Here is a 56,819-nt window from a genome sequence, read left to right on the forward strand (position 1 = left end):
CGTAGGGCACGGCGATGCTCGAGGCATTGACCGCTCGCACATCGCCAGACCGGCCGACCAGGGGCGGCCCCGCGCTTGGCCCGAAGCAACGAACACAATGAAGTGACATGAGTCTGACCCTGACCGAACTTCTCGCAATCGCCGGTGGCCTGGTGCTGGCTGGCGTCCTCGCCCATGGCGCCTGGGCCGCGCGCAAGGCCGGCCCCAAGCGCGCCGTGCCACCGATGGAAGAGCCCAGTTTCGACACGCCGCCGGTGGTGCCCGGAGATGCGGCGGCCGTCGTCGAGCCGGACTCGATGGACGTCACGCTGCCGGCCGTGGCCCGCCCGCAGCGCCGGCCATCAGCGCGCATCGACGCGCTGATCGACGCCATCGCGACTATCACCATCGAGCAGCCCGTGACGGGTGAGCTGGCGCTGCAGCACCAGCCCGGCAGCCGCCGTGCCGGCACCAAGCCGCTGCAGATCGAGGGGCTGAACGCCGAGACCGGCGACTGGGAGCTTCCGGCACCGGGCCAGCGCTACGGCGAGTTCCAGGCCGGGCTGAAGATGGCCAGCCGCAGCGGGCCACTGAACGAGATTGAATATTCCGAGTTCGTGCAGAAGATCCAGGCCTTTGCCGACGGCGTCAGCGGCTTCGTTCAGTTCCCCGACATGCTGGACGTCGTCGCCCGGGCTCGCGAGCTGGACCAGTTCGCCGCCAGCCACGACGCGCAGCTCGCGCTGCTGCTGCGCGCGCGCGGCGCGGCCTGGACGCCGGGCTTCGTTCACCAGTCCGCATCGCGCCATGGCTTCGTCGCCGGCTCGCTGCCGGGGCGGCTGGTGCTGCCTTCGGGTGAGGACGGCGCACCGCCTTTGTTGACTCTGCAGTTCGATGCCCAGGCCGCTCTGGCCGAGGACCCCGAGGCGCTGTCGCTGCGCGAGCTGACGCTGGCGCTGGACGTGCCGCAAACGCCGCAGGAGGCCGAGCCCTTCGCGTTGTGGCAGGAGTCGGCCCGCGCGCTGGCGCGCGACCTGGAGGCCGAGGTCTGCGACGACCGCGGCCAGGTGCTGGGCCTGCACGCGTTCGCGGCCATCGACGTGGAGCTGAAGAGGCTCTATGAGGCGCTGGCGGCGCGTGACCTGGCGGCGGGTTCGCCGGTCGCCCGAAGGCTGTTCAGCTGATGACTGCGAGCCTGCTGCTGATCAGCCTGCTGATCCTCGGCAGCGCTTTTTTCTCGATGGCCGAGCTGTCGCTGGCGGCGTCGCGCCGACTGAACCTGCAGCAGCGCGCCGATGCTGGTGACCCTCGCGCGGCGAAGGTGCTGGCGGTGCAGGAGCACCCAGGCGACTACTTCACCGTCGTGCAGATCGGCGTCAACACGGTGGCCATCCTGGCGGGCATCGTCGGCGAGGGCGCATTCACGCCACATTTCGAGGCCGCGCTGCGGCTGCTGGTGTCGGCAGAGCTGGCGGCCACGCTGGGCTTCGCGGCGTCGTTCATCAGCATCACATCGTTGTTCATCGTCCTGGCCGACCTGGTGCCCAAGCGGCTGTCGATGAGCGAGCCGGAACGGGTTGCGATGGCGTTGGTCGGGCCAATGCTGCTGCTGTGCCGCGTGCTGAAACCGCTGGCCTGGTTCTTCAGCAGCATCACCGAGGGGCTGATCCGGCTGCTGGGCCTGCCGGCCAAGCGCGACGAGACCATCAGCCACCGCGACATCCTGGCGCTGACCGAAGCCGGCTACCAGGCCGGCGTGGTAGCGGACGAGGAGCAGCAGGTCATCGCCAACGTGTTTGAGCTGGACACGCGCACCGTCGAGACGGTGATGACCGAGCGCGAGCGCATCGTGTGCTTCTCCCGCGATGACGACGACGCCCTGATTCGCAACCGCATCGCCGACACCCCGCATTCCACCTACGTCGTCTGCGACGACGATGTGGACCAGGTGGTGGGCTACGTTGACGCGACCGACCTGTTCCAGCGCGTGCTGCGCGACGAGCCGCTGTCGCTGCGTGAGCACGGCGGCGTGCTGGTGAAGAAGGTGCTCATCGTGCCGGATCGGCTGACGCTGTCCGAGATGCTGATGCAGTTCCGCGAGGCGCATGAGGACTTCGCCGTCGTCGTCAACGAGTACAGCCGCGTGGTCGGCGTCATCACGCTCAACGACGTGATGAACACCGTGATGGGCAGCCTGGTGGCGCCGCATTTCGAGGAGCAGATCGTGCGCCGTGAGGACGGTTCGTTCCTGGCCGACGGCATCACGCCCATTCCCGACGTGGAGCGCTCACTGGGCATCGAGGGCTGGCCGAATGCCGGTACATATGACACGCTGGCCGGCTTCCTGATGGTGATGCTGCGCCGCATCCCGCGCCGCACGGACGCCGTAGAGTGGGAGGGCTGGCGCTTCGAGGTCGTGGACGTGGACAGCTACCGCGTGGACCAAGTGATGATCACGCGCCTACATGTGGCCGAGGCTTGACCGGCGTCACGGCCTGATCCCGCACTCGTGCATCAATAACGTCAAGACCATGCGGTGAGCGGCAAACGGCCACCTTATCCGCCGGGAAAATTGCCGCGCTGCTGTCGCTTCGGCGTCGAAGGGCGCGTGTGACGCTGCCCATTGCGAGGCCCGGGCCCTAACATGGCCGCCCGCCGCCAAGGGGAGCTTGATGCGAACGTCGGAACAAGTGCTCAACCGTGCCGAGATCGAGCGATCCGGCCTCGGCGAGCGGATTTGCAGCTTGCACAGCATCTTGCTGGCTCGCTATCCGTCCATCGGTCGCATCGCGCTGGCGCTCTACGATCCCGGCACCGACCTGCTCAAAACCTTCGCCAGTAGCAACGATGGTGGCACGCCGCTGCAGCATTACGAGGCCAGGCTGGCCGACGTGCCGTCGCTGGTGGCGCTGCGCGACAGCCGCCAGCCCCGCGTGGTGGACGATATCGGGCAGGCCTTCCTGGCCACCCGCGCACACTCGACCTGGCTCAAGTCGCAGCACTATCTCAGCAGCTACACGCTGCCCATCTTTCGCGGCGCGGAGCTGTCGGCCTTCCTGTTCTTCGACTCGACGGAGCGTGCTGCCTTCACACCGTGTGTACGCGGCGTGTTGGACCAATTCGCCGACATCATTTCGCAGCTCTACCTGCTGCGGCTGTCGGCGGTGCATCACCTGATCGGAGCGGTCGACATCGCCACGGGCCTGGCCCGCATCCGTGACGTGGAGACCGGCCGGCACCTGGAGCGCATGGCTAATTACTCGCGCCTTATCGCGCGCGGTGTGGCCGACCGCTACGGCCTGAACGACGAGACCATCGAGTACATGCACTTGTTCGCGCCACTGCATGACATCGGCAAGGTGGGCATACCCGACGCCATCCTGCTCAAGCCCGGCAAGCTCGACGCGGACGAATGGCGGCTGATGCAGCAGCACGTGGTGATCGGCGAGCAGCTCATCGATCACATCGTGGCCGACCTCGGCCTGCAGGACGACATGGCGGCCAGCATCATGCGCGATGTCGTAGCGGGCCACCACGAACGCGGCGACGGCAGCGGCTATCCGCGCGGCCTGCAGATGGCCGACATCCCGGTGGCGGCCCGCATCGTCGCCGTGGCCGACATGTACGACGCGCTGTCGTCCGCGCGGCCCTACAAGGCGCCCTGGGACGAGGCGCGCTGCGCCGACGAGTTGCGCAGCCAGGTGGAGCGCGGGCTCATCGACGGGGCCTGCGTGGAGGCTCTGCTGGGTGACGAGGTCGGGCGCCGGCAGATCCGCGAACGGTTCGCCGACTAGCGCCTTCACCGCGCCCGGCGGGCGCGGGGCTGGCATAGCGCAGGGCAGGGCGTGCCCATCCTGCCGATTCCCGTCGCCGCGGCCCGCGACAATATAAGCATGACCGACGCCTCCGCCACGCCTGCCCAACGCGCCGCCGAGTTGCGCGCCCAGCTGAACCACCACGCCCACCTCTACTACGTGCTCGACGCGCCGGAACTGCCGGATGCCGAGTACGACAAGCGGTTCGCCGAACTGCAGGCGCTGGAGGCCGTGCACCCCGAGCTGCTGACGACGGACTCGCCCACGCAGCGCGTCATCGGCGCCGTTCTGCCAGGCCTGACACCGGTGCGCCACGTGGTGCCCATGCTGTCCATCACGACCGAGACCGACACCACCGAGGGCGGCGCCGTCGCGTTTGACGCCCGCGTGCGCCGCGAGTTGGGGCTGGCGGCTGGCGACCCGCCAGTCGAGTACGCGGCCGAATTGAAGTTCGACGGCCTGGCGATGAGCCTGCGCTACGAGCACGGCGTGCTGGTGCTGGCCGCCACGCGTGGCGACGGCGAGACCGGCGAGGACGTCACGCAGAACGTGCGCACTATCGGCCAGATCCCGCTGCGGCTTCAGGGACTGAAGGGCGATGCACCCGCCGTGCTGGAGGTACGCGGCGAGGTCTACATGCGCCGGGATGACTTCGAGAAGCTCAACGAGCGCCAGCGCGAGCGCGGCGAGAAGACGTTCGTGAATCCGCGCAACACCGCCGCCGGCGCCATCCGGCAGCTTGACCCGGCGCTGGTGCGCCAGCGCCCGCTGTGCTTTTACGCCTACGGTCTCGGCGAGGTGCAGGGCTGGGAGATTCCGGGCACACACGCCGGCCTGCTGGATTCGCTGGCCGCCTTGGGCCTGCCGGTCAACGGCGACCGCGTCGTTGCGCAGGGCGTGGTCGGGCTCATCGAGTTCCACCAGGCCATCGCCGCCAGGCGCGACGCGCTGCCGTTCGACATTGACGGCATCGTCTACAAGGTCAACAGTCGCGCGCTGCAGCAGAAGCTCGGCTTCAAGACCCGCGAGCCGCGCTGGGCGGTCGCGCACAAGTACCCGGCGCAGGAGCAGCTGACCACGCTGCTGGCCATCGACATCCAAGTGGGCCGCACCGGCAAGCTGACGCCGGTGGCACGGCTGGAGCCGGTGTTTGTCGGCGGTACGACAGTCAGCAACGCCACGCTGCACAACGTCTTCGAGATGCGCCGCAAGGGCGTGCGCGTGGGCGACCAGGTCATCATCCGCCGTGCGGGCGACGTGATTCCCGAAGTGGTCGGCCGTGTGCCCGGCGAGCGCGCGAGCTACGTGCCCAACTTCCACATGCCGCGCGCCTGCCCGGTCTGCAACAGCGAGGCGGCGCGCGAGCGCGGCGGGATGGACTACCGTTGTACCGGCGGCGTGTTCTGCCCGGCCCAGCGCAAGCAGGCCATGCTGCACTTCGCCGGCCGCCGCGCGATGGACATCGAGGGCCTGGGCGACAAGCTGGTCGAGCAGCTGGTGGACAGCGGCATCGTGCTGAGCCTGCCGGGCCTCTACAAGCTCGGCGTCGCCAAGCTCGCGGCGCTGGACCGTATGGCCGAGAAAAGCGCGCAGAACCTCGTCGACGCGCTGGAGAAGAGCAAGACGCCGACGCTGGCGCGCTTCCTGTTCTCGCTGGGCATCCGCCAGGTGGGCGAGACGACGGCCAAGGACCTGGCACGCCACTTCGGCACGCTGGACAAGCTAATGCATGCCAGCGTCGAGCAATTGCTGGAGGTGCCCGACGTGGGCCCAATCGTGGCGTCCAGCATCCACACCTTCTTTGCGCAGCCGCACAACGTCGAGGTCGTCGAGCAGCTGCTAGCGGCCGGCGTTCAGCCGAAGGAAAGCGAAGGCGAGGGCGATGATCGGCCGCGCCCGCTGCTGGGCAAGACGCTGGTGTTGACCGGCACGCTGCCCACGCTGTCGCGCGATGAGGCCCAGGCGCTGATCGAGGACGCGGGCGGCAAGGTCAGCGGCTCGGTGTCGAAGAAGACAAGCTACGTCGTCGCCGGCGAGGAGGCCGGCAGCAAGCTGGAGAAGGCGCGCACGTTGGGTGTCACGGTGTTGGACGAGGACGGACTGCGGGCCTTGCTGGCAGGCTGAGCAGCGCGGTGCGGGCCCATTCGGGTGCGGTCTCGAACAGGTGGTCGATGAGCGCCCGCGTCTTGGCCGGCATCAGCCGGCGGCTGGCCGTCAGCAGGTGCACGGGCAGGGGCTCGTAGCGCCAGGCGGGCAGCACCGGCACCAGCGTGCCGGCGGTCACGTCCGACGCCACCATACCGAACGGGAAGCTGGCGATGCCGCCGCCCGCGCGCGTCAGTGACAGCACCAGGCCGATGGAGTTGGCCTCCAGCGGGCCGCGCAGGTCCACCTCGGCTGTCTGGCGACCGTTCTGCAGCGTGCGGTACATGCCCTTGGCCTGGCTCAATACCACGAAGTCATGCCCGGCCAGCTCGGCCGGCGTCTGCGGCGCGGGCCGGGCCTGCAGGTAGACCGGGCTGGCGTACAGCCCGCGCTCCAGCAGCATGAACTGGCGCGCCACCAGGTCGGGCTCATCCACCGGGCCCATTCGGATGGCGAGGTCGTAGGGCTCGTTGAACAGGTCCACGCGGCGCGGCGTGGTGTCCACCTCCAGCTCCACCTTGGGATAGCGGCGCACGAAGCGCGCAAAGCTGTCGGCCAGCACCAGCATCGCGAACTCGGCCGGCACGGCCACGCGCACCTTGCCCTGCGGCGTGGCGTCGCGAGAGGCCAGCCAGTGGCGGGTCTCGGCGACGTCGTCGTCATGCCGCGCCGCGCGTTCGGCCAGTTGCTCACCCAGCTCGGTCAGAGTCAGCCGGGCGGCGCCGGGCACGAACAGCCGGGCGCCCACCGATGTCTCCAGCGCGGTCAGGCGGCGGCTCAATGTGGCCTTTGGCAGGTCCAGCTGGCGCGCGGCGGCGGACAGCGAGCCTGCCCGGTGCACCTGGGCCAGAAGCAGCAGGTCATCGACTTTCATGGCAAGTGGTCTCGTTTCGTTTGTGGAACGGTACGTTTGAGTTTTGCATCTATCCGCCATAAATGGAACTGCCTACAGTCGCCAACCATGACGTCCACGCTCCGGCTCCTGCCTTCGCACCGGCACAGCATCGGCTCCGGCTTCGAGGCCGAGAGCTGGCGCGAGCCGGCGGCGCTGCTGGACCCCTTCCTGCTGGTGGACCACTTCCGCTTGCGCGAGCCGGCGTTCGCACCGCACCCGCATGCCGGGTTCTCGGCAGTGACGTATCTGTTCGACGATTCGACCACCGGCATGATCAGCCGCGACTCGCTGGGCGGCGAACACACGATCCAGCCCGGCGGCCTGCACTGGACGCTGGCGGGCCGCGGCGTCATGCACGACGAGTTCCCCGCCGAGGCGGGCCGCGAGGCCCACGGCCTGCAGATCTTCGTGAACCTGCCGGCCGACCAGAAGCTGCGCATGCCCGAAGTGCTGCGGCTGGCGCCTCAGCAGATGCCGCGCCATGAAGGCGCCGGCTGGCGCTCCGTGCAGGTCTTCGGCGGCGCGGCGGACATGGGGCTGCCGGGGCCGGCGTCGCTGTCCATCGTGGACATCGCTGCCGGAGCGCGCTTCGACACGGCACTGGCCCCGGGTGAGCAGGGCTTGGTGCTGGTCGTGCGCGGCCGGGGCGCAGCTGGCGAGTTGCCACTGTCGCCGGGCCATGCGCTCAGCCTGACTGACGCGGCTGCCGTCACGCTGCGGGCCGAGGAACCCTTGCGCCTTGCCTGTTTCAGCGGCCGCCCTCTGCACGAGCCGGTGGTGCGGCACGGCCCCTTCGCGATGAGCGACGAGGGCCAGATCGTCGCCGCGCTGCAGCGCTTTCATTCCGGCGGCATGGGCCGCCTGAGCCCTAGAACGCTTCCTCCAACAACAAACATCGTCCCCAAGGAAATCCCGTCATGAACGCACCGCAAGACAACGCCACCGCGCCCGGCCCGACGAAGAGCGGCCCGCCCGTGCCGCTGCTGGTGATCGGCGCGATCCTGCTGATCGGCGGCATCGGCATGGGCGGCCGCATGTGGTGGCGCAGCCAGCATCTGGTGGAGACGGACAACGCCTTCATCGCCGGCCGCATCCACCCGGTGGCCACCCGCGTGGCCGGCGTCGTCACCGAAATGCTCATGCAGGACAACACGGTCGTGAAGGCCGGCGACGTGCTGCTGCGGCTGGACCCGGCGGATGCCGTCGTGCAGGTCGAGCGGCTGAAGGCGCAGATCGCGCAGGCCGACGCGGCCATCGCGACCGGCGGCGCGCAGGTGGCCCAGGCTCGCGCGCAAGCCGCCGTGACGGGTTCCCAGGTGGCCCAGGCCGAGGCCGTGTTAGCCCGAACCGAGCTAGAGGCCAAGCGCAGCCAGGCGCTGTTCGGTGCCGAGTTGCGTGCCACCAGCAAGCAGGAACTGGACGCCGCGCTGGCCGCGCGTGACGTGGCCCGGGCCGACCTCGCCGCCCGCAAGGCCGGCGCGAATGCCGCGAAGGAAGCCGTGGCCGCCGCCGAGAGCGCGCGCCAGTCGGCCAACGCGCAGAAGGCCGCCACGCAGGCGCTGCTGAAGGATGCGCAGAACCAGCTGGGCTATGTCGAAGTGAGGGCTGCGAGCGATGGCCGCATCGGCAAGCGCACGGTCGAGGTGGGCCAGCGCGTGCAGCCAGGCCAGCAGCTGGCGGCCATCGTCGAGAACGAGACCTGGATCGTCGCGAACTTCAAGGAAACGCAGCTCGCGAAGATGAAGCCGGGCCAGAAGGTGCACGTGCACATCGACGCGTTCCCCGGCCATGAGCTGCTGGCCCATGTCGACAGCTTCGCTCCGGCCTCGGGCGCCAGCTTCGCGCTGCTGCCGCCGGACAACGCGACCGGCAACTTCACGAAGATCGTGCAGCGCCTGCCTGTGAAGGTCGTGTTCGAGCCGGAGAGCCTGAAGGCGTTGGGCGAGCATGCGGGGCGCATTGTGCCGGGTCTGTCGGTGCAGGTGGAAGTGGAAATCTGACCTCGCCATGGGCAACGAGAACTACCTCCCGCCGCCGCCCGACCAGAAGGTCAGCGGACGCACCTGGATCGCCGTGTTGGCGAGCCTGCTGGGCGCCTTCATGGCGGTGCTGGACATCGCCATCACCAATTCCTCGCTGCGTGACATCCTCGGCGCGCTGTCCGCCACGCAGGAGGAGGGATCGTGGATCTCCAGCGCCTACCTGGTCGCCGAGATCGTCGTCATCCCGCTGGCGGGCTTCCTGGCGATGGTGTTCTCCACGCGCCGCTACCTCATCGTCAACGTCGTGCTGTTCCTCGTCTTCAGCACGCTGTGCGGCATGGCCTGGAGCCTGGAGAGCATGATCGCGTTCCGTGCGGCGCAGGGCTTCACGGGCGGCGTCATGATCCCGATGGCGATGACGTTGGTCACGCGCAAGCTGCCCCTGAACAAGCGGCCCATCGGCCTAGCGCTGTTCGGTATGACGGCCACGCTGGCGCCCACGCTTGGCCCAACGGTCGGCGGCTACCTGACCGAGCTGTACGGCTGGCCCAGCATCTTCTACATCAACTGGGTGCCCGGCATCCTGCTGATCTTGGGCGTGGGATTTGGCCTGGACAAGGAGCCGATGAACCTGAAGGCGCTGCGCGACGTCGACTGGTTCGGCATCTTCTGCATGGCCATCGGCCTGGGCTCGCTGACCGCGATGCTCGAAGAGGGTAACGCCAAGGACTGGTTCCAGAGCCCGTTCATCATCACGGCTGCCGTGCTGGCGGTGGGCGGCATCTACGGCTGGGCCTGGCGCGGCCTGACGCGCAAGAACACCTTCATCGACCTGCACATCCTGGGCCGCCCGAGCTTCCTGGTGGCGGGGTTCATCGCGTTCACGACCGGCATGGGCCTTTACGGTTCGGCGTTCATCCTGCCGCTGTACCTGGGCCAGATCGCCAACTACACGCCCATGCAGATCGGCCTGGTCATCATGTGGATGGGCTTGCCGCAGCTGTTCATCATGCCGTTCGCGGCCAAGCTCTCCACCAAGCTGGACAACCGCGTGATGATGAGCGTGGGCCTGGGGCTGTTCGCGCTGTCGTGCTTCATGAACACGCACATGACGGCGGACACGGCCGGGCCGGAGCTGATCGCCGCGCAGATCGTGCGCGCTTTGGGCCAGCCGCTGATCATGATCACGCTGACCAACTTCGCGGTGAACGGCATTCCGGCGAACCTGCTGCCCAGCGCGTCGGGCATGTTCAACATGATGCGCAACCTCGGCGGCTCGGTCGGCATCGCGATGCTGGCGACGCTGCTGACCAACCGCGAGCACTTGCACAGCGCCCGTGTCGGCGAAGCGGTCAGCCTCTACGAACCTGCCACGCAGGCGCGGCTGGAGACGCTGGCCGCCAACTTCGCCGCCAAGGGCGCGGACCTCGCCAGCGCGCAGGACATGGCGCTGAAGGCGCTGGACGGCGTCGTGCGCCGCGAGAGTTTCATCATGGCCTACAACGATGCGTTCCTGATCCTGGGCATCGCGCTGATCAGCTGCGTCGCCATCGTGTGGCTCAGCAAGAAAGTGCTGGGCGGCGCGGCTTCGGCCGAGGCCGCGCACTGAATCCGAAAGAGAGATCGACATGATCCGACTCAACACCGCTCTCACCCTCGTCGCCACAGCCGCACTCGCCGCCTGCACGACGCTGGGCCCCAACTACCAGGCACCTGCCGCCCACGCGCCCGTGGCTTACCGTGCGGTCGCCCCCATGGCCGGCGCCGAGCTGCAGCGCGACTGGTGGCTGATGTTCGACGACGCCCAGCTCGACGCGCTGGAAGCGCAGGCGCTGCAGGCCAGCCCCACGCTGGCCGCCGCGGCCGCACGCATCGAGCGCGCCCGCGCGCAGTTCAGCGCCACACGCGCCGACACACTGCCGCGCGTGGACGTGGGCGCCAATGCCGGCGGCCTGCGCACGTCGGCCAAGGCCACCACCACGCCGGTGCTGAACGGCCGCGCCGTCACCTTCGAGGGTGAGACCTTCGGCCTGCAGGCGGGCCTGTCGTGGGAGCTGGATCTGTGGGGCCGCGTGAAGCGCCAGGCCGAGGCCGCGCACGCTCAGCTCGACGCCGCCACGCTGGATGCCGCGGCCGCCCGCGTCGCGTTGACGGCGGATGTCGCCGCCGCCTACTGGCAATGGCGCGCACTGGCCGACGAAGGCGCTGCGCTGCAGCGCCTGCGCGACAGCCGCGGCCAGGCCTTCCAGGTGGCGCAGACGCGCTTCGACGCCGGCTCGTCGACGACGCAAGACCTGGAACGGGTGCGCGCCGAACTCGCAGCGGCCGATGCCGACGTGGCCGACCTCCCGCGCCGCCAGGCGCTGGTGCTGAACCAGCTCGCCGCGCTGACCGGTCAGGGGTCGGCCGACCTGCAGTTGCGCGCCTCGCCGCTGTCCGTGCCGCCGGCCATCCGCGCCGGCCTGCCATCCGAACTGCTGCAGCGCCGCCCGGACCTGGCCCAGAGCCTGGCGCAGCTGCACGCGGCCACGGCCCAGGTCGGCATCGCCGAGGCGGCGTTCTACCCGTCCATCAAGCTCACCGGTAGCTTCGGCTACTCCAGCGAAGACCTGGGCTCGCTGATCTCCGCGCCGGCCCGGCTCTACAACATCGGCCCCAGCATCTCGCTGCCGATCTTCGAGGGCGGCCGTAACAAGGCCAACCTGGCATCGAGCCAGGCTCAGGTCGACGAGTCGCTGGCGGCCTTCCGCGGCCGCATGCTGCAGGCGCTGCGCGAGGTGGACGACGCGCTGGCCGAACTGCAGGGCCGCGCGGCGGTCGTCGACGCGCAGCGCCGCACGCTGGCGTCCAGCGGCCAGGCGCTGACCGTGGCCCGCAGCCGTTACGACCAGGGCGCCGTCAGCTACCTGGACGTGACCGAAGCCGAACGCACGCCACTGGCCACCGAGCGTGCGCTGGCGCAGCTGCGCGGCGCGCAATGGGCCGCGACGGCGCAACTGGTGAAGGCGCTGGGCGGCGGCTGGGGCGGCTAACGCTTCAGCCAACCCCACCACGCGCACGCGGCGACCGGCAGCGCCAGCAACACGTTGCCCAGCAGGTCGCCGAAGCCGCCATCGCTGAACAGTCCGACGACCAGGCCCACGGCGCTGACGACGCCGAACGCGATGGGCCACGTCCACATGCCGCTCTTGCGGCCAGGGTCCGCGGCGCTCATCGTGCGGCCTCGCTGACCAGCGCGGGCTGGAGCGCGTCGTCGGCAGCGGCCTGCGGTGCCGGTTGCCGCTTGCGCAGCCACAGGTACAGCCCGCTGCCCAGCACGATGATGGACGCGATGTCCAGCAGCGCCCAGATGATCTTCATTGGCATGCCGCCGTAGTCGCCGAAGTGCAGCGGCTGCGATACCAGCAGGGCTGTCAGGTACCAGGGCAGGTGCGGCGCGGCCGTGACGTTGGCGGTCTTGGCGTCCACGAGCACCGGCTGCAACAGGCGCGACGTGAGGGGCTCGTTGCCGCGCAGGAAGAAGGTGTGGTGGTGCGGGCTGGAGAAAGCCGTGCCGGGGAATGCGATGAAGGACAGCTTGGTGTCCGGCGCCTCGCGCTGGGCCACGTCCAGCGACTGCTGCACCGACGCGCGCTGAGCGGTCGGCACGACGGGCTGGCCCTGGTACGGCGCCAGCAGCGCGCTGAGCTGGTCGTGCTGCCAGTACTTGATCAGCAGGTCGGCCCAGGTGTTGATCATGCCGGTGGCGCCGACGACGAACAGCCAGGTCAGCGTGACGATGCCCAGCAGGTTGTGCAGGTCTAGCCACCGGGTGCGCGTCTTCTGCTGGCGGCGCACGGTGCCGAACTCCAGCTTGCGCATGAAGGGCGCGTACAGCACGACGCCGCTGACGATGGCCACCAGCAGCAGCAGGCCCATCAGTCCCAGGAACAGCTTACCCGGCAGGCCGGCGAACAGGTCCACGTGCAGCTTGAACATGACCCACATGAAGCCCTCGTCGAAGCGCGGCTGGGCCAGAACTTCGGCGGTGCGCGCATCGATGGCGACAGAGCGGAAGTCATCGGTCGGGTCCGGCGTGGGCGTCATCGTGACGAACCAAAGGTCCTCGCTGTCCTCGGCCTTGGACGCGAACTGCACGACCCGGTCCGGGTGCTGCGCGCGCGCCACGTCCAGCACGCGGTCCAGGCTGGCGCGCGGCGTGTCGGCGGGCATGGGCGGTGCTTCCACCTCGGTGCCCAGCAGGTGGCCGATCTCGTGATGGAAGATCAGCGGCAGGCCGGTCAGGCACAGCAGCAGCATGAAGACGGTGCAGACCAGGCTGCTCCACTTGTGGACCCAGGCCCAGGTCTTGATCGTGCGGCTTTTCATCGGAAGCGGTGGCCGGTGGCGGGACGGCGCAGGCGCCTCCCGGGCTGCACGCGGCCGAGGTGATTGATTCAAATGCGAATTGTACGCATTTGCACGCAGCCTGCGCGGCGTCAGATCAGTTGCAGCAGCGTGTCCGCCATGCGCGCCGCCGCGCCGCGATGCGCGGTGGCGAATGCGAGCGCCTGCGCGCCCATGGCCTCGCGCGCCGCGTCGTCGGCACACAGTTGCAGGCCGCGCTGCACCGCCGCGCTGAGGTCGGTGCAGCGCTCGGCCGCGCCCGCCGACAGCGCGAGCGTGGTGGCCTCGGCGAAATTGAACGTGTGCGGCCCCGCCAGCACCGGGCAGCCGCACGCGGCGGCCTCGATGAGGTTCTGGCCACCCAGCGGCTCAAAGCTGCCACCCAGCAGCGCGACGCTCGCCAGGCCGTAGTACAGCGGCATCTCGCGCATCGAGTCGCCCAGCCAGATGTCTACCATCAGGGCCTCTGCCGGCGGTGCGTCGCTCCACGTGCTGCGCCGCGCCAGCGTCAACCCGGCTGTTTTCACGAGTGCGGCGACCTCGTCGAAGCGCTGCGGGTGGCGGGGCACGATGGCGAGCAAGGGCCGCGCACTGGCAGGCAGCTGCGTCCACGCGGCCAGCAGCGCGGCTTCCTCCCCTTCGCGGCTGACGGCCAGCATCAGCACGGGGCGGGCCAACAGCGCCGCCCAGGCCTGGCCGCGGGCGATCAGCGTGGCGTCCACGGCGATGTCGTACTTGAGGTTGCCGGCCACCTCCACTCGCGGCGCGCCCATCGCGCGGATACGAGCCGCATCGGGTTCGGTCTGCGCCAGCGCCAGCCGCAGGCGGCGCGCTGCCGGGCGCAACAGCGATGCGAACCGCAGGCCCTGGCGCAGGCTTTTCTCGGACAGGCGGGCGTTCGCCAACACCATGGGCAGGCGGGCCAGCTCGGCCTCGCGCTGCAGCGTGGGCCAGACCTCGGTCTCCATCAGCACGCCCAGGCGTGGCTGCCAGTGGCGCAGGAAGCGGCGCACAGCGCCGGGGCTGTCATAGGGCAGCCACGCCTGCGCGTGGCCTTCGCCCAGGTGCTGCAGCAGCGCCGCACCGGCCTCGCGGCCCGTGGCAGTCGAGTGCGTCAACAGCACGCGCAGCGCGGGCTCGCGTTCGCGCAGCGCAGTGATGAGCGCGCTGGCCGCGCGCGTCTCGCCCAGCGACACGGCATGTATCCAGAAGCGGCCGCGTTCCGTGCGACCGTCGTAGAAGCCCAGACGCTCGCCGAGCGCATGGCGATACAGCGGCTCCTGGGCGCCGCGACGCCACAGGCGCAGCAGGTACAAAGGCGTCAACAGACGCAGCGCGGCGCCGTACAGGACCAGCGCCAGAGCTTGGCGCATCAACCGGCTTTCCTGGCGCGGGCCTGCGCGGCCCGCAGGCGCTGCATGACGGGTTCGTTGAGATGGCGGCTACCGGCGTTCCAGAGCTTCACCTGGCGGTCGGCCTCGGCCTGCAGCCGCGTGGCGGTTACGGTGTCGCCGCTGTCCAGTGCCCAGATCAGGTACTCGGCATGCGCCTCGAAGCTGGCATGCCGGCTCACGGCAGCCTCGAAGTGCTCGCGCGCTGCGGCGCTGTTGCCGGTGCCGGCGTGGCTGCGGGCCAGCAGCAGCAGGACCTGGTCAGGGCGGAAGCCGGGACGGTCGGCCAGCAGGGCGATCAGATGAGGCAGGGCGGCGTCAAAGCGCTCGCAGGCTACGTGGGCCCGTGCGGCGCCGAAGCGCATGTCGGGGTCGTTGGCGAAGGGGCCGCTCAGCGTGGACTCGAAGATGCGGGCGGCCTCCGCCGCATCGCCTGATGCCAGCAGCGCCTCGGCCAGGCGCATCTGGTGCTGCGCCGTGGGCGACACCTCCAGCGCCGCGCGGGCCTCGCGCACATCGCGGCCCGGGTCCATCGCACGAGCCACGGCGGACACCGACCGCGTGGCGCTGCGCTGCACGCGCGAGTTAGGCAGATAGACCGCGAACAGGTAGACCACGCTGCCCAGGAACGGGAACATGAACAGGATGAGCAGCCAGTACAGCGGCTGGCCGCTGCGCACGGCATGGACCGCGCACAGCAGTGCGATCAGGAAGTACAGGCCGCCGATCAATGGCATGGTGTTTCCGCCCTGTGCGAGTAAAAGGCGGCTCTGCTGCCGCCTGCCTCAACCCCGCCAACCGCTGCGATGGGTTGGCCTCGACTTCAGTCCCATGGGCCAGAGCAGGTACAGCAGCGCTCCCATCAGCGGCATGGAAAGAAACTCGACCAGCCAGACCCTCGGCTGGTCGTATCGCACGACGCTACGCCAGCACAGCAGTGCCGGCAGGACGCAAAGCAGCCCCAGCCCAAGCAGGGGCAGGGTCATCCAGGCGCTCGAGCTGCTCTGCATGAGCGAGCTCAGTGGCCAGCGGCAAACGTCGCGTCCGGCTTCACGCGCTTGAGCTGGGCCAGCACATCGTGCTGGATGCGCTCCAGCGCCTCGGGCGTGTGGCCTTCGAAGCGCAGCACCAGCACCGGCGTGGTGTTGGACGGACGGATCAGGCCGAAGCCATCCGCGTACTCGAAGCGCATGCCGTCGATGGTGTTGATCTCCACAGCGCCGGGCAGGTCGGCCAGCGTGACCAGCTCCTTGAGCTGCTTGACGACCTCGTGGTGCTCGCCTTCGGCGCAGGGCACGTTGATCTCGGGCGTATTGAAGCTGTTGGGCAGGCCCTTCAGTGTGGCGCTGGGGTCGGCGTCGCGGGACAGGATCTCCAGCATGCGGCCGGCCGTGTACATCGCGTCGTCAAAACCGTACCAGCGCTCGGCGAAGAAGATGTGGCCCGACAGCTCGCCGGCCAGCGGCGCGCCGGTTTCCTTCAGCTTCGCCTTGGCCAGCGAGTGGCCGGTCATCCACATCAGCGGCTTGCCGCCGTGTTCGGTGATCCACGGTGCCAGGCGTTGCGTGCACTTGACGTCGAAAATGATCTCCGCACCGGGCTGGCGCTTCAGGATATCGGCGGCCAGAAGCATGATCTGCCGGTCTGGCATGATCATTTCGCCGTCCTTCGTGACGATGCCAAGGCGGTCGCCGTCGCCGTCGAAGGCCAGGCCCAGTTCAGCATCGGTAGCGTGGACGATCTTCTTCAGGTCTTCCAGGTTCTCGGGGCGGCTCGGGTCCGGGTGGTGGTTGGGGAAGTCGCCGTCCACCTTGGAGAAGATGTCGACGACCTCGCAGCCCAGCGCGCGCAGGATGGCCGGGGCCGAGGCGCCAGGGATGCCGTTGCCGCTGTCGACGACGACCTTCATCGGGCGCGCCAACTTGCAGTCCTTGACGATGCGGGCGGCGTACTCGGGGCCGACGTCCATCGTGCCCACGCGACCCTTCCCAGTGGCGTAGTCCTCGGCCTCGATGCGCTTCTTGAGGCCCTGGATCTGCTCACCGTAGACGGCGGCGCCCTTGAGCACCATCTTGAAGCCGTTGTAATCCTTGGGGTTGTGGCTGCCGGTAACCATGATGCCGGAGTTGCAGCCGTGCTTGCCGCGCGTGGCGGCCACGTAGTACAGCATGGGCGTCGTCACGGCGCCGATGTCGACGACGTCCAGGCCGGTCGACGCGATGCCGCGGATCAGCGCGGCCACCAGGCCGGGGCCCGACAGTCGGCCATCACGACCCACGGCCACGGCTTTTTCACCCAGCGCCTTGGCTTCGGTGCCGAAGGACTTGCCCAGGTGTTCGGCGAGCGCCTCGTCCAAGGTCGTGCCGACGACACCGCGGATGTCATAGGCTTTGAAGATGGAAGCGTTGACCTGCATGAATTCCCTCGGTAGCTGGATTTGAAAGCGGGCCGGATTGTAGGCATGGGGGTGTCTTGCCATTCATCGCGCCGCCTGTCGATCCGTCACTCATGCAAGGGGCATGCCGAGGCGGCTTCCTACACTCGCGGCCATGACCTTCACCCAGGAATTCGCCCAGGCTCTGCGCCATCAGCGCACGCTGATGAAGCACCGCCCGGATCGGCTGCGCGTGCGGCTGCTGATCTACCTGCTGTGGCTGCTGGGATTCGGCTTCTTCTTCGCCACCATCCACGGCCTGCAGAACGGTCGTCTCGGTGCGGCGTCCTGGTGGCGGCACGACCTGGCGGGGCACCTGCTCGTCAGCGCCTGCGTGACGAGCTGCTTCTTCCTGGTTTTTCGCGGCTTCGAGAAACTCGCCCCGCAGCGCTGGATCGACGCCATCGTCGGCTGGCGCGACTGGCGCGCCGGGCTGTTCTACGCCGGGGTGTCGGTAGCCTGCTCGGCGGTCGGCATCGTCATCGGCTTGGCGGCGGTGAATGCGGCCTGGGGCTTGCCTGGCTGGAGCAGGGCGCTGGCCAAGCCCGCCTTCTGGGGGCAGTTCCTCGGCATCTCGGTGGTGATTTCCGGCTTCCTCGGCTGGCGCTACCGCGCCCGCTGGAAGCAGGAGCAGATGCAGGCGCGCATCACCGAGGCGCAGCTGAAGCTGCTGCAGGGCCAGATCGAGCCGCACTTCCTGTTCAACACGCTGGCCAACGTGCAAAGCCTTATCGACTTCGACCCCGACCGGGCCAAGCTGATGCTGGAACGCTTCACCGACTACCTGCGCGCCAGCCTCGGTCAACTGCGCGGCGAGTCGACGACGCTGGCGCAGGAGTTCGGCATGCTGGAGGCGTACCTGGGCCTGATGCAGTTGCGCATGGGCGAGCGGCTGCGCCTGCGGCTGGACCTGCCGGCCGCGCTGAGCGGCGTCGAGCTGCCGCCGCTGCTGGTCCAGCCCCTGGTGGAGAACGCCATCCACCATGGCCTGGAGCCGCAGATCGCCGGCGGTGAGATCGCCGTGACGGCCCGCCGCGAGGCCAGCGGGCTGTGCATCGACGTCGAGGACGACGGCCAGGGGCTGGACGGCCCGCGCCGGCGCCCCGGCAACGGCGTCGCACTGGCCAACATCCGCGAGCGGCTCGCCACCCGTTGGGGCGCCGCCGCCACGCTGGAGCTGCAGCGCCGCGATGACGGCGGCACGCGCGCCCGCATCCGCATTCCACTCGACACCTGAACCATGCCCACCGCACTCATCGCCGACGACGAAACCCATCTGGCCCAGTACCTGAGCGCCCAGCTCGCGCAGGCCTGGCCCGAACTGCAGATCGTGAAGATCGCCGCCAACGGCGTCGAAGCGGCGCAGGCCATCGCGCAGCTGGAGCCCGACTTCGCCTTCCTGGACATCCAGATGCCCGGCCTGACCGGGCTGGAGGTGGCCCAGGGCATCGAGGGCAGCACGCGCGTGATCTTCGTGACGGCCTACGACCAGTACGCCGTGGAGGCCTTCGAGGCACGCGCGGTGGACTACCTGCTGAAGCCGCTGAAGGCCGAGCGGCTGGCCGGCTGCGTGGCGCGGCTGCGCGAGGCCGCGCCGGGAGGTGGCGGCCCGGACGGCCCAGAAGGCGCGCTCGCGGAGACGCTGAAACGCCTGCTGCCTGGCGTGGTAGGCGCGGCCGCTGCACCGGCCCGGCTGCGCTACATCCGCGCGGCGCAGGGCGACCTGGTGCACCAGGTGCCGGTTGACGACGTGCTGTTTTTCCACGCCGACGACAAGTACACCATCGTGCAGACGGGCACGGCCGAGCACCTGATCCGCACGCCCATCTTCGAACTGGCCGGCCAACTGGACCCGGACCGCTTCTGGCAGGTGCACCGCTCCACCATCATCAACCTGGACCACCTCGCCGGCACACGCCGCGACGAGCAAAGCCGGCTATTCGTGCGCGTGCGCGGCCAGGGGCGCGAGCTGCCCGTCAGCCGCGCCTACGTCCACCTGTTCAAGGCGATGTGACGGCGGCTCCTGGCGCTGCCAGGGGCATGTCCGAAAACTGCCAGATGCTGGCCGCCTCGCGGCCTAGACTGCCTGCCATGTTGTCCGAGACCCTGCCGCCAGATGCCGCTTACGCTGCCCTGCAGGCGCGCGACGCACGCTTCGATGGCCGGCTCTACGTGGGCGTCACGTCCACCGGGATCTACTGCCGCCCGGTCTGCCGCGTGCGCCTGCCGCGGCGCGAGAACTGCCGCTTTTTCTCGACGGCGGCGCAGGCCGAGGCCGAGCGTTTTCGCCCTTGCATGAAGTGCCGGCCCGAGCTCGCGCCGCGCGCGCTGCCCTGGACGACGATGGACGCGTCGCGCACGCTCGCTGCCCAGGCCGCCACGTGGCTGGATTCTTGCGACGACGCCGATGCCAGCCTTGAAGACCTGGCGACCCACCTCGGCATTACCAGCCGCCACCTGCGTCGCATCTTCCAGGCCGAGCACGGCGTGGCGCCGCTGCAATACCTGCAGACGCGCCGCCTGCTTCTGGCCAAGGCCTTGCTGACCGATAGCGCGCTGCCCGTCCACGAGGTCGCGTTCGCGGCCGGCTTTGCCAGCCTGCGGCGCTTCAACGCCGCCTTCCTTGAGCATTACCGGCTGCAGCCCAGCGCACTCAGGAAGCAGGGTGGGAGCAGGGCGCCGCTGTCACGCCTGCGGCTGAGCTACCGCGAGCCCTACGACGTGGCCGGCGTGCTGGCCTTCCTGGCGCCGCGCGCGGTGGCTGGCGTGGAGGTTGTCGGCGACGACCGCATCACGCGCAGCCTCGCGCTGGTGCATGCCGGGCAACGCCACGAGGGTTGGTTGCGCGTCACGTTCGAGAAGCCGGGTGAGGTCGCCATCGAACTGTCATCGACGCTGTGGCCGGCCGTCGGCTCGCTGCTGCCGCGGCTGCGGCGCTGGCTGGACCTGGATGCCGACCCCGAGGCGATCGCGTCGTCGCTGGGCGAAGGTGTTGTCGCCGGGCAGCGCCTGCCGGGCTGCCTGGACCGCTTCGAGCTGACCGTGCGCGCCGTGCTGGGCCAGCAGGTGACGGTCGCTGCGGCGCGCACGCTGGCGGGGCGCTTCGTCCAGCGTTTCGGCGACGTGCTGGCCGATGCGCCTGAGGACTGCACACGCCTGTTCCCGACGCCCGAACGCATCGCCACTGCGACCCGTGACGACATCGCGTCGCTGGGCATCATCGGCCGTCGCGCCGACAGCCTCATCGCGCTGGCGCAGGCCTGGCCCACGCTGGCGTTCGCGCGCCGCGAGGGCACGCCGGAAGCGGCGGCGGCGCAGCTGTGCGACATCCCCGGCATCGGCCCCTGGACGGCCAGCTACATGCTGATGCGCGGCTGGAGCTGGCCCGATGCCTTCCCGCCGGGCGACGTGGTGCTGCGCAAGGCGCTCAGCGCCGGCGGGCCTCTGGTGTCGCCCACCAACTATCTCGAAGCGGCCGAACGCTGGCGCCCTTTTCGCAGCTACGCCGTCCTGCATCTCTGGAGACACGCATGAACCACCACATCCTGCAACGCCGAATCGCCACGCCGCTAGGCCCGCTGACGGCCGCTCGCAGCGCCGCGGGCCTGTCGGGCCTGTGGTTCGACGACCAGAAGCACCACCCCGGCACGCTGCAGGTGCCGCACGACGATGGCAGCGACCCGGTGCTGTCGGCCACGGCCACCGCGCTGACGGCCTATTTCAGCGGCAAGGCTTTCCAGCTGCCGCCGCTGGACCCGGCCGGCACGGCCTTCCAGCGTGCGGTCTGGCAGGCGCTGCTGGAGATTCCGGCGGGCGTGCCCGACACCTATGGCGCGCTGGCCGCGCGGCTGGGCCGGGCCAGTGCCGCACGTGCGCTAGGCGCGGCGGTGGGGCGCAACCCCATCTCGGTGCTGGTGCCCTGCCACCGTGTCGTCGGCGCTGACGGGTCTCTCACAGGCTATGCCGGCGGGCTGCATCGCAAGCAGGTCTTGCTGCGCCTGGAGAATGCCGACGCATGAAGACCTTCGATCTCGGCGAGCTGGTGTTGCTCGCGGCGCTGTGGGGCGCTTCCTTCCTGTTCATGCGGCTGGGCGCGCATGAATTCGGTCCCCTCGCGCTGGCGTTCGTTCGTGTGGGCCTGGCCACGATCTTGCTGAGTCCATTGCTGGCGTCGCGCGGCGGCCTGGGGGCGCTGCGCACGCACTGGAAGCCCCTGCTACTGGTGGGCGCGCTGAACAGTGCCATCCCGTTCGCGCTGTTCTCGTTCGCGGCGCTATCCATCACTGCGGGCCTGTCCAGCATCGTCAACGCGACGACGCCGCTGTGGACGGCCATCGTCGCCTTTGTCTGGCTGCGCCAGGGGCTGACGAAGCTGCGCGTGCTGGGGCTGGTGATCGGCTTCGCGGGCGTGGCCTTCCTGGCGTGGGACAAGGCGAGCTTCAAGCCAGGCGCCGACCACACCGGCCTGTGGGCCGTGCTGGCCTGCGCGGTGGCCACGCTGTGCTACGGCCTGGCCGCCAACGCGACCAAGCGCTGGCTGACCGGCGTGCCGCCGCTGGCCGTGGCCACGGGCAGCCAGGCCGCTGCCTCGCTGCTGCTGGCACTGCCCGCGGCCTGGAAGTGGCCCGCGGCATTGCCGGGCGCCGTGGCCTGGGGCAGCGCGCTGGCGCTGGCCAGCTTGTGCACGGCGCTGGCCTACCTGATGTACTTCCGCCTGATGAGCCGCGTGGGCCCGACGAACGCGGTGTCAGTGACCTTCCTGATCCCGCTGTTCGCCATCCTGTGGGGGGCGCTGTTCCTGCACGAAGCCGTCACGGCGCAGATGGTGGCGGGCGGCGCGATCGTGCTGGTGGGCATCGCGCTCGCCTTGGGGCTGGTTCAGTCTTCGGGCTCGTCCACCAAACCATTGCCCAGGTAGGCGCGGTAGCGGCGGATGCGGCCGGGCACGCCGTCCGGCCCCTGCCGCGGCGTATAGCGCAGCGCCGAGACCTCGACACTGCGGCCCATGTCGACGATGAGCCGGTGCGGCGGTGCTGCGGCCGGTGCCGTGCTGTACGCACTGATCCAGTAGTCGGAGTTCTGGCCGTTGATGGCGTTCAGCGCGGAGCCATCCGCCTGCAGCTGCTCCTCGCTGCTGACGTAGGCGATGGTCCAGTTGGACTGGTTCAGCGGCTTGTTCGCGGCGTCCAGCAGCGCGATCTCGGCGATGGCGGCAACGTCCTGATCCGGCACCTCCAGCGCGAAGTAGCGGCCGGTGGCGGCGACCGGGAAGCGCAGCAGCTGCGTGGCGCCGCCGGATGCGAATTCACCCTCCAGCACGGGCTTGACGCCGTCCAGCTGAGGGCGCGCTTTACGGGCCGGGTGCGGCAGGTCCAGCTCGGGCCGCAGGCGGTCGAGGATCGGCGTGGCAAGCCCTGACACCTCGGCGCGCCGCGGGCCGGTCAGGTCCAGCACGACGATGTCGTTGCGCCCCAAGCGCAGCCACGGGCCCGGCAGATACATGGTCTGCGTTGGGCCGATGCTCCAGTAGCGGCCCAGGCACTGGCCGTTGACCCAGACGATGCCCTGGCCCCAGTGGGACATGTCGAGGAAGGTGTCGCCGGTGGCTCTCACGCTGAAGGACCCGCGCCAGAACGCGGCGCCGCGTGAGGCGGTGGGGCCGGCGGCCCGGAACTTCAGCGGTGGCAGCGCGGCGTCGGCGTCGAAGTCGATGGCGCGGATCTCCCAGTTCTCGACGGCCTGCGCGGCGCCGTCCTTTGCCGAGAATGTCACCGGGCCGTGCAGGCCCTTGCGGTCGTGCACCTCCACGCCGAAGTTCACGCGGGCGATGGTGTAGAGCAGGATCTCGACAGTGACCGGTTTCGTGCGCGCGGGCAGCCTGACGCGGTAGCGGCGGTGGCGGGTGTCGAAGGTGCCGACCTGCTCGCCGTCCACGAACACCCAGGCCAGGTCGCGCGCCTTGGCGGCCTCCAGCACGCCGGCCGGCCCGGCGGGCAGCGTGGCGCGGTAGACCACGATGCCGCGGCTGATGTCGTAGGCCTCGACGGGGCGCGGCGACACGTCGTGCAGTACGCGCGGCGGCAGGTTGGCCAGCACCGGCGCGGCTTCCTTCAGCGTGAAGGGGGGGATGGTGATGACCGGGTTGCGCGGCGGGGGCGGCGGCAGCGTCTCGCCCGCCGGCAGGAACGGGCGCATGCCGTCGCGGTAGGCGGCGAACTTCTGGCCGGTCCAGCCGGCCTCGCTGATGGGCGCGTCGTAGTCGTAGCTGCTGGTGTCGGGGCGGAAGGGCCGGTCGCAGCCGCCCCACAGGCCGAAACTGGTGCCGCCGTGCGCCATGTAGAGGCTGAACGAGCCGCCGGCCTGCAGCATCCATGCGATGTCGGCGACGGCCTTGGTCGAGTCGCCCTTGCGATGCGGCGTGCCCCATGTGTCGAACCAGCCGGAGTAGTACTCGCCGCACATCAGCGGGCCTTGTTGAACGGCCTTCAGTGCGTCGAAACCGCGCTTCGGGTCGCTGCCGAAATTGGCCACCGACAGCAGCTCGGGGATGTGCGTCCTCGCGACCGCGTTGGTCGGGTTGCACTGGAACAGCGGCACGTCGAAGCCGCCGTCCAACAGCGCATGGCGCATGACGCGCATGTAGGCCAGGTCGTCGCCGAAGAAGCCGTACTCGTTCTCCACCTGCACCATCAGAATGCCGCCGCCGCGCGTGATCTGCTGCGGTGCCAGGACGCGGCCGACTTCGCGCATCCAGCGTCGCGCGGGCTCCACGAAGGCGGCATCGCGTGTGCGCAGGAAGGCGTCGCCGGGGTGCTTCAACAGCCACCAGGGCAGGCCGCCCATCTCCCATTCGGCGCAGGCGTAGGGGCCGGGCCGCAAGATGACCCACAGCCCCAGCTCATGCGCCAGCTTGCAGAACGCGGCGGCGTCGCGCTGCGCGGCCCAGTCGTAACGGCCCTCGCGCCATTCGTGGAAGTTCCAGAACAGGTAGGCGCAGACGGCGTTCAGCCCCATGGCCTTGATGGCCAGCAGCCGGTGCCGCCAGTAGGCGCGCGGCACGCGGGCGAAGTGCATCTCGCCACAGCGGATCTGCAGCGGCTTGCCGTCCAGCAGGAAGTCGTGCGTGCCGATGGTGAAGCGCGGCGACGGGGCCGATAGCAGCTGGGCCTGCACGGCGCCCAAGGGCAGCGCAGGCAGCAACGTGGCGGCGGCGCCCTGCAGGACGCGGCGGCGGGGAAGGTGGGGGCTCATGGGGCGGTGATGCTAGTGACCGGGGTGGCGGGCAAGACGGGTGCTGCGCTCATCTTGGTGATTGATGACGGGCGTACGGCCTCACCGGGCGGGGCAGTTCCTATGCTCTGGCAGTGTCACGCAACCCATCGGCCGATCCATGCGACAGCTTCTCACCCTCGCCCTGCTGACGTGTGCGGCGCTGACCGCCACGGCGCAGGGCTTGCAGCCAATTTCGCCACGCTTCTCCGCCGACCCGTCGCCGCATGTGTTCAAGGGCGTCTTTCATGTTTACGCCACCGACGACGAGTCCAACTCCGGCAAGTACTGGGACTCGACGAGCTGGCGGCTCTACACGTCGCCGGACCTGACGACCTGGACCGACGCCGGCGTGCCGCTGGGTGTGTCGGTTTTCAAGTGGGCCAAGCCGGATGCCAAAGCCTGGGCACCGGAGGCAGCGTTCCGCCACGGCAAGTATTTCTTCTACGCGCCCGTGGGCGGCGACAAGATCGGCGTGGCCGTGTCGGACCGGCCCGATGGCGGCTTCGTCGACGCGCGCAGCGACGCGCTGGTGGACAAGGCACGCGACGCCAACGCCGGCGACGAGCCCATCGACCCTGCCGTCTTCGTCGACAAGGACGGTCAGGCCTACCTGTACTTCGGCACCCGCGTGCCCAAGGTCGTCAAGCTGAAGGGCGACATGGCAAGCCTGGACGGCCCCATCGTCGATGTGCAGATTGACGGCCTCAGCAAGGAGGCCAAGCGCACCTACGGCGAGGCGCCTTTCCTGCACGAGCGGGGCGGGGTTTACTACTTCACCTACTCGACAGGCTGGCCGGGGCAGATCCGCTACGCCACGGGCCGCTCGCCGCTGGGGCCGTTCACCGACCGGGGACTGGTACTGGACTACCTGAAGATCTCCACCAACCACCAGGCCATCGTCGAGCACGAGGGCAAGACCTGGCTGTTCTTCCACGACAACCTGCTGCCCGGCGGTGGCAGCCACCGCCGCTCTATCGCCGTGGCGCCGCTGGTCTACGAGGCCGACGGCAGCATCCGCCAGGTGCCACTCGCGACGCGCTGAGACCGATTCAGGATGGAACGGGCGCAACCGTGATAGCGTCCGGCCTTCAGCGATTGGTAGCGCTACCGTTCGCGATGTAAATCACTGGAGACTGCATGCCTACCCCCATCACCCGGGCCTTGTCCCTGCGCCGCTGCATCGGCACTCTTGGCCTGTTGGCCGCTACCAGCATCTGGGCCCAGCCCTCTGGCGGGCCCTACGGCCCGGTGCCGCAACGCTACGCCGTGCCGAAGGCGGCGCATGTCTATTTCGTCGCGCCCGATGGCCGGGCCGATGCGACCGGCGCGTCGCTGGCGCAGCCCACCACGCTGGAGACGGCCATGGCGCGCGTCGTCACGGGCGACGCCATCGTGCTGCGTGGCGGCACCTACCGCACCGGCGGGCTGCAGCTGAACCAGGGCGTCACGATCCAGCCTTACCTGGACGAGACGCCGGTGCTGAAGGGCACGCGCGTGGCCACCGAGTGGCAGGCCTTGCCCAACAACGTCTGGCGCACGACGTGGAAGACGCTGTTCCCGGCCCAGCCGCTGGGCTGGTGGCATGCCGACCGCGAGGGCATGGTCACGCCACTTCACCGGTTCAACAACGACATGGTCTTCATCGACGGCGAGGCGCTGCCCTCCGCAGGCTGGGCCGGCGAGGTGGTCGGCGGCAAGGGCTTCTACATCGATTACGCCAAGGGCCATGTCTACATCGGCGTGAACCCGGCGGGCCGCACGGTGGAGATCACCGCGCACGACGTGGCGCTGCACCGACCGTCGCGCAGCGTGCATGGCAAGCCGTCCGACCGCAAGGGCTTCACGATGCGCGGCCTCACGCTGACGCAGTACGCCTACCGCGCCATCGACATCGAGGGCAAGAAGCCGGCGACGCTGGTTTCGGAAGAGCCCACCGACGACCCGGTCGGTCCGTCGCCCGAGAGCGAGCATGGCAAGGAGGTCGTCGGCACGGTGCTGGAGAACGTCACCATCAGCCACTGCTCGCGCGTGGCCGGCTTCTTCCGCGGCGACAAGCTGGTCATCCGCAATTCGATGATCAGCGACACCAGCACCGAGGGCATCTACGTGATCGGCTCGTCGGACGTGCTGCTGGAGCGCAACCTGATCCGGCGCAACAACGTCGAGCGGCTGACCGGCTACTACCCGGCCGCGGTGAAGATCTTCAACCAGTCGCACCGAGTGGTGGTGCGTGACAACCTGGTCGTCGAGCAGCCGCATTCCAACGGCGTCTGGTGGGACGTGGGCAATCGCGACGGCGTGTTCGTCAACAACTATGTCGAAGGCACGATGGCGGGCGTTTTCTTCGAGATATCCAATGGCCTGACGGTGGGCGGTAACGTGTTCGTCAACAACCAGCAGGGCGCGCGCATCCTGAACAGCGCGGGCGCCAAGTTCCACCACAACACCTTCGTCAACTCGCCGGTGCTGATTGACCGCAACGAGCGCAGCGCCCAGGGCGACCACTTCGGTTGGCATCCGCAGACCGGGCCGGACGTGAACGAGCGCGTGGGCCACGTCTTCGAAGGCAACCTGCTGGTGGCCGATGCCGGCGTGAAGGGGCCGCTGCTGCGCTTCGAGCAGCCACCCAAGGTGTGCGGCACCGTGACCGCGCCGATGACCACGCGCGTGGACGGCAACACCTACATCCGCGCCACCGGCATGGGCGCCGCCCAGCCGCTGGTCAGCTGGGCGCCTATCCCGGGCGCGGCGGGCGCGGCCTGCCAGACGAACTACGCGACGCTGGACGAGTTCCGCAAGGCACAGCCGTCGCTGGAGGGCAAGGGCAGGGCGTTCGCGGCGCCCGACGGTGCGGTATTCCGCAGCCCCGACCTGCGCCGCTACGAGCTGGCCTGGGCGCCCGACGGCCTGCAGCCGCTGTCGGTGGACCCCGCGCTGCGCAAGCTGCTGGGCTGGCGCGAGGCGACCCATCTGCCGGGCGCGTTGCCCGCGGCGCGCTGAACGCTGGCTGCGCTGCTGCGCCCGTTCACGGCGCGGCCAGCCAGCCGGCAACGGCCGCCAGCGCCACCACCAGCACGGTCGACTGCCGGCCCCACACCAGCAGGCCGAAGGCGGCCAGCGCCAGGCAGAAATCGGTGCGCGAATGGATGGCGCTTGTCCACACCGGGTCGTACAACGCGGCGCCCAGCACCCCGACCACGGCGGCGTTGACGCCGGCCATCGCACACCGCACGGCATCGCGCTGGCGCAGCGACTCCCAGAACGGCAGCGCGCCTGCCACCAGCAGGAAGGCGGGCACGAAGATGGCGACCAGCAACATCAGGCCGCCGGCCCACCCTCCGATGGGTCCCGTCATCACGGCGCCCAGGTACGCGGCAAACGTAAACAACGGGCCCGGTACCGCCTGTGCCGCACCGTAGCCGGCCAGGAACGCATCGTTGGTGACGATACCGTTCGGCACGACGCTGACCTGCAGTAGCGGCAGCACCACATGCCCGCCACCGAACACCAGCGCGCCTGACTGGTAGACGGACGCAATGACCGACAGCGTCGGTGCCCGCACTGCAGCAGCCAGCAACGGCAGAAGCAAGAGCAGCAGACCGAAGAGCAGCAGCAACGCCGCCCCTGTCTTCTTGCCGACGCCGTGATCCCGGTGCTGCGCGGCCGGCAGGCGTTCGAGGCGCAACGCCCGTCGCCCCGCGATGCCGCCCGCGATGATGGCGCCCACCTGGCCCAGCGCCGACGGCACGGCCAGCACGAGCAGCGCGGCGGCGACGGCGATGCCTGCCCTCAGGCGGTCGGGGCACAGTGCCCGGGACATGCCCCACACGGCCTGCGCGACGATGGCCACCGCCGCCACCTTGAGGCCGTGGACCGCGCCGGATTGCGCCAGCCCCGACCAATGGTTGACACCCAGCGCAAACAGCATGAGGGCGACAGCGGACGGCGCCGTGAAAGCGACCCACGCGCCCAGCGCGCCCAGCCATCCGGCGCGCCCCAGTCCCAGCGCGATGCCGACCTGGCTGCTGGCCGGGCCCGGCAGGAACTGGCACAGCGCGACCAGGTCGGCGTAGTCCCGGTCGCTCAGCCACGCGCGCCGCGCCACAAACTCGGTGCGGAAGTAACCGAGGTGGGCGACGGGGCCGCCGAACGACGTCAGCCCGAGCTTCAGAAACGCCAGCAGCACCTCGACGGCCGAGCCCCGCGTGCGGGTCGGGGCGGGCGTCACGCGACGGTCCGCGGCATCACTTCTGCGCGGGTGCAGCCGCCGAGCCGTCGAGGCGGATCACCCGCCTCGACCGGCTCTCGGTGTCGTCCAGCGACTCGCTGACCAGCCGGTTGTGCTGCGCCCAGTCGTCCGCGCTGCGGATGATGCTGGGCTTGATCAGCACCACCAGCTCGCGCTTGCGCCCGTTGTTGGCGCGGTTTCCGAACAGCGTGGACGTCAGCGGATTGCTGTCGGCCCCTGGAAAGCCCGAGCCGCGCCGCGAGGCCTCCATCTGCATCAGCCCGCCGATGGCGACGATCTGGCCGTCAGGGATGCGCACCACGGTGTCGGTCTCGTTGACGCTGGCACTGGCCAGCGGCAGCCGGAAATTGCCGACCTCGCCCAGGTCCACCTGCTTGACCTTCTCCGTCACGTTGGACACCGAAGGGTGGATGTGCAGCGTGACCATGTCAGCGGCGTCGATCTGCGGCGTCACGTCCAGCGCGATGCCGCTGAAAAATGGCGTCAGCGTCAGCGTTGGGATCTGGTTGGTGGTGCCGTTGCTGCCGCTGTTGTTCGTGTTGTTGCTATTGCTACCGCTGATGCCGGTGATGAAGTAGTCATCCGTGCCGACCTTCAGCACCGCCTTCTGGTTGTTCAGCGTCGCGATGCGCGGGCTGGACAGGATCTGCGTGTCGCCATGGCTCTCGATGAAGCTCAGCAGCGCTTGGAAGCCGCCCCGGCTCAGCGCCAGCCCGAAGCTGCCGCCACCCGCCGACGGCAGCGGGATCAGGTCCTGCCAGCTGGGGTTCTGCGTTCCTGTCGACAGCACCGGAAAGCCGCGGCTGTTGCTGACGAGGGGGTTGATGATGGTACCGACACCCGTCGGGATGGACGGGTTCACGCTGGTCTGGCCGATAGCGCCGCGTTCGCCGATGCGCGACCAGTCGATGCCGCTCTGGTAGCCCTCGCGCAGCTCCACCTCGACGATCTTGGCCTCCAGCATGACCTGGCGCTCCACGGCCACGCGCGTGGCCTTCAGCCAGGCGTCGACGTGGCGCAGCTCCTCGGGCATGGCACGCACGGCGACCGTGCCGGTCTGCGGGCTGGCGATGACTGTGCGGCCTTCGCCGGCGCCCACCAGCGCGCGCAGCGCCGTGGTCGTCTCGGCCCAGAAGTCGCCCGCCACACGCGTCGTGAGCTGGCTGCTCTCCTGCTGCAGCACGGTATTGGTGCTGCCGCCGCCCGCCGCGCCGTTGCTGGCGCTGCTGCCATTGCTATTGTTGGCGCCGCTGACTGGCGCGGCGCCCGAGCTGACGCGCATCTCGCTGCGCCCGCTGCGCTGGTGGGCCAGCGCGTTGATCGTGAACACACGCGTCTGCAGCGTGGGCGGGTAGACGGTGATGCGCCGGCCGTCGATGGCGTAGTCGAAGCCGTAGACATCACGGATGGCGTCCAGCGATTCGCGCAGCGTGACGCCCTTCAGCGTGACGGACAGCGTGCCCGTCACGCCGGGGTGCACCAGCATGCTGTAGCGGGTGTCGCTGACGAGGGACAGGAACACGTCGCGCGCCTGCGCGCCGTTGACGATGAGGTCGAAGCGCGGCTCGGCCGGCAGCACGGGGGCGGGCGGCGGCACCGGCTGAGGCTGCGCCTCGGGGGCCGACGCGGCAGCGGGCGGCTGGGCCACGCGCTGCTGCGCCTGCAGTTCCTCGCGCAGCGCCTGGCTGGGCTGGGCCACGCGCAGCGGCTTGTCGGCACAGCCCGCCAACAGGGCAGCAATGGCGCTGAGCAGCAGAACGCGCGAGGCCGGATGGACGGGAGCCTTCATGGCTGCTTCTCCTTGGATTTCTTGGCGATCGGGGCAGAAGCCGCGGCAGGCGGTGGTCGCTTCTCGACGCCGCCGTACAGCGGTTCACGGCGAACCTGACCGGCCTCGCGCAGCCACACTGCCTGCTCGGTGATGCGTTCGATGCGGGCGCCGTCGAGCTGTTCGCCCACGGCGTGGCGGCGTCCGCGCTGAACGACGTAGCCGCGGCCGTTGACGAAGATGACCTGGCGCACGCCGCTGGCGGCCGGCGCAGTGCCGGGTGCGGACGCGGCCGAGGCCGCGGTCATGGCGTGACGCAACGCCGTCGGCAGCGTGGTCGGGTCGCGCGCCGGCCCTTGCGCCGGTTCTTGCGCGTGGGCCGCCAGCGCGGCGGACAGCATCAGCAGGGCGATCACTTTCATGGCTGCACCTTCAGCATGAACAGCTGGACCTGCACGCGCGGCGCCTCGTTGCCGGCGCCGGCCTTCAGGCGCAGCTCGCCCCAGCGCAGGCCTGGCAGCTCGCGCTCCAGCGCTTGCACATAGCGCTGCGCGTCGCGCCAGCTGCCTTGCACCTGCAGATCCACGCCCTGCCAGCCGATGCCAGGCAGCACCGGCAGCGCAGGGCGCGCGGCGGCGGCGCCTGCGGGTGCGTCGTCCAGCAGCGTGAGCTTCTCCAGCACCAGGCCCGGTTGCTGGGCCAGCAGGCGCTGCAGTACGGCGGCAAGGCCTTCGCCGGCGCCGGGCGTGCCGGCCTGGCGAAGCGCGTTGTCCAGGCGATCGCGCTCGGCACGTGCCGTGTCCAGCTGGCTACGCAGCCGGCTGGCGGGGTCGCTGCTGCCGCGGCTCTCGGTGATGAACTGTTCGCGCAGCTGCGACAGCTCGCTGCTGCGCTGTGTCTGGGCGTCGGTGCGCTGCTTCTGGCGCTCGCTCAGCGGTGTCAGCACCATGAAGTCAAACAGCAGCGCCAGCACGGCCACGATGCCGATAAACAGGAAGGCCCGCTCGCGCAGGCTGAGCGCGTCGATGCGCCGGGCCTGGCGTTCCCAGGCCAGTTGCAGCGGCCGCAGGCTCACAGGGGCCTGTGCCTTCATCGCGTGGCTCCCGATGCCGACGCCGCGGGCGCGCTCACGACGTGGAATGCCCACACCGGCAGCGGCGGGCGTGCTGTCAGGCCGGCACCCTGCAGCAGGCTGGCATTGCCATTGCCGTCGTCGGTTCCAGGCGCGCCCAAGCGCTCCACTCGGAGCGCGGAGAGCTGCTGGCCGGCCAGCAGCGGATGCGCGGCCAGTCGGCTCAGCCAGGGGCGCAGCTGGGCCGTGTCCAGAGTGCCACCCGCCAGCTCCAGGCGGTTGGGGGCGTAGCGCAGCTCGCTGATCCAGGCGGTGTCGGGAAGCGTGCGCGCCACCAACGCCAGCACGTCGGAGTGGCGCTGGCCGGCTTGATCGTCGGACGCGCTGCCCAGCATACGCAGCAGCGCCGCTCGCGCGGCGTTGCCGTCCTGCAGCGCCTGTACCTGCTGCTGCAGCGCCGCTGCATCCTGCGGGGCCGGCAGGTTGACGCGCGCCACCAGCAATTGCTGGCGCTCGGCCTCGTACTGGCCGAGCAAGGCCTGGTGACGCTGGTGCGCCGATCGGTCGCGCTGGTGCAGCCACAGCGCCATGGCCCCGCCGACCACCAGCAGCAGCGCGGCGGCCTGCAGCAGCGTGGTCGCCGACAGGTAGCGCCGCGGTGCCAGCAGGATGGGCGCGAGGAGGTTGATCTGCTGGGACATCAGTGGGGTCGCATGTCGAGTCAGAGTTGCCGGGTGTCGGTGCGCAGCGCGGCGCCCAGCAGCGGGATGCACGCGGCCAGCGCGTGGGCCGGGTCGCCCTCGGGCTGCGGCGCGCCCGACATGAAGGCCGCCAGCGGGTCCAGTGCCACGGTGCGCTGGCCCAACTCGCGCTGGATCAGTGTCGCCACCTCGGGGCCGTTGCTGGCAGTGATGACGTACAGCCGCGCCAGCGGCAGTTCGGGCCAGCTGCGTTCCCACACGTCGATGGAGCGCTGCAGCTCGACCACCAATGGCGACTCCTGCGCGTCGTGCACGTCCAGGCTGCCGCCGGGCTGGTACTCGAAGCCCAGCGGCAGCTCGGCCACGGGGCCTTCCGCCTGCTCGCCGCGGGCGCGTGCCAGCAGCTTGGGGTCGCCCTCCAGGCGCCGCGTGTAGAACAGCTCGTCGCCGGACGTGACGACCAGGATGCAGTGCCGCTCGTCGATGAGCACCGCCGCGGCGGCCCGCGTGTCGAGCGCGTCGGCGCGTGCCTGGCGGCACAGCAGGTTGCGCAGCGCCGTCTCCCAGACGTCGACGACGCCGATGCGCTCGCTGATGCCGGCCGCACCGTGGGTGAGCGCCTGGATGGCTGTATTGCGCGCGGCGATGACGAACAGCTGCCGTGCGCTGGAATTGTTGGGGCGGTCCACGTCGCCGCCCACGTGCATGACGTCCAGCGTCAGCTGCGCGACGTCCACGTCCACCATCTCCTTGATCTGCCAGCGTGCGGCGGGCTTCAGTTCTTCGGGCGCCACGTTGGGCGTGTCGACTTTCAGGATCTGGTACTCGGCCGGGTCCAGCAGCGCGATCGCCTCGCCGGCGGCGACGGGTCGGGCCTCGTCCAGCAGGCCCCAGCGCAGCAGCCGGGCCGGGCCATCGTCAGCAGCGCCGTCGATCAGCACGAAAGCGTGCAGGCTGCCGACGCGGCGCAGCACCAGCCGGTGGACGCTGCGGCGGGGAGACCAGGGCCATCGCATCAATAGTTCTCCCGTTGGTAGAGCACGCCGTCGGCGCCGCGGTACAGGCCCCAGGTCGCGCGGGCGGCGGGGTCGCTGATGGCGGCGCTGCCGCACCAGGCGCCGCGCAGCGCGGTCAGGTTGGCGCCGGCGGTGGCCGCCTTGGCGGGCGTCCAGGCACCGGCGGTCTTGAGGCAGGAGGCATCGGCGGGCGGTGTGGTGGTGTCGAGCGCGATGGCGATGTCGTAAGTGCCGCGGCCGACACCCGGCGCGGCCAGCGGGAGGCGGCCCACGCCTGCCGTCACCGTGCTGGTCGTGCCGACCATGGCCGCACTCGCTGCCGTCACGCTGCGCAGGTTGCCGAAGGACAGGTTGCTGGCGCTGATGGCTGTGCAGGAATCCAAGGTGTTGGTGGTGAAGGCGGTGCCGTTCCAGTATTGCGCCGCGAGCGGCAGGCTCAACGTGCGGTTGGCCGCACCCATCGCATTCTGTAGCCGCAGCCGGCCGTGCCGCAGAGGGATTGCACCCCCCACCTTCACCCGGTCGTTGCCGTTGGCGGGGCTGTCGGTGTCGAGGTCGGGCGTCATCATGCCGACGCCGTCCAGGTCCAGTGCCGCGATGCCGAACACCGCATTGGCAAAGGGGCCGTCCGCCGCCGCTGCGCGCAGCGCGCGGGCCGTCAGCGTGACGTCCGCGATGCCAGCCGTCCAGCTGCCGGTGCTGACGCCGTTCTCCAGCCGCGCGTTGGTGGTCTTGAACATCGTCGTGCCATCGATGCCGGCCAGCCGCAGGTTCGCCGGCGTGGCGAGGTCGAGCCGGGCGAAGCTGCCTGTGTAGTTGACGGTCGTGATGCCTGCGGCGTTCAGCGCCGTCAGTCGGAAGCCGAGGCGGAAGAACTCGTCCATGTAGGTGAAGGCGGAGGCCGATGCGCAGCTCAGCGCCGCCCGGTGCACGACGGCGGGGTTGCCGGCGGTGAGGCCGAAGCCGGACGGGATGAAACGGCCCACGCGGGTGTTCTGGTTGCCGGCGGCGTTGAAGACCAGCGCGTCCAGCGCGATGCCGGCGCCGAGGTAGTTGCCGACGACGGCGCTCGTGTTCAGCGCAAAGCTGCCGACCTCACTGTAGGTCATCGTGCTGGTGGTGCCCACGCCGCTGCTGAAGCTGTTAACTGTGTTGCCGGCCAGCGTGCCGGTGGCGCCCCCGGCCGGCGTGATGGAACCGCTCGCGGTCGTCAGCAGCACCGCCGCGTTGAACCCCGCAGCGATGCCGCCGGCCGAGATCTGCAACAGCGGCAGGTTGGCGGTGGGCACGCCGTCGTTGTCGGTGCCGTCGGCGGCGCTGTTCCAGCGGTAGGCCGTCACAGTGGCGGAGAAGGGCGCGCCAGCCTTGCCGAAGATGGGGTCGCCCGAAGCGCTGCCGTTGAGGTTGTCGGTGCCGGACATCTTGAGGCCTGCGACCGCCAGTGCGAACGGTCGCACGGTGAGGTCTTGGCTGCTGCCGCTGATGGTGGTGGCCGCTGCGGTCAGCGAATCGTCTTCGAGGTTGAACGCGTACTTGCCGACGTCGGTCGTCGCGAGGTTGAAGGTGGCGACGCCGGCCGTGAAGTTCAGCCCGGTCAGGTTGTTGGCGGCCGGTCGTGCGGCTGGTACGTTACTGCCGCCGACACTCGGTGCTGTCCAGCTGCCGCCGCTGTCGATGCGCCAAAGCTTGAGGTTGCGGCTGCCGGTGTAGTCGGTGGCCACGCCGCAGTTGTTGGTGGTGGCGTCCTTCTTGATCAGCCTCACACGCATGTCGTGCGGGCGTCCAGCCACCGCGACGAAGGTGCCCGTGATCTTGGCGCCCACGTCCTCGTCCCAGACGAACGCGTTGTCGCTGTAGTTGATGGTGGCGGACGTGCGGCTGGTGCTGCTGACCGCGCTGTCGAGGACGGTGACGCTGACGTTCTGCGCCAGGCCGTGCGCGAGCTGAAGCTTGACGACGCCGTTGTCGCCTGACGCGAACGTGTAGCTGGCCTGCCCGCTGTTGGCGCCGGCGACGAGCGAGCCGGATGGCGCCGGGCCCGACCCCGGCGACCAGGTGCCGATGCCGGAGCTGGTGCTGAGGTTCACGGTGCCGGTATAGCTGGTCAGCGTGTTGCCGTTGATGTCGCGGGCCGTGATCGTCAGCGGTTGCGGCCTGCACGTGGAGGCGCTGCCGGTGCCGCCGATCGTGAAGCTGTTGATGGCCGGCACCGGGCAGCTGCGCGAGCGGGTCAGCTGGGTGGTGATGGCGCTGCTGTTGAGCACGCCGTTGTAGACCTGCAGCTCGTCGATGTGGCCGTTGAAGTGGAAACTGCTGCTCTGACCCTCGCTGGAGCTGGCCGATTCGCCACCGATGGTGGACCCGCCGGTGCCGGCCACCCAGGTGCCGGTGTAGGCCGATGTGGCGCTCGCCAGCAGGGTGCTGCTGTTGTTGTAGATCAGCACCTGCACCTGCCGGTTGGCGGTGTCGACGATGGCGGCGACGTAGTACCAGGTGTTGGCCGCGATGATGGGCGCGCTGTCCAGGCAGAAAGTGCCGCTGCTGCAGTTGGCGGTGGTGGCGCCGGCGCCATTGGTTCCTCCGGTGGTCACGGCGCCGCTGGCGTTCAGGTTGCGGTTGAAGAGTCGCACCGACGCGCTGCCGGCATCGCCGAGGCTCAGCGCCCAGCCGTTTTGATGGTCGTCATTCGCGAAGACTCGCTGGCCGGACTGCGCCGGTGCCGTGCTGCGTATCCAGCCCAGCACCGTGAAGCTGTTGCTCAGCGACGGGAAGCCGCTTGGCAGTTGCACGTAGGTGTGCGTTGCCGTCGTGGGTGTGGTGCGGTTGAAGTAGCCATAGCCGCAGCTGCCGGCGGTGGTGCCGTAGGCTGGCGAGCCGCTGGCGGTGATGGCAACGGGCGTGCCGGACGCAGCGGTGGCCGACTGCGCGTGGCGGCCGTTGCCGCTGGCGTCCCGCACCTCGGCGGCCGTGCCGTTCCAGGCGGTGGACTCGTCCATGCGGTAGTCGGCCACCAGCGTGGCGGGCGCGCTGCAGGCCGGCGGCATCGCAAAGGTGGAGTTGTTGACGACGCAGCTGTTGCTGCAACTCGCGCCGCAGCAGACGCTGTTGATGCTGCTCTGGTAGCCCAACGTGATGCTGGCGCTGCCGGTGGAGCGCACGCAAGCCTGGGCGACCGCGTTCTGCGCGAAGCCGATGGTCCCGTTGGAGGTCGTCAGCGCTCCCGCCACGTTGGCGGCATAGCCCACCGTCACGTTGCCGGCGCCGCCGGTCAGCGTGCCGCCGACGCGGGCTTCCTGGTCCAGCGAAATGGTGCCGGTGGTCGCGAGGTTTCCGGTCACGCGAGACTGGAAGCCCAGGCTGACTGCGCCCGCGCCGGCGTTGACGTCGCCCGAAACGACGGCCGCCTGCACGATGGTGATGTTGCCGGTGCCGGTCACGTTGCCAGTCACGCGCGAGTTCTCGCTGATCGTGATGGCGCCGCTGACTGCCGATACGTTGCCGCCGATGGTGCCGTTTTGGCCGGTGGTGATCGTGCCGCTGCCAGTGGTGGAGAGGTTGCCGGTGACCGAGCTCTGGTAGGCCAGCGACACGTTGCCGCCGTTGACCACCAGGTTGCCGGTGATGGTGACGTTGCCGCCGCCGGTGTCGTTGACGGCGTTGGCTGTCACGTTGGCCGTGATCTTGGCGTTGTAGCCCAGCGTCAGCGTACCGTTGACGACGAGGTTCAAGTCGCTGGCGCTGCCGGCGACGTTGATCTGCGACGTGTTGGTGTTGAAGCTGCCGTTGATGGTGACGGTTGCCGGCTTCGGGCTGTTGACGGTGACCGTGTCGCCGGACCCCAGGCTGCCGCTTGCGCAGGTGTAGTTGGCGCCGCTGGCGCTGCAGCCGGGCGGCAGGTTGCCAGGCAGCTGGTAGTTGACTGCTGCGGCCAGCGTCGGCACGCCCAGCGCCAGGCTCGCGATGAAGGCCTGCAGCCAGCGTTTCATGGCGTGGCGGTGCCGAGGCTGCGGCTCAGCTGTCGTTCCGCGTAGGCAGGCTCGGTCGTCGCGCCGTTGGGGCAGGCGCCGCCACTGGCGATGTTGCACGCCGTGGCGACCAGCGTGTAGAAGGCCAGCGCCTGCTCGCCATCAGTCGCGGTGGCACGGGCACAGGTAACCGTCACGGTGAAATCGGCAAGCTGGTCGGGCAGAGCGAAGCTGCGCGTGCCGAAGCAGGCCGGCTGGCCGCCGGCACGCAGGATCTGATGGCTGCCCCACTCCAGCCCGGCGAACGCCGCTTGATAGGCCTTCGCAGCTGCCAACTCGCCGGCGGAGCCAAGCTGCTGGCGCTGGGTCAGCGACGCCAGCGCCACGCCCAGCGCGGCCAGCACCACCAGGATGAACAGCATGGACATCATCGTGAAGCCGCGTGCGTGCATGGTCAGGGCAGGTTGTCGACGTGCACCGTGTGGTACAGCGACACCGTCTCGTTGTTGACACCCAACTGCAGCCGCAGTGTGACGAGCGCATAGCGCGACGCGATAGCGAGCGTGTCGTAGCTGAACGTGCAGGCTTTCACGTGGCGTGCCAGCACGGCCGCGCTGCCGCCGCTGGGCATGGACTGCTGCGCACTGTTGAAGCCGTAGCCGCTGTGGCGAATCAGCGTCTCCGCTCCCAGGTCGCAGCGGTAGGTGACGGGTTGCTCGATGGCATAGACGCGAAAGGGTGGCGCCAGCAGCGCGTTAGCCGGTGCCGTGCCCGCGAAGGCGACGCTGGTGGCGTTGCCGGCCGCGTTGGTTGCCACGCGCACATTGGCCTGCGTGTAAGCGTCGGCGTCGGGCGCCAGGCCACCCAGGTTGTACCAGGCCAGGCGCTGGTTGCCGCTGCTCAGGCGCAGCGGCGGGCCGACGATGTCGAAGTTGTTGTCTGCCGTGCCGAAAGCCAGCGCGTTGCCGCTCTCCACGGCGTAGCGCGCCGCGCCGCTGACTGGGATCAGCTCGAGGCTGCTGCCACTGATGCGTGCGCTATTGGGCAGCGCGGCTGCCAGGTCACGGGCAATGCGCCGCAGCGCGGTGTCGGCCTCGTCGGTCAACTGCGCCCGCGCGCTGCTGGCGAAATAGGCGGTGGTCGCGGGCACGATAAAGATGGCCACCATCGCGACGACCACGCCGGTGATGGCGATCACCATGACCGCTTCGATCAGCGTGAAGCCTCGGGCACCGCCGTGGCGGCGCGCCGGGCCGGTGTCAGAGCGGCGAGTTGGGCGCATGGCGGGTTCGCCAGCCTTGCAGCACCAGGCTGCTGCTGTCGGGACCGGAGACGGTGATGGTGATCTTCAGCGCGTCGCCGCTGCCTGCGGCGACTGCATCCAGCGTATCTGCTGCGACGGCCACGCTGGCCGTGTAGCCGGACAGGCCGGTAACGGCGGTGTTGGACAGGTCGCGGATGCCGGCCATGCTGAAGCCGGCGTAGTCGTTGACGTTGTCGAAGTAGTTCGTGGGGCCGTAACGGGTTTGTCCGGCTTCAGGACCGCTGGCCTCCGCCAGGCTTGCACAGCCGCTCGCGGAGGTTGCCGTCTCGACGTTGGCGTCACCCGTGGGGTCGCACCACGTGAACGGCATCAGCTGCACCTCGCGCAGCAGCGACTCGGCGATGGCCAGCTGCTGGCGGCGGATCATCGGGTCGGCACTGGCCAGCGTGGACGTCGTGAACACGCGCAGCATGGCCGCCAGCGCAATGCCGACGACGACGATGAACAGCAGCAGTTCGATCAGCGTGAGGCCGTGGGCCCGGCGGGGGAGACGCATGCGCTTCATGCTAGTGCAGGGTCGGGTGCTGCCAAGGGTCAAGGAAGCGGGTAGATCAGGCCTGTGTCCGCCTCGACACGGTAAGCCTGGGCGTAGCTGCCCTTGGCCACCGTGACGGTCAGGCTGGCCGACGTGCTCGTGGCCACGGCGCCCGCGTTGCCGCTGTTGAACGTGACGGTGCGGCTGCCGCCCTCGGCGATGCAGGGCGACTCGTTGGCGGGGCAGGGCAGCGAGTCGAGGCTGGCGCCGCCGTTGCCGAGGTAGGCCCAGCTGACGCCTGTGGCGGTGATGGTGGCCTCGATGGGCCGTCGCTGCTGCAGCGCCAGCCGCAGCATGGCCTGGTGGCGTGCCATCAGGTCGTCGCCAAATGAACGCAGCCGCCACAGCGTCGTGTCCACCATCTTTGGAAGGGCGAACACCGCCAGGGCGGCTGTGATCACGATGACGAGGATCAGCTCGATCAACGTGAAGCCACGCGAGTTGCGTGGCGCTGGCATCAATTGATTGCAGTCGCGGTGAATGCCGCAGTCAGACCGTTGCCGGTGACGGCGCAGTCGGTCTTGGTGGTATCCGCGCCGCCGGTGATGGCAGCGTTGGTGATGGCGTAGGCGGGGGTTGCGCCGGCCGGGAGCCCGCCCTGCAGAGCGTTGGCCACGTCGGTGCAATTGGCAATCGCCACGCCCTTGTTGGGATTGGCCTTGCGGCTGGCATAGTTGATGGCGGACGCGGAGCTGAGCGCGCCTGCAATGCCGTTCAAGGCGGCCTGCTTCGCGTCGGCATCCACGTTGACGAACTTGGGTAGCGCGACCGCGGCCAGCACACCGAGGATGACGATGACCATCACCAGCTCGATCAGGGTGAAGCCGGTTTGACGGGACTTGTTCATGGGGTCCTTCCTGCGCACTGCGCTATGTGGAATGGCAGCACTATCAGGGAGACCGGGACCCTTGAAAAGTGAATAGCGCACGCGTCTGGAACAGCGACATGCTGCCGACAGCAAAGCGTTGCTAGTTCACAAAGTGCCAGGTCTTGGCGCCTGCGGTCAGCGCGTTCAGCGGCCCATGGCCGCCTGCCCCAGGTTCCACAGCGGCAGGAACACGCCCAGCGCCAGCACCAACACCAGCGCGCCGATAACCGCCAGCAAGATGGGCTCGATGGCGGCGGACAGGCCCTTGATGGCGTAGTCGGTCTCACGCTCGTACATCTGCGCTATCTCGGTCATCAACGTGTCCAGCTCGCCGGTCTCCTCGCCCACGGCGATCATCTGCAGCACGATGGGCGTGAACACGCCGGTGGCCGTGGCACAGCGCGAGATGCTCTCGCCGCGCTCGACGCCATCGCGCATTTGCTCGATGCGGGCGCCGATGTAAGCGTTGTCCACGGTCTGCGCCACCACCGTCATCGCTTGGCTGATGGGGACGCCAGAGCTGCTGGCCAGCGCGAAGCTGCGCGCAAAGCGGGCCAGCGTGGCCTTCAGCACGATGTCGCCGGCGATGGGCAGACGCAGCTTGAATCGGTCCCAGCTGTAGCGCCCGCCGGGCGTGGCCACCCAGTGACGCCAGGCCATCGCGGCGCCGATGCCGCCGGCGAGCACCAGCGGCCACCATTTCACCGTCCAGCCCGAGAAGCCCAGCAGGATGCGCGTCATCAGCGGCAGCTCGGTCTTGAAGTGCGCGAAGACGTCGGCGAACTTGGGCAGCACAAACAGGTTGATGACAACCAGCGCGATGCCCATCGCGATGATGACCATGAACGGGTAGCGCAGCGCCTGTTTGATGCGGGCGCGAATGTCCAGCTCGAACTCCAGGTGTGCGGACAGGCGCTGGAATACCTCGGTCAGCTTGCCGGTCAGCTCGCCCACGCGCGTCATCGCGACGTAGAACGCGCTGAACACCTTGGGGTGGCGGCCGAAGGCGGTGGCCAGCTCGCGACCCTGGTCCAGGCTGGCGCGCACGTCCTGCAGCAGGCTGACGACGCCAGGATGGCTGGTAGACGCCTCTAGCCCGGCCAGCGCGCGCAGGATGGGCACGCCGGCCTTTTGCAAGGTGTAGAACTGGCGCGTCAGCACCAAGGCGTCTTCCTGCGTGATGGGTCGGGCAAGCAGGGCCTGCAGCCAGCCGTCGCCGCTGGTCACTCTGACCGCCTCGGCAGTGGCCTCGATGCTGACCGGCACCACGCCGCCCGCCATCAGCTGCGCGGCGACGGCGTCGCTGCTGGCCGCGTCGACGATGCCTTCGACCAGCTCGCCGCGGCCGTTGCGACCCTTGAATGCGAAGTTGCTCATCCGTGCGTCAATCAGCGTCCACGCTGATGCGCACCGCTTCCGCCAGAGAGGTCTTGCCCTCTCGCACCAGCGCCAGACTGCGGTCGGCGAGCGTCCTGCCCTTCAGCGAGCGGCGTGCCGCGTCGATGAATGCGCCGGCATCGCTTTTCTGAATGGCCAGCGCCATGTCGGGGTCCAGCTCCAGCATCTCGTAGATGCCGCGCCGGCCCTGGTAGCCGGTGCCGTTGCATTCCGAGCAGCCGCGGCCCTTGACGTTGGTGACCGGCCCCGGCGCCTCGCCGTTCAGCGTCAGCACCTCGTTGACCCAGGCCTGCTCCTGCGGCGTGGCCAGGTGCGGCTCGGCGCAATGCTTGCAGACACCGCGCAGCAGCCGCTGCGCCAGCACGGCCTGCAGCGACGTGGCGACCATGAAGGGCGGGGCGCCCATGTCCAGCAGCCGGAACGGCGTGGACACGGTGTCCTTGGTGTGCAGCGTGGACAGCAGAAGGTGGCCCGTGATGGCGGCGCGCAGGCCGATCTCGGCCGTCTCGGCGTCGCGCATCTCGCCGACGAGGATGACGTCGGGGTCTTGCCGCAGCGCGGCGCGCAGCACCTTGGCGAAGCTCAGCTCGATCTTCTCGTTGACCTGCACCTGCGTGAGGCCCGGCAGCCGGTACTCGATGGGGTCCTCGGCGGTAATGATCTTCAGCTTCTCCGAGTCCAGTTCGGCCAGCGCGGCGTACAGCGTGGAGGTCTTGCCCGAGCCGGTGGGGCCGGTAACCAGGATCATTCCGGAGTCGCGGCCCAGAAGCTCGCGAAAGCGCTTCAGCATCTCGTCCGGCATGGCGATCTGGTCCAGCCGGCGAAGCGCCGAGCCCTGGCCGAGCAGGCGCATGACGACGGACTCGCCGTACTGGCTGGGCATCGTTGACAGGCGCACGTCCAGCGTGCGGTCGCTCAGGCGCAACGTGAAGCGACCGTCTTGCGGCAGGCGCTTCTCGGAGATGTCGAGGCCCGCCATCAGCTTCAGACGCTGGGCCAGCGCGGGGGCGATGCGCTTGTCGGCTTGCGTCAGCGTCTGCAGCAGGCCGTCTACACGGTTGCGGATCAGTAGCTCGCCTTCCTGCGGCTCGATGTGCACGTCCGACGCGCCCGCGCGGGTCGCGTCCTCGAACACGCTCTGCAGCAGCCTCACGACCGGCGCGCCTTCCTGGCCGACGGCAGCCTGCAGCGCGCCGAAGTCCACCGCGTCGCCGATGTCCTTCTCCAGCGCCTTGGCCAGGCCCGAGATCTCGTCGCTGCGGCGGTAGTGCTTGTCGAAGACGGCGGGCAACTGGCTGTCGGCCACGACGGCCATCGCCAGGCGGCGCTTCAGGATCTTGGCCAGTTCGTCAAAGCCGAACAGGTCCAGGGGGTCGGCCATGGCCACCAGCAGCTGGTCGCCGCGCTCCTCCAGCACCACCGCACGGAAGCGTCGCGCCGGCGTCTCGGGTAGCAGCCGCACCAGCTCGGTCTTCAGCGGGAAGGTCTTCAGGTTCACGAACGGCGCGCGCAGCTGGCGCGCCAGCACGTGGGCCAGCGCCTCCTCGGTGATGAGGTTGGCCTCGATCAGGATGCGGCCCAGCTTCTTGCCCGTGGCCCGTTGCAGCTCCAGCGCCTGGCCCAGCTGTTCGGCCGAGATCAGCTGCTGCTCGACGAGCACGTCCCCCAGCCGCAGCTTGGGGCGGGGCGCGGCGGCGGTGCCGTCGGCGGGGGCGTCGCTCAGGGGCATGGCTAGGCGTTGCTGGTGGCGTGGACTTCGGCGAGCGTGGTGATGCCTTGCAGGACCTTGATGATGCCGTCCTGGCGCAGGGAGCGCATGCCTTCAGCCAGGCCAGCGTGATGGATTTCCTCGGCGCGGGCGCCGGTCTGCACCAGCCGGCGTATGTTCTTCGACACACTCAGCAGCTCGTGCAGCCCGGCGCGGCCCTTGTAGCCGCTGCCGCCGCAGACGCTGCAGCCGGGACTGTGGTGCTTCATCAGCCGGCCGGACTGGCCGTGGCTCTTGATCCAGTCGGCCATCAGCGTCAGCTTGCTGGGGCGGCTGTCCGCCGGGAACACGTGCAGGTAGTTCTCCAGCAGTTCCTGCAGCTCGGTCTCCTGCATGGGCTCGCTGGTGCGGCAGGCGCTGCAGCTGCGGCGCACCAGCCGCTGTGCCAGCACGGCCAGCAGCGAGTCGGCAAAGTTGAACGGATCCATGCCCATGTCCAGCAGCCGCGTGATGGTCTCGGCCGCGCTGTTGGTGTGCAGCGTGGACAGCACCAGGTGGCCGGTCAGCGAGGCTTCCACGGCGATCTCGGCGGTCTCCTGGTCGCGGATTTCGCCGACCATGATGACGTCCGGGTCAGCGCGCAGGAAGGCTCGCAGCGCCTTCGCGAAGGTCCAGTCGATCTTGGGGTTGACCTGCACCTGGCGCAGGCCCGCCTGCGTGATCTCGACCGGGTCCTCGGCCGTCCAGATCTTGCGGTCCGGCGTGTTGATGTGTGCCATCGCCGAGTGCAGTGTCGTGGTCTTGCCGGAGCCGGTTGGGCCCACGCACAGAACCATGCCGTAAGGCCGCGCCACGGCGGTCTTCAGCGCTTCGAGGTTGGCGGGCGACAGGCCGATGCCGTCCAGCGGCAGCGGCTTGCTGCTGGCCAGCAGCCGCATGACCACGTCCTCCAGCCCGTTGTTGGTCGGGATGGTGGCCACGCGCAGCTCCAGCTTGTGCTGCGGCGAGAACTTGGCGAAGTTGATCTTGCCGTCCTGCGGCTTGCGGCGCTCGGAAATGTCGAGGTCGCACATGATCTTGATGCGCGCGATCATCGCGTTGCGGTAGGTATGCGGCAGCTCCAGGTAGGGCTGCAGCACGCCGTCCCGGCGGAAGCGGATTTTCAGCTTCTCGCGCCCCGGGTAGGTCTCGATGTGGATGTCTGACACGCCCTGGCCATGCGCCTCGATGATCATCGAGTTGATCAGCCGCACCAGCGAGTTGTCGCTCTGCTCGATGGGGGCATCATCTTCCTTGGACGAGCGCTCGCTGCTGTCGCGCTCCAGGCTCTCGATGAGCTTGTTGGAACTATCCAGCGCGAAGTCGGGCTGGAAGTCGGGCAGCGGATCGGTGTTGCCGCGCGCCAGCGCCTCGCCGCCGTAGCGTTCGAAGGTGGCAGGAATCGCGAACTGCAGCGTGCCCAGCCGGGTCAGCGTGGGCACCACCTTGAGCTGCGTGATGAACTCGACCTCGTCGATGGCGTCACGCCGCGTCGGGTCCTCCATCGCGACGACAAGGCGGCCGTCGCGCAGCACCAGCGGCAACACCTCCAGCCGCTTGGCCACCGCATGCGGCAGCTTGCGCACCGCGTCGGGCTCGATGGCGAACTTCTCCACGTCCACCATCGGGTAGCCCATCTTGCGCGCCAGCGCCGACTGCAGCTGCGCCCGGCTGATGACGCCCTTGCGCACCAGCAGCTCGCCCAGCGGCACCGAGCGGTCCTCGCGCTGCTGCACCAGCGCCAGGTCCAGCTGCTCGGTCGTGACCAGCTCCAGCGCCAGCAGCGCCTCGCCGATGCGCACCATCGGCATGCGGGCCTGCTGCTCGATGGCCTGCAGCAACTGCTCGGCCGTGACGATGTGCTGCTCCACGAGGATGTCGCCCACGCGCTTCTGGCGCAGCCCGGTCTGCTCGACGGCGGCTGCCGACAGCTGCTCGGGCGTGACTAGCTGGTCCTTCAGCAGCAGGTCGCCGATGCGCTCGCCGATCTCGAAATTCGTCAGCACCTCGCGCGGGATGAACACGCGGCGCACCGAGTCGTCGGCCTCGCCCAGCGGCGGGAACAGGAACAGGCCCAGCTTGTCGTGGTGGTGGCCGATGGTGATGCCCTTCAGCTCGTCGCCGCCGGCGAACACCACCCGGAACGGCGTGCGCGGACGCTGGTCCAGGCTTAGCGGCGCGCCGCGGTCGCTGGCGTCGCGTGGCGGCACGGTCACGGGCTGCAGCAGCTTCACGGCGCGGAACTGGCTGAACTTCAGCGGCATGGCGTTGCGCGCCGGCGGTACGGTGATGCGGACGATGCGTTCGCTGCTGTCCAGCGCCAGTAGCTGGCCGCTGCTGCGGCTGTTGTTCAGGCCCAGGATCTCGCAGGCCTCGGGGCCACGCTGCAGTTGCGATTCCGGGTAGGCCGCATAGGGCGGGCTGGGCCACAGGAAGCCCGATACCGCGGCACCCGGTCCCGCGTCTGCGGTGCCGGCACTGCCGTGGGGCCAGGCCAAGGGCTGGGAGGGGTCGGTCATGGGCGGCGATTATGGAGGGGGTAGTTCGCCGTTCCACCCCGCAAATACGCCGCGAAAGTCACGCAGTTGGCGCGGCCCGACAATGGCGCGATGGACATCCTGATCACCGGGTTCGAGCCCTTTGATGGCGACACCGTCAACCCGTCCTGGGAGGTCGCCCAGGCCCTGGACGGGCGGGTCATCGGCATAGGCCGGGTGCGGGCATGCCGCTTGCCGGTGACGTTCCGCGACGCACCGCAACGGCTGGCCGAGGCGCTGGCCCAGGGGCGGCCCGAGCTGGTCATCGCGCTGGGCCAGGCGAGCGGTCGCAGCGAGATTTCCATTGAGCGCGTCGCGGTCAACCTCATCGATGCGCGCATCCCGGACAACGCCGGTGATCGGCCTCACGACGCGCGCGTCGTCGCCCTCGCCCCGGATGCCTACTTCTCCACGCTGCCGGTCAAAGCGATGCGCGATGGCCTGCGTGCCGCGGGCTACCCGGCCGGCCTGTCGCTGACGGCCGGCGCCTTCGTCTGCAACCAGCTGTTCTTCGAACTGCAGCACAGGCTTGCCGGCCGCGGCGTGCGCGGCGGCTTCATCCACCTGCCGGCGCTGCCTGAGCAGGCCGCGCGCGCGCCGGGCGGGCTGCCCAGCATGGGCCTGGCTGCGCAGATCGACGCTATCGCGCTGGCCGTGGCCATTGCAATGGGCGAGGTGCAGGTAGCCCGCGGGGCGGACGAGGGCGCGCCGACGGGTTAGGCCTGCTTGGCCGCCCGGCGCAGCGCCACGGCGTCGGGCAGCGCACGGCCTTCATTGGCGGCCAGCCGGAACACGCGCAGCGCGGCAGCAACCTGCTCGGTGTCGTACTGCATCTGCTCTGCCGCCTGGGCCAGCTGCTCCACCAGGCCGGCGTTCTGCTGCGTGATGCCGTCCAGCTCGCGCATCGCGCCATGCACCTCGGCCACCCCTTGCAGTTGCGCGCGGGCACCGTTGTCGATGTGCTTGATGAGGCCCGTGAACGCCTGCACCTTCGCCAGCGTCGCGTCGATGCTTTCGCGCGCAGAGCGCGTCTGCGCCTCGCCGTCGCGCACGCGCTGTGTGGAGTCGTCGATCAGCTTCTTGATCTCGCGCGCCGCGGTCGAGCTGCGCTGAGCCAGCGCACGCACTTCACCAGCGACGACCGCGAAGCCCTTGCCATGTTCGCCGGCCCGGGCAGCCTCGACAGCGGCGTTCAGCGCCAGCAGGTTGGTCTGGAACGCGATGCTGTCGATGAGCTGCACGATCTCGCCGATGCGGCCCGACGACGCGGCGATGCCGCCCATGGTGTCGGTCACCGAGTGCACGACGCTGGCGCTGCCGCGCGACACGTCGTGCAGCTGGCCAGCCACGCCGCTGGCATTGCCGGCGTGCTCGCTGGTGTCGCGCACCGTCGCGGCGATCTGCTCGACGCTGGCCGCCGTCTGTTGCAGGCTGGTGGCCTGGCTCTCGGTGCGGCGCGCCAGGTCCAGATTGCCCTGCGCGATTTCGTCGCTGACGCGGCGGATGCGCTCGATCTCGTGGCGCGTGTCAATGACCATCGCGCACAGGTTCACCGACACCTGCGCCAGCGCCGACTCCAGCCCGCGCGTCAGCGGGCTGCCGCTGGGTCGCAGCGTGGTGGACAGGTCGCCCGCAGCCAGCGCATTCGCAAAATCTTCGGTGGCACCCAGCGCCTGGCGCAGCCGCGCCTGCTGCCACAGCGCCGCGCCGGCTGCCGTCAGCACGGCGGTGGCGGCAGCGGCCCAGGGGCCAGCTCCGGCAAACGCACCGAGGGCGAGGCTGGTCGACAGCAGCGGCACCGACATGCCGCCCAGCCACGGCAGACGGCGGCGCAGCTGCTGCAGGGCGCCGGCCACGCCGGGGCGCAACAGCTCGCCGTGGGCCAGCCGGTGCTGCAGCTGACCCGCCGCCTGCTCGGACCGCATGCGAGCGTACAGCGTCTCGGCCTGCTCGACCTGCGCCCGCGTGGGCTGCGTGCGCACGGACAGATAGGCCACCGGCCGGCCGCCGTCCAGCAGCGGCGTCACGTTGGCATACACCCAGTAGTGGTCGCCGTTCTTGCAGCGGTTCTTGACGAGACCCGACCAGGGCCGGCCCGTGGCGATGGTGTCCCACAGGTCGCGGAAGGCTTCCTGCGGCATGTCGGGGTGGCGCAGGATGTTGTGCGGCTGGCCCAGCAGCTCATCCAGCGCATAGCCGCTGACGTCCACAAACACCGCGTTGGCGTGCAGGATGCGCCCCTTCAGGTCGGTTGTGGAGACCAGCGCGCGGCCGGCAGGGAAGGGGATCTCGCGTTGGGTGACGGCTTGCTGTCGCATGGGGATGTCCTTTGGACACAGCATGCGCACGTGAAGCCGGTCAACCCTTGACTTGGCGCAAACCCTGGGAACTCATCCTGGGGCAGGGCGCGTCCGGCGTGAAGGAATGCTCAGCCGTCGAGGGTCAGGATGACCGGCGCATGGTCGCTGGGGCGCTCGTTCTTTCGCGGCAGCTTATCGATCTCGCAGGCCGTGACGCGGCCCTTCAGCGCCTCGCTGACGAGGATGTGGTCGATGCGCAGACCCTGGTTCTTGCGGAAGGCCAGGTTGCGGTAGTCCCACCAGCTCCAGCTCTTGGGCGGCTGATCGAACAGGCGGAAGGCGTCGGTGAAGCCCAGCTGGATGAGCTGCTGGAAGTGCTCCCGTTCCTCGGGCGTGCAGTGGATCTGGCCGGCCCAGGCCACCGGGTCGTAGACGTCGCGGTCTTCGGGGGCGATGTTGAAGTCGCCCATCAGCACGACGTTCTCGTGGGCCTTCAGTTCCTGGATCAGCCAGTGGCGCAGGCTTGTCAGCCAGTTCATTTTGTAGGTGAACTTGTCGCTGTCCGGCGCCTGGCCGTTGGGGAAGTAACCGCCGATGACCCGCAGGCCGTCCACCGTGCCGGCGATGACGCGGGCCTGTTCGTCGGCAAAGCCAGTGATGTTCTTGACCACGTCGGTGGCCTTCTCGCGGCTGATCAGCGCGACGCCGTTGTAGGTCTTCTGGCCGAACCATTGCACCTGGTAGCCGGCCTCGCCGATCTCCAGGGTGGGGAACTTGTCGTCGGTCAGCTTGGTTTCCTGCAGCACCAGCGCATCGACCGGATGCGCGGACAGCCAATCCAGCACCTGCGGCAAGCGGATGGACAGCGAGTTGACATTCCAGGTGGCGAACTTCTTCATCGCGTGATCCTAGCCCGCTCAGGGGCCGGCCTCAGCTTGCGTGTCGCAGTCCAGGCAGTCTTCGAGCGGCAGGTCAGGCAGGTGCTGATCGCTGTGCAGCTGGCGCAGCGCGGTGCGCAGCCCTTCCTCGACAACCGGGTGGTAGAACGGGCAGTTCAGCATGTCCTGCACAGTGTCGCCGCGCTGCACGCTCCAGGCCAGCAGGTGGCCCAGATGCTCGGCGGCCGGCCCGATCATCTCGGCGCCCAGCAACCGGCCCGTGCCGCATTCGGCATACACGTGCAGCGCGCCCTGGTTGGCGCGCATCACGCGGCTGCGGCCCTGGTCGGCGAAGCTGACGCGACCGGTGTCGAAAGCGATGTCCGCGGCCGTCAGCTCGGCATGGCTGGCACCGGCCAGCGCGATCTGCGGATCGCTGAACACGACGCCAAGCGGCGTGCGGCGAGGGCGGCGATGCACCTTCGGCCAGCGTGCGGCGTTGTCGCCGGCGATGCGGCCGGCGTCTGACGCCTCGTGCAGCAGCGGCCGGTCCTCGGTGACGTCGCCCGCGATGAACAGCGGACCGGTGCCCCACTGGCCTGTGTGGCGGTCCACGCGCGGCCGGCCGCGCTCGTCGCGGGGCAGGGCGGGCAGGGTGTCCAGGCCGAGGTCGTCCAGGTTGGCCTCGCGCCCGGCGGCACAAAGCAGCAGGTCGAAATGCTCGCCGCCGATCAGCACCTGATCGCCGTCCAGCTGCGGCTCCGGCGTGCCAGCGTTCAGCACCAGCGGCAGCGCCGCGCCGAACAGGTCGCGCGCCAGCGCCTGCAGTGCCGGGTCGGTCAGCGGGCCCACGTCCTGGCCGCGCGTGAACAGCCGCACGCGCACGCCCAACCGGTGCAGCGCCAGCGCCAGCTCTAGCCCGATGACGCCGGCGCCGTACACGGCCACCGAGCGTGGCAGGTCCTGCCAGTCGAACACGTCGTCGTTGACGATGAGCCGCCGCCCCAGCCGCTCGCGCCAGCCCGGTGGGATGCGCGGGCGTGAACCGGTGGCGATGACGACGGCCTTGGCGTCGATGCGCTGGCCATCCACGTCCAGCATGCCGGGTTCGGTGAATCGTGCGCGGCCCTGCAGCCGCGTCGCCTCGGGCCAGCCGTCGACGGCGTCCAGCACGAAGCTGACGAAGCGGTCCCGCTCGCTGCGCACGCGCTGCATGACGGCGCGGCCGTCGATGACCGGCGCGGCTGCCAGCACCCCGAAGTGCGGAGCCTCACACACCGCATGTGCGGCGGCGGCCGCAGCGATAAGCAGCTTGCTGGGCATGCAGCCCACACGAGCGCAAGTGGTCCCGAAGTGGGCGGCCTCGACGAGAAGCAGCCGGTCGGTGTGCCGGCTCGCGGCGCGGTAGGCGGCCATGCCGGCGGTGCCGGCGCCAATGATGGCGACGTCGCAGTGAAGGGGCATTCGCATCACCAAAGCAGTTGGGGCGTCGAGGATAGCGGGCCGGGCTCCCAGAGCGGAACAGCAGGGCGTGCTAGAGAACGACGGCCGATCTGCGGGAGCGGGCCGCGTTCGCATCAAAGCACCCCACAATCTCGTCGAGCCGACGGTGTTGCCTCCGAATTGGGGCAACGTCACTGGCGTCAGATGGACTTTCAAGGAGCAATGCGCACGATGAGCGAAGCCCACCGCTGGAGCCGACGTGCTGCCATCGCAGCGATGGCCTGTGTCGTGCGCCCATCGCCGGCGCAGCAAACAGCGCCGCTGGTGCCGATGGCGATCTCAGAGGCGGTCGATGCGAATTTCGTTGGCCCGCTGCTGGAAGCCGTCGCCCAAGCCAGCGTCCTGCGCTGGGCCCCGCAGTCGGTGCCCTTCGCGCGGCTGCTGCATCTGGTGGAGCGCGGTGAGGCGATCGGATTCGGCATCAGCCCCAGCGCCGGGCGCGCCGCCCAGCTGCAGTTCTCCGTTCCCGTGTTCCGTGGCGCCGTCTGGGCGGTCAGCCTTCGCGACAAACACGTGGTCGCGCGGCGGCCGAAGGATCTCGCGGGCTGGCAGGTCTGCATGTCGCGACGCGCGGACTATGGACCGCTCTTTCCCGAAAGTATGGCGTCCGACATCCAATAGCGGCGGCTGAACGCGCTGAAAGCTGGGAGGTGCGACGTGCTGCTCGTCACCACCAGGAACCCGGCGCTGTCGACGGTGCTGGCGCGCATCGTCGCGGCCGGCGGCGCGCCTGATGCGTTCACGGTGAGCCCGGCGCCGCTGGCGGAGCAATCCGTGCACTTCGCCGTAGCACGTGAGAGTCCGCTCGCGCAGCACCTGCCACACATCGACGACGCGATCCACAGGCAGCAGCCGGTGATCCGGCAGTTGGTCCGGGACGCCGACTGATGCGCAGAACCAGAGCGTAGCGCCGGTGGGCCCTCCGTGCGGGCAGAGCCAGGGTGCGTGCTTCCAACATCGTCCACCAGGGCTATACACAAAATTTGTCGACAATGTGCATTATGTCAAATCATAGGCGCGCATTGGATGCTCATGTTCCTGCGCGTTTCCATCAGGCGGCGCAGGTCAAACTGGCAAGCAAGACCCGACCACCGAAACGAACTCATGCCGAATCTCTGGAACCTGCACCGCCGGCTGCACCTGCTGCTGGCCGTGGCCCTGCTGGCCTCTGCCACGGCCGCCACTGCCGCGGACGATCTGCGCCCTGCGTTGCTGCTGAACGGCAGCCGCGACGCCAGTCATGAGCTGTCCGGCCGCTGGACCTATTCCAAAGACTACTACCGCACCGGCCTGACCGACATCAACGGCTGGGTCGCAAAGTCGCGCATGCAGCGCTACCGCGATCTGGACGTGGCCGCAGAGGAAGCCAAGCCCGGCAGCCCGGTCTTCTTCGAGTTCGACATGGACCGCGGCCCGGCGATGGAGATCCCCGGCGCCTGGAATGCAGCCACGCCCGAACTGCGCTACTACGACGGCCTGATGTGGTTCCAGCGCAAGTTCAACGTGCAGCCCAGGCCGGGAGAACGCAGCTTCCTGCGCTTCGAGGCGGTGAATTACCGCGCGTACGTCTACCTTAACGGCAAGGAGATCGGCCGCCACGAAGGCGGCTTCACGCCGTTCGTGCTGGAGGTGACGCAAGCGCTGCGCAGTGGCGACAACCGCCTCACCGTGGGCGTGGACTCGCGGCATGACGCGCAGAGCATTCCGGGCGAGATCACCGACTGGGACCTGTACGGAGGCATCACGCGCCCGGTGCGCTTGATCCACACGCCGGCCAGTTTCATCGACGACGCCACGCTGCGCCTAACAGAGGCCGGGCGCCTGGTGGGCAGCGCGCAGCTCAACGGCGCGGGTGCCGCCAATCAGACGGTCACCCTGAACATCGCCGCGCTGAAGCTGCAGGTGCAGGCACGCACGGACGCGCAAGGTGTGGCACGCTTCGAGCTGCCCGCCCCGGCAGCGCTGAAGCGCTGGTCGCCCGAGACGCCGCAGCTCTACGACGTGCAATTCACGGCCGGCGCGGACACGCTGCGCGAGCGCATCGGCTTTCGCACCATCGCCGTCAAGGGCGACCAGATCTTGCTGAATGGCAAGCCGGTGTTCCTGCGCGGCGTGTCCGCGCACGAGGAGGAACTGGGCCCAAATCCGGCGCGGCGCATGACCGAATCCGCCGCGCGCGCGCTGCTGACCGAGGTGAAACAGGGACTGGGCGGCAACTACGTGCGCCTGTCGCACTACCCGCACAGCGAAACCATGCTGCGCATGGCCGACGAGCTGGGCCTGCTGGTGTGGAGCGAAATCCCCGTCTACTGGACGGTGGACTGGGACAACCCGGTCGCGCTGCAAAAGGCGCTGCGCATGCAGGCCGAGACCATCTACCGCGACCGCAACCGCGCGGCCCTCGTCATGTGGAGCGTGGGCAACGAGACGCCCGTGGCCGACAACCGCACGCGCTTCCATGTTGCGCTGGCAAAGAGCGCCCGCGAGCTGGACCCCGGCCGCCTCATCAGCGCCGCGCTGCTGGTGGAGCGCCAGGGCGATGTCATCCGCATCGCCGACCCGCTGCTGCCGCATCTGGACGTGATGGCGATCAACACCTACGCCGGTTGGTACGGCGACGACAAGCTGGACGACCTGAAGAAGCTGCGCTGGGAGCTGCCCACCGACAAGCCGCTCATCGCCTCGGAGTTTGGCGCCGACGCGCTGGCTGGCGAGCACGACTCACCAGGTACGTCACGCGCGCAGCTGCGCAAATGGACCGAGGAGTACCAGGCCGCGTACTACCGCGCCACGCTGGAGATGCTGCACCGCATCCCCAACCTGCGCGGCCTGTCGCCCTGGGTGCTGAAGGACTTCCGCTCGCCACGGCGGGAGCACCCCGTGTTCCAGAACGGCTGGAACCGCAAGGGCCTACTGTCTGAGACGGGCCAGCGCAAGGCCGCCTTCGACGTGATCGCCGAGCACTACCGACTGCTGCCGCGCTGACCTGGCGCTCACCTCCTTGGCCCAGCGGGCATCACAGGCCGTGCGGGCGGTTGCTTCGGTTGCATATTTGTAACTTCGGCTACGCGTATCGTCTTTCCCGCACCGACGGAACCACAGCGCCGCTGCAGATGCCATCCCTAGGACTGCCGAAGTTCTCCGACCCGGTCTGAGTTGGAGGTCATCGCGCCACAGAGATGGCGCGACCGACACAGGGACCGGAAATGAATGAGAACAACCACATCCACCATGCGCGTTCGCGCACCTCGGCCGCAGCGCTGTGCCTGGTGGTGGCGGCCGCAGCGCTGAACGCCGGCTGCGGCGGCGGCTCTGGAAGTGCCGGCGCGGATGGTCCCACGACCTCCCCCGCTACACCGGCGCCCCCCGCATCGGCCCCGGTGGCTGCGCCGGCGCCGGAGCCCGCGCTGGAGCTGCCGCCAGCCCCCGCGCCCGTGGAGCTTCCCGGCGGTACGGATGCTGCGCTGCCGACGCTGCCGCCTGCACAGCAACTGCCTGCCGGCACCGACATCAGCAAGCCAGGCGCCCTGGTCCGCCCGGTCGCGGCCACGTCGACTGCGATCGAAGGCGCGCATGTCGCCGGCCGCGCCGTGGACGGCAGCATGGACACGCGCTGGGCCAGCACGCAGGACGACGCCGCCTGGATCCAATTCGACTTCGGCGCGAAGACGGCGCTGGGCTACCTCAGCCTGTCTTGGGAGAACGCATTCGGCAAGGAGTACGCGATCCAGGGCTCGGACGACGGCAACACCTGGCACCAGATCCGCTATGTGGCCGGTGGCAAGGGTGGCACCGAGGAGTTCTTCAACCTGAACGCCAACGTGCGTTACGTGCGCCTGCAAGGCGTGGCCCGGGGCACGCAGTACGGCTACTCGCTGCACGAGGTCGCGTTCAGATCACCGGGCAGCGACAACACGCTGCCGCTGATGGCGACGGCGGCGCTGCCCTTCCCTGCCGATGGCGCTGCGCTGGCACCGGCGCCTGCCGCACGGCCGCCGCTGGAGACCGTGCAGTTCACGTTGGCCGACGGCACGCTGGTCACCCGGTTCGGTATGGTGGGCCGCTCCCGCCATGCGCGGGAACGCGGCGAGGACTGGAACGAAATCGGCTACGGCGTCAATGACACGGTCGACGCCGCCGGCAAGCCGCTTGACAAGGGCCCCGGCGCGCACCTGAACTTCATCGCCAACTACTTCAAGAACCGCACTTGGGGCGTCGAGCTCATCGACAACATCCGGGTGGCCGGCGTCACGCGGCCGACGATCGTCGTCAACCAGTACTTCCAGCAGGCCCAGCGCGGCGGCGGCCACGCGTTCTTCCGCCGCATGGACGAGCCGGGCGTGACTGGCTTCGGCTGGATGTCGCCCGGCGACCTGCTGGACGACGCGACCTACGCGGCCGGCAACCAGGGCATCGCCGCCTGCCCGGTGGTGGCCAAGCCGCCGCAGGCGGCGCTGCTCACGCCCAACGGCGGCTTCGCCGGCGTCAAGGGCGCCAACGACGGTTGCAGCGTCGTGCTGGACAACGTGCCGCGCCACAGCGAGCTGTCGGCAGATGCCAATGGCGTGATGGTGCCAAACGGCAAGTCCGTCGCATCGAGGGCACTGAAGGTCGGCGACGCGATCGAGTTCACCAGCTCCTTCTTCTCGACCCGCGCAGTCATGGACGCGCTGGGCGATACCGGCGGGTTTCGCTACTACACCAACGAGGTCACCTACGTGGTCGGCACGGGCCTGCGGCCATGGTACGGCGTGCAGCCGAGGCTGATGAACGCGCCGCTGCCGGAAGAAACGCTGCAGGGCGGCACCGGCTCGGTGTCGTACGACTACGCGGACAACGGCGCCTTCATGTTCCAGCAGCCGAACAACGAGATCGGCATGCAGAACATGCAGCGCTTCGTCGAGGGACGACGCCTGGTGCACACCAACTTTTGGAGCGGTGACCACAACGAGGCCGGCAACGACAGGCACACCGCGGTTGCGGGCTTGCAGGGCGCGCGCTTCAACAAATCGACCTGTTTCTCGTGCCACATCGGCAACGGCCGCAGCCTGGCGCCGAGTGCGATCAACCAGCGGCTGGACACCATGGGCGTGCGCGTCGCGGCGCTAGATGCGAACGGGCGGCAGGTGCCGCACCCGGTCTACGGCATGGCGGTGCAGATGAACGCGCGTTCGCTGGTGAGTGGTGCGCCGCAGGACTGGGGCCTGGGCGTGCGCGTCGCCGGCTTCGACGTGCGGCGGGTGACGCTGGCGGACGGCACCATCGTTGAACTCGGCAAGCCACGCATCGCCTTCGACGGGCCGACGCCGGCCGCGCACTCGCTGCGCAGCGCGCAGCCGATGATCGGCATGGGCCTGCTGGAGGCCGTGCCAGACGCCGACATCCTGGCGCGCGTGCGCACCACACCGGACGCCGACGGGGTGCTGGGCACGGCCAACTTCGCCTACGACCCCGAAACCGGCGCCGTCAAACTGGGCCGCTACGGCTGGAAGGCGTCCAAGGTGAGCCTGCGCCACCAGACCGCCGCCGCCGCACTGCAGGACATGTCCGTCACCACGCCGGTCTACCCGAACCGCGACTGCCATTCGGGCAGGTGCACGCCGAACAAGGTCGAGAAGGGCTTATCCGAGGACGACCTGACACTGGTCACCCGCTACCTGGCTTTGCTGGCCGTGCCGGCACAGCGCAGCGTGGCCAGCGGCTTCCCGAAGGGCGTGACGCCGCTGCCGGACTTGGACGTCAACCCGACGCAGGTGGCCGCCGGCGCGCGCATCTTCCAGGCCAACCGCTGCACGGCCTGCCATGTGGCATCGATGAAGACGGGCAACACGTCCGAATTCGCCGAGCTGCGCAACCAGACCATCCGCCCCTACACCAACCTGCTGCTGCACGACATGGGCCCCGAGCTCGCCGACGGCTTTGTCGAAGGCCGCGCCACCGGCCAGATGTGGCGAACGCCGGCGCTCTGGGGCATCGGCTACACCGAGCGCGTCGCCGGCGGCGCTGGCAAAGTGGGCTATCTGCACGACGGCCGGGCGCGCACGTTGACCGAAGCCATCCTGTGGCACGGCGGCGAGGCCACCACCAGCCGCCAACGCTTCGAGGCGCTGTCCAAGGCCGACCGCGAGGCCATGCTGGCGTTCCTCAAGTCGCTGTGACCATGTGGGCCCGTCAGCGTGGCCCCATGAATCAGCTTCACGGGCGGCCGCGGCCGTCCTTACAAATGAGGGAGTGGTTCCGGCTCCTCCCACAGAAGCAGTCTTGACTTGGCAACGTCTTCCGTTAGCCTCGTTTGAGCGCCTGTCGACCGGCTTCGAATCGGACTGGGTGGCCCCTGTCAATCGATCGAAGTTGCGCAACGCTGCGCACACGGAGGTGCTCCATGCCCAACGAAACGCGCGCGGCTGCCGTTCCCGCTGTTCCTGCAATTCGCGGCCTGATCTACGTCAGCGAGGCCTGTGCTCGCGTGGCGGCCAAGCTGCCCGTGATCGCCAATTGCAATGCCAACGTGCTGATCAGCGGCGAGACGGGCACGGGCAAAGAGGTCTGCGCGCGCGCGGTGCACTACCTGTCAGACCGTGCCTCGCGCCCGTGGGTCGCTGTCAACTGCGGGGCTCTGCCGACCGAGCTGGTCGAGAACGAGCTGTTCGGCCATGCCA

The 56,819-nt window shown here is 69.3% G+C and carries 47 protein-coding genes (1 of these 47 running past the window's edge); 21 read left to right on the top strand and 26 right to left on the bottom strand.

Annotated elements, in window-relative coordinates:
• The first annotated feature begins 107 nt into the window (after positions 1-107).
• The 4 genes from ACG02S_RS05045 (at position 108) to ligA (ending at position 5,918) form a co-directional block, all read left to right on the top strand.
• Complete coding sequence (locus ACG02S_RS05045) at positions 108-1,163, top strand: cell division protein ZipA C-terminal FtsZ-binding domain-containing protein (RefSeq protein WP_394469349.1); 1,056 nt, start codon at positions 108-110, stop codon at positions 1,161-1,163.
• On the top strand, positions 1,163-2,461 hold the full coding sequence (paeA, locus tag ACG02S_RS05050) for a polyamine export protein PaeA (RefSeq protein WP_394469350.1): 1,299 nt from the start codon (positions 1,163-1,165) through the stop codon (positions 2,459-2,461). The genes ACG02S_RS05045 and paeA overlap by 1 nt, the downstream gene beginning before the upstream one ends.
• Before the next feature lie 262 nt (positions 2,462-2,723).
• Positions 2,724-3,773, top strand: a complete 1,050-nt coding sequence (locus ACG02S_RS05055) for an HD-GYP domain-containing protein (protein WP_394469351.1) — start codon at positions 2,724-2,726, stop codon at positions 3,771-3,773.
• A gap of 99 nt (positions 3,774-3,872) precedes the next feature.
• Positions 3,873-5,918 (top strand): NAD-dependent DNA ligase LigA, encoded by a 2,046-nt coding sequence (ligA, locus tag ACG02S_RS05060; protein ID WP_394469352.1) that lies wholly within the window; start codon positions 3,873-3,875, stop codon positions 5,916-5,918.
• Here ligA and ACG02S_RS05065 read toward each other — a convergent pair.
• A complete protein-coding gene (locus ACG02S_RS05065; RefSeq protein ID WP_394469353.1) occupies positions 5,872-6,813 on the bottom strand; it encodes a LysR family transcriptional regulator in 942 nt (313 codons plus the stop codon). The genes ligA and ACG02S_RS05065 overlap by 47 nt on opposite strands.
• 87 nt (positions 6,814-6,900) lie before the next feature.
• Between ACG02S_RS05065 and ACG02S_RS05070 the strand changes: the two genes are divergently transcribed.
• The 4 genes from ACG02S_RS05070 to ACG02S_RS05085 are packed head-to-tail and all read left to right on the top strand — an operon-like array spanning position 6,901 to position 11,848.
• Positions 6,901-7,755, top strand: coding sequence for a pirin family protein (locus tag ACG02S_RS05070; protein WP_394469354.1), 855 nt, complete (start codon positions 6,901-6,903; stop codon positions 7,753-7,755).
• The gene (locus ACG02S_RS05075; protein WP_394469355.1) at positions 7,752-8,834 is read left to right on the top strand and encodes an HlyD family secretion protein; all 1,083 of its coding nucleotides are present in this window, start codon (positions 7,752-7,754) and stop codon (positions 8,832-8,834) included. Before ACG02S_RS05070 ends, ACG02S_RS05075 begins: the two co-directional genes overlap by 4 nt.
• A gap of 7 nt (positions 8,835-8,841) precedes the next feature.
• Positions 8,842-10,425, top strand: coding sequence for a DHA2 family efflux MFS transporter permease subunit (locus ACG02S_RS05080; RefSeq protein WP_394469356.1), 1,584 nt, complete (start codon positions 8,842-8,844; stop codon positions 10,423-10,425).
• 19 nt (positions 10,426-10,444) lie between these two features.
• The gene (locus tag ACG02S_RS05085; protein ID WP_394469357.1) at positions 10,445-11,848 is read left to right on the top strand and encodes an efflux transporter outer membrane subunit; all 1,404 of its coding nucleotides are present in this window, start codon (positions 10,445-10,447) and stop codon (positions 11,846-11,848) included.
• Here the strand turns inward: ACG02S_RS05085 and ACG02S_RS05090 are convergent.
• From ACG02S_RS05090 to ACG02S_RS05115, 6 genes are all read right to left on the bottom strand, one after another.
• Positions 11,845-12,030, bottom strand: a complete 186-nt coding sequence (locus ACG02S_RS05090; protein WP_394469358.1) for a hypothetical protein — start codon at positions 12,028-12,030, stop codon at positions 11,845-11,847. The two genes, ACG02S_RS05085 and ACG02S_RS05090, sit on opposite strands and share 4 nt — an antisense overlap.
• A complete protein-coding gene (locus tag ACG02S_RS05095) occupies positions 12,027-13,184 on the bottom strand; it encodes a PepSY-associated TM helix domain-containing protein (protein ID WP_394469359.1) in 1,158 nt (385 codons plus the stop codon). The genes ACG02S_RS05090 and ACG02S_RS05095 overlap by 4 nt, the downstream gene beginning before the upstream one ends.
• Before the next feature lie 110 nt (positions 13,185-13,294).
• Positions 13,295-14,575, bottom strand: a complete 1,281-nt coding sequence (locus ACG02S_RS05100; RefSeq protein ID WP_394469360.1) for a 3-deoxy-D-manno-octulosonic acid transferase — start codon at positions 14,573-14,575, stop codon at positions 13,295-13,297.
• On the bottom strand, positions 14,575-15,330 hold the full coding sequence (locus ACG02S_RS05105; protein WP_394469361.1) for a tetratricopeptide repeat protein: 756 nt from the start codon (positions 15,328-15,330) through the stop codon (positions 14,575-14,577). Before ACG02S_RS05105 ends, ACG02S_RS05100 begins: the two co-directional genes overlap by 1 nt.
• Positions 15,331-15,378: 48 nt before the next feature.
• On the bottom strand, positions 15,379-15,579 hold the full coding sequence (locus ACG02S_RS05110; protein WP_394469362.1) for a hypothetical protein: 201 nt from the start codon (positions 15,577-15,579) through the stop codon (positions 15,379-15,381).
• 32 nt (positions 15,580-15,611) lie between these two features.
• Positions 15,612-17,009 carry a phosphomannomutase/phosphoglucomutase gene (locus ACG02S_RS05115; RefSeq protein WP_394469363.1) on the bottom strand — a complete coding sequence of 466 codons (1,398 nt, stop codon included), beginning with the start codon at positions 17,007-17,009 and terminating at the stop codon, positions 15,612-15,614.
• Between the two features lie 133 nt (positions 17,010-17,142).
• On the opposite strand from ACG02S_RS05115, the gene ACG02S_RS05120 reads away from it, so the two are divergent.
• The 5 genes from ACG02S_RS05120 to ACG02S_RS05140 all read left to right on the top strand — a co-directional run bounded on the left by ACG02S_RS05120 (position 17,143) and on the right by ACG02S_RS05140 (position 21,945).
• Entirely contained in the window at positions 17,143-18,264 is a 1,122-nt protein-coding gene (locus ACG02S_RS05120) for a sensor histidine kinase (protein WP_394469364.1), read from the top strand.
• 3 nt (positions 18,265-18,267) lie between these two features.
• Positions 18,268-19,041 (top strand): LytR/AlgR family response regulator transcription factor, encoded by a 774-nt coding sequence (locus ACG02S_RS05125; protein ID WP_394469365.1) that lies wholly within the window; start codon positions 18,268-18,270, stop codon positions 19,039-19,041.
• Positions 19,042-19,118: 77 nt separating this feature from the next.
• The gene (locus tag ACG02S_RS05130; protein ID WP_394469366.1) at positions 19,119-20,561 is read left to right on the top strand and encodes an Ada metal-binding domain-containing protein; all 1,443 of its coding nucleotides are present in this window, start codon (positions 19,119-19,121) and stop codon (positions 20,559-20,561) included.
• Positions 20,558-21,046, top strand: coding sequence for a methylated-DNA--[protein]-cysteine S-methyltransferase (locus ACG02S_RS05135; protein ID WP_394469367.1), 489 nt, complete (start codon positions 20,558-20,560; stop codon positions 21,044-21,046). The genes ACG02S_RS05130 and ACG02S_RS05135 overlap by 4 nt, the downstream gene beginning before the upstream one ends.
• Positions 21,043-21,945 carry a DMT family transporter gene (locus tag ACG02S_RS05140; RefSeq protein WP_394469368.1) on the top strand — a complete coding sequence of 301 codons (903 nt, stop codon included), beginning with the start codon at positions 21,043-21,045 and terminating at the stop codon, positions 21,943-21,945. Before ACG02S_RS05135 ends, ACG02S_RS05140 begins: the two co-directional genes overlap by 4 nt.
• On the opposite strand, the gene ACG02S_RS05145 is transcribed toward ACG02S_RS05140, so the two are convergent.
• Positions 21,906-24,278 (bottom strand): beta-galactosidase, encoded by a 2,373-nt coding sequence (locus ACG02S_RS05145; RefSeq protein ID WP_394469369.1) that lies wholly within the window; start codon positions 24,276-24,278, stop codon positions 21,906-21,908. The two genes, ACG02S_RS05140 and ACG02S_RS05145, sit on opposite strands and share 40 nt — an antisense overlap.
• 139 nt (positions 24,279-24,417) lie before the next feature.
• On the opposite strand from ACG02S_RS05145, the gene ACG02S_RS05150 reads away from it, so the two are divergent.
• Positions 24,418-25,341, top strand: a complete 924-nt coding sequence (locus ACG02S_RS05150; RefSeq protein ID WP_394469370.1) for a family 43 glycosylhydrolase — start codon at positions 24,418-24,420, stop codon at positions 25,339-25,341.
• Between the two features lie 95 nt (positions 25,342-25,436).
• A complete protein-coding gene (locus tag ACG02S_RS05155; RefSeq protein WP_394469371.1) occupies positions 25,437-27,299 on the top strand; it encodes a right-handed parallel beta-helix repeat-containing protein in 1,863 nt (620 codons plus the stop codon).
• Positions 27,300-27,324: 25 nt separating this feature from the next.
• Here ACG02S_RS05155 and chrA read toward each other — a convergent pair whose 3' ends face one another.
• The 15 genes from chrA to ACG02S_RS05230 all read right to left on the bottom strand — a co-directional run bounded on the left by chrA (position 27,325) and on the right by ACG02S_RS05230 (position 45,461).
• Positions 27,325-28,527, bottom strand: coding sequence for a chromate efflux transporter (gene chrA / locus ACG02S_RS05160; RefSeq protein ID WP_394469372.1), 1,203 nt, complete (start codon positions 28,525-28,527; stop codon positions 27,325-27,327).
• A gap of 16 nt (positions 28,528-28,543) precedes the next feature.
• Positions 28,544-30,337, bottom strand: a complete 1,794-nt coding sequence (locus ACG02S_RS05165; protein ID WP_394469373.1) for a secretin N-terminal domain-containing protein — start codon at positions 30,335-30,337, stop codon at positions 28,544-28,546.
• Entirely contained in the window at positions 30,334-30,738 is a 405-nt protein-coding gene (locus ACG02S_RS05170; protein ID WP_394469374.1) for a hypothetical protein, read from the bottom strand. Before ACG02S_RS05170 ends, ACG02S_RS05165 begins: the two co-directional genes overlap by 4 nt.
• Complete coding sequence (locus tag ACG02S_RS05175) at positions 30,735-31,409, bottom strand: hypothetical protein (RefSeq protein ID WP_394469375.1); 675 nt, start codon at positions 31,407-31,409, stop codon at positions 30,735-30,737. The genes ACG02S_RS05170 and ACG02S_RS05175 overlap by 4 nt, the downstream gene beginning before the upstream one ends.
• Positions 31,406-32,089 carry a PilN domain-containing protein gene (locus ACG02S_RS05180; RefSeq protein ID WP_394469376.1) on the bottom strand — a complete coding sequence of 228 codons (684 nt, stop codon included), beginning with the start codon at positions 32,087-32,089 and terminating at the stop codon, positions 31,406-31,408. Before ACG02S_RS05180 ends, ACG02S_RS05175 begins: the two co-directional genes overlap by 4 nt.
• A 20-nt stretch (positions 32,090-32,109) precedes the next feature.
• Positions 32,110-33,105, bottom strand: a complete 996-nt coding sequence (locus ACG02S_RS05185) for a hypothetical protein (RefSeq protein WP_394469377.1) — start codon at positions 33,103-33,105, stop codon at positions 32,110-32,112.
• Complete coding sequence (locus ACG02S_RS05190; protein ID WP_394469378.1) at positions 33,105-37,091, bottom strand: DUF6701 domain-containing protein; 3,987 nt, start codon at positions 37,089-37,091, stop codon at positions 33,105-33,107. Before ACG02S_RS05190 ends, ACG02S_RS05185 begins: the two co-directional genes overlap by 1 nt.
• Positions 37,088-37,522 (bottom strand): agglutinin biogenesis protein MshP, encoded by a 435-nt coding sequence (locus ACG02S_RS05195; RefSeq protein WP_394469379.1) that lies wholly within the window; start codon positions 37,520-37,522, stop codon positions 37,088-37,090. The genes ACG02S_RS05190 and ACG02S_RS05195 overlap by 4 nt, the downstream gene beginning before the upstream one ends.
• A gap of 2 nt (positions 37,523-37,524) precedes the next feature.
• Positions 37,525-38,352, bottom strand: a complete 828-nt coding sequence (locus ACG02S_RS05200; RefSeq protein WP_394469380.1) for a PulJ/GspJ family protein — start codon at positions 38,350-38,352, stop codon at positions 37,525-37,527.
• Positions 38,330-38,890, bottom strand: a complete 561-nt coding sequence (locus ACG02S_RS05205) for a prepilin-type N-terminal cleavage/methylation domain-containing protein (protein WP_394469381.1) — start codon at positions 38,888-38,890, stop codon at positions 38,330-38,332. The genes ACG02S_RS05200 and ACG02S_RS05205 overlap by 23 nt, the downstream gene beginning before the upstream one ends.
• 38 nt (positions 38,891-38,928) lie before the next feature.
• Positions 38,929-39,387, bottom strand: coding sequence for a type II secretion system protein (locus ACG02S_RS05210; protein ID WP_394469382.1), 459 nt, complete (start codon positions 39,385-39,387; stop codon positions 38,929-38,931).
• On the bottom strand, positions 39,387-39,776 hold the full coding sequence (locus ACG02S_RS05215; protein WP_394469383.1) for a type II secretion system protein: 390 nt from the start codon (positions 39,774-39,776) through the stop codon (positions 39,387-39,389). Before ACG02S_RS05215 ends, ACG02S_RS05210 begins: the two co-directional genes overlap by 1 nt.
• A gap of 165 nt (positions 39,777-39,941) precedes the next feature.
• The gene (locus ACG02S_RS05220) at positions 39,942-41,174 is read right to left on the bottom strand and encodes a type II secretion system F family protein (RefSeq protein WP_394469384.1); all 1,233 of its coding nucleotides are present in this window, start codon (positions 41,172-41,174) and stop codon (positions 39,942-39,944) included.
• 7 nt (positions 41,175-41,181) lie between these two features.
• Positions 41,182-42,924, bottom strand: coding sequence for a GspE/PulE family protein (locus ACG02S_RS05225; protein ID WP_394469385.1), 1,743 nt, complete (start codon positions 42,922-42,924; stop codon positions 41,182-41,184).
• Between the two features lie 2 nt (positions 42,925-42,926).
• Entirely contained in the window at positions 42,927-45,461 is a 2,535-nt protein-coding gene (locus ACG02S_RS05230; protein ID WP_394469386.1) for a GspE/PulE family protein, read from the bottom strand.
• Positions 45,462-45,551: 90 nt separating this feature from the next.
• Here ACG02S_RS05230 and pcp point away from each other — a divergent pair, with 90 nt between their 5' ends.
• The gene (gene pcp, locus ACG02S_RS05235; RefSeq protein WP_394469387.1) at positions 45,552-46,199 is read left to right on the top strand and encodes a pyroglutamyl-peptidase I; all 648 of its coding nucleotides are present in this window, start codon (positions 45,552-45,554) and stop codon (positions 46,197-46,199) included.
• Here pcp and ACG02S_RS05240 read toward each other — a convergent pair.
• The 3 genes from ACG02S_RS05240 to ACG02S_RS05250 form a co-directional block, all read right to left on the bottom strand.
• Positions 46,196-47,797 (bottom strand): methyl-accepting chemotaxis protein, encoded by a 1,602-nt coding sequence (locus ACG02S_RS05240; RefSeq protein WP_394469388.1) that lies wholly within the window; start codon positions 47,795-47,797, stop codon positions 46,196-46,198. The genes pcp and ACG02S_RS05240 overlap by 4 nt on opposite strands.
• A gap of 110 nt (positions 47,798-47,907) precedes the next feature.
• Positions 47,908-48,678, bottom strand: a complete 771-nt coding sequence (gene xth / locus ACG02S_RS05245; RefSeq protein ID WP_394469389.1) for an exodeoxyribonuclease III — start codon at positions 48,676-48,678, stop codon at positions 47,908-47,910.
• An 18-nt stretch (positions 48,679-48,696) separates the two neighbouring features.
• Positions 48,697-50,127: a dihydrolipoyl dehydrogenase gene (locus ACG02S_RS05250; protein ID WP_394469390.1), complete on the bottom strand. Its 1,431-nt coding sequence runs from the start codon at positions 50,125-50,127 to the stop codon at positions 48,697-48,699.
• Between the two features lie 204 nt (positions 50,128-50,331).
• Between ACG02S_RS05250 and ACG02S_RS05255 the strand changes: the two genes are divergently transcribed.
• The 5 genes from ACG02S_RS05255 to ACG02S_RS05275 form a co-directional block, all read left to right on the top strand.
• Positions 50,332-50,781: a hypothetical protein gene (locus tag ACG02S_RS05255; RefSeq protein WP_394469391.1), complete on the top strand. Its 450-nt coding sequence runs from the start codon at positions 50,332-50,334 to the stop codon at positions 50,779-50,781.
• A gap of 36 nt (positions 50,782-50,817) precedes the next feature.
• Positions 50,818-51,048: a hypothetical protein gene (locus tag ACG02S_RS05260; RefSeq protein ID WP_394469392.1), complete on the top strand. Its 231-nt coding sequence runs from the start codon at positions 50,818-50,820 to the stop codon at positions 51,046-51,048.
• Between the two features lie 216 nt (positions 51,049-51,264).
• Complete coding sequence (locus ACG02S_RS05265) at positions 51,265-53,145, top strand: glycoside hydrolase family 2 protein (RefSeq protein WP_394469393.1); 1,881 nt, start codon at positions 51,265-51,267, stop codon at positions 53,143-53,145.
• Positions 53,146-53,366: 221 nt separating this feature from the next.
• Entirely contained in the window at positions 53,367-56,318 is a 2,952-nt protein-coding gene (locus ACG02S_RS05270; protein ID WP_394469394.1) for a di-heme oxidoredictase family protein, read from the top strand.
• Between the two features lie 224 nt (positions 56,319-56,542).
• Positions 56,543-56,819: the 5' portion of a sigma-54 interaction domain-containing protein gene (locus tag ACG02S_RS05275; RefSeq protein WP_394469395.1), read on the top strand. It continues 734 nt past the right edge of the window; only the first 277 of its 1,011 coding nucleotides appear in the window; the start codon lies at positions 56,543-56,545; its stop codon lies off the right edge, out of view.

The organism is Pelomonas dachongensis (genome assembly GCF_043555865.1).
GTDB classification, from domain to species: domain Bacteria; phylum Pseudomonadota; class Gammaproteobacteria; order Burkholderiales; family Burkholderiaceae_C; genus Pelomonas; species Pelomonas dachongensis.

Coding starts and splice junctions, on each gene's coding strand:
- ACG02S_RS05045 (WP_394469349.1), top strand. CDS start 108: ATGAGTCTGACCCTGACCGAACTTCTCGCAATCGCCGGTGGCCTGGTG.
- paeA (WP_394469350.1), top strand. CDS start 1,163: ATGACTGCGAGCCTGCTGCTGATCAGCCTGCTGATCCTCGGCAGCGCT.
- ligA (WP_394469352.1), top strand. CDS start 3,873: ATGACCGACGCCTCCGCCACGCCTGCCCAACGCGCCGCCGAGTTGCGC.
- ACG02S_RS05065 (WP_394469353.1), bottom strand. CDS start 6,813: ATGAAAGTCGATGACCTGCTGCTTCTGGCCCAGGTGCACCGGGCAGGC.
- ACG02S_RS05070 (WP_394469354.1), top strand. CDS start 6,901: ATGACGTCCACGCTCCGGCTCCTGCCTTCGCACCGGCACAGCATCGGC.
- ACG02S_RS05075 (WP_394469355.1), top strand. CDS start 7,752: ATGAACGCACCGCAAGACAACGCCACCGCGCCCGGCCCGACGAAGAGC.
- ACG02S_RS05080 (WP_394469356.1), top strand. CDS start 8,842: ATGGGCAACGAGAACTACCTCCCGCCGCCGCCCGACCAGAAGGTCAGC.
- ACG02S_RS05085 (WP_394469357.1), top strand. CDS start 10,445: ATGATCCGACTCAACACCGCTCTCACCCTCGTCGCCACAGCCGCACTC.
- ACG02S_RS05090 (WP_394469358.1), bottom strand. CDS start 12,030: ATGAGCGCCGCGGACCCTGGCCGCAAGAGCGGCATGTGGACGTGGCCC.
- ACG02S_RS05095 (WP_394469359.1), bottom strand. CDS start 13,184: ATGAAAAGCCGCACGATCAAGACCTGGGCCTGGGTCCACAAGTGGAGC.
- ACG02S_RS05100 (WP_394469360.1), bottom strand. CDS start 14,575: ATGCGCCAAGCTCTGGCGCTGGTCCTGTACGGCGCCGCGCTGCGTCTG.
- ACG02S_RS05105 (WP_394469361.1), bottom strand. CDS start 15,330: ATGCCATTGATCGGCGGCCTGTACTTCCTGATCGCACTGCTGTGCGCG.
- ACG02S_RS05110 (WP_394469362.1), bottom strand. CDS start 15,579: ATGACCCTGCCCCTGCTTGGGCTGGGGCTGCTTTGCGTCCTGCCGGCA.
- ACG02S_RS05115 (WP_394469363.1), bottom strand. CDS start 17,009: ATGCAGGTCAACGCTTCCATCTTCAAAGCCTATGACATCCGCGGTGTC.
- ACG02S_RS05120 (WP_394469364.1), top strand. CDS start 17,143: ATGACCTTCACCCAGGAATTCGCCCAGGCTCTGCGCCATCAGCGCACG.
- ACG02S_RS05125 (WP_394469365.1), top strand. CDS start 18,268: ATGCCCACCGCACTCATCGCCGACGACGAAACCCATCTGGCCCAGTAC.
- ACG02S_RS05130 (WP_394469366.1), top strand. CDS start 19,119: ATGTTGTCCGAGACCCTGCCGCCAGATGCCGCTTACGCTGCCCTGCAG.
- ACG02S_RS05135 (WP_394469367.1), top strand. CDS start 20,558: ATGAACCACCACATCCTGCAACGCCGAATCGCCACGCCGCTAGGCCCG.
- ACG02S_RS05140 (WP_394469368.1), top strand. CDS start 21,043: ATGAAGACCTTCGATCTCGGCGAGCTGGTGTTGCTCGCGGCGCTGTGG.
- ACG02S_RS05145 (WP_394469369.1), bottom strand. CDS start 24,278: ATGAGCCCCCACCTTCCCCGCCGCCGCGTCCTGCAGGGCGCCGCCGCC.
- ACG02S_RS05150 (WP_394469370.1), top strand. CDS start 24,418: ATGCGACAGCTTCTCACCCTCGCCCTGCTGACGTGTGCGGCGCTGACC.
- ACG02S_RS05155 (WP_394469371.1), top strand. CDS start 25,437: ATGCCTACCCCCATCACCCGGGCCTTGTCCCTGCGCCGCTGCATCGGC.
- ACG02S_RS05165 (WP_394469373.1), bottom strand. CDS start 30,337: ATGAAGGCTCCCGTCCATCCGGCCTCGCGCGTTCTGCTGCTCAGCGCC.
- ACG02S_RS05170 (WP_394469374.1), bottom strand. CDS start 30,738: ATGAAAGTGATCGCCCTGCTGATGCTGTCCGCCGCGCTGGCGGCCCAC.
- ACG02S_RS05175 (WP_394469375.1), bottom strand. CDS start 31,409: ATGAAGGCACAGGCCCCTGTGAGCCTGCGGCCGCTGCAACTGGCCTGG.
- ACG02S_RS05180 (WP_394469376.1), bottom strand. CDS start 32,089: ATGTCCCAGCAGATCAACCTCCTCGCGCCCATCCTGCTGGCACCGCGG.
- ACG02S_RS05185 (WP_394469377.1), bottom strand. CDS start 33,105: ATGCGATGGCCCTGGTCTCCCCGCCGCAGCGTCCACCGGCTGGTGCTG.
- ACG02S_RS05190 (WP_394469378.1), bottom strand. CDS start 37,091: ATGAAACGCTGGCTGCAGGCCTTCATCGCGAGCCTGGCGCTGGGCGTG.
- ACG02S_RS05195 (WP_394469379.1), bottom strand. CDS start 37,522: ATGCACGCACGCGGCTTCACGATGATGTCCATGCTGTTCATCCTGGTG.
- ACG02S_RS05200 (WP_394469380.1), bottom strand. CDS start 38,352: ATGCGCCCAACTCGCCGCTCTGACACCGGCCCGGCGCGCCGCCACGGC.
- ACG02S_RS05205 (WP_394469381.1), bottom strand. CDS start 38,890: ATGCGTCTCCCCCGCCGGGCCCACGGCCTCACGCTGATCGAACTGCTG.
- ACG02S_RS05210 (WP_394469382.1), bottom strand. CDS start 39,387: ATGCCAGCGCCACGCAACTCGCGTGGCTTCACGTTGATCGAGCTGATC.
- ACG02S_RS05215 (WP_394469383.1), bottom strand. CDS start 39,776: ATGAACAAGTCCCGTCAAACCGGCTTCACCCTGATCGAGCTGGTGATG.
- ACG02S_RS05220 (WP_394469384.1), bottom strand. CDS start 41,174: ATGAGCAACTTCGCATTCAAGGGTCGCAACGGCCGCGGCGAGCTGGTC.
- ACG02S_RS05225 (WP_394469385.1), bottom strand. CDS start 42,924: ATGCCCCTGAGCGACGCCCCCGCCGACGGCACCGCCGCCGCGCCCCGC.
- ACG02S_RS05230 (WP_394469386.1), bottom strand. CDS start 45,461: ATGACCGACCCCTCCCAGCCCTTGGCCTGGCCCCACGGCAGTGCCGGC.
- pcp (WP_394469387.1), top strand. CDS start 45,552: ATGGACATCCTGATCACCGGGTTCGAGCCCTTTGATGGCGACACCGTC.
- ACG02S_RS05240 (WP_394469388.1), bottom strand. CDS start 47,797: ATGCGACAGCAAGCCGTCACCCAACGCGAGATCCCCTTCCCTGCCGGC.
- xth (WP_394469389.1), bottom strand. CDS start 48,678: ATGAAGAAGTTCGCCACCTGGAATGTCAACTCGCTGTCCATCCGCTTG.
- ACG02S_RS05250 (WP_394469390.1), bottom strand. CDS start 50,127: ATGCGAATGCCCCTTCACTGCGACGTCGCCATCATTGGCGCCGGCACC.
- ACG02S_RS05255 (WP_394469391.1), top strand. CDS start 50,332: ATGAGCGAAGCCCACCGCTGGAGCCGACGTGCTGCCATCGCAGCGATG.
- ACG02S_RS05265 (WP_394469393.1), top strand. CDS start 51,265: ATGCCGAATCTCTGGAACCTGCACCGCCGGCTGCACCTGCTGCTGGCC.
- ACG02S_RS05270 (WP_394469394.1), top strand. CDS start 53,367: ATGAATGAGAACAACCACATCCACCATGCGCGTTCGCGCACCTCGGCC.